The organism is Aerolutibacter ruishenii (assembly GCF_007830115.1).
Taxonomy (GTDB): Bacteria; Pseudomonadota; Gammaproteobacteria; order Xanthomonadales; family Xanthomonadaceae; genus Aerolutibacter; species Aerolutibacter ruishenii.
Window position 1 is genome coordinate 54645 of record NZ_VLKP01000001.1, and the last position, 57671, is coordinate 112315.

Below are 57671 nucleotides of genomic sequence, written 5' to 3' on the forward strand. Positions count from 1 at the left end.
GAAGGCGTACGCGTGCCTGGCGTCACCCGGATGCGCCTCGCGGGCGGTGATCCGCCAATCGCCTGCATCGAACCGCGGAAAGTACGCGTCGGCGCCTTCGACCACGGTATCGACGTGGGTCAGGTGCATGCGCGTGGCATGCGGCAGGCACAGGGCGTACACCTCGCCACCACCAATCACGCACAACTCGTCCACCTCCTCCAGTTCGGCGATGAAGCGCGCCTCATCCAGCGAGGCCACCGATTGCATGCCGTCGAACGGCACCGTGTCAGCACGGGTCAGCACCAGGTTGAGCCGGCCCGGCAGCGCGCGCCCCAGTGATTCGGCGGTCTTGCGGCCCATCAGCACCGGCTTGCCCAAGGTCAGCGCCTTGAAGCGCTTCAGGTCATCGGGCAGGCGCCACGGAAGTTCGTTGCCGCGGCCAATGCCGTGCGCACGGTCCAACGCCGCGATCAGCACCAGCGCCACGCTCACACCGCCACCGGCGCCTTGATCGCGGGATGCGGATCGTAGCCTTCGATGGCGATGTCGTCCCAGGTGAAGCCCAGGATGTCCTTCACGTCGGGGTTGAGCTTGAGTCGCGGCAACGCACACGGCTCGCGCGCCAGTTGTTCGCGTGCCTGGTCGTAATGATTGGAATACAGGTGCGCGTCGCCCAGTGTGTGCACGAAATCGCCCACGCCCAGCCCGCACGCCTGCGCCACCATGTGGGTCAGCAGCGCATAGCTGGCGATGTTGAACGGCACGCCGAGGAAGATGTCGCCGCTGCGCTGGTACAGCTGGCAGCTGAGCTTTCCGTCGACCACGTAGAACTGGAAGAACGCGTGGCATGGCATCAGCGCCATCCGCGGCAGGTCGGCCACGTTCCACGCCGACACGATCAGCCGGCGCGAGTCGGGGTTGCGCTTGATCTCGTCGACCACCCAGCGGATCTGGTCGATCTCCTGCCCGTCCGGGCCGGCCCAACGGCGCCATTGCTTGCCGTACACCGGACCCAGTTCACCGTCGGCATCGGCCCACTCGTCCCAGATGCTGACCTTGTGCTCCTTCAGGTACGCGATGTTGGTCTCGCCCCGCAGGAACCACAGCAGCTCATGCACGATCGAACGCAGGTGCAGCTTCTTGGTGGTGACCAGCGGGAAGCCCTGGTTGAGGTCGAAGCGCATCTGCCAGCCGAACACGCTGCGCGTGCCGGTGCCGGTACGGTCGGACTTCTCGGTGCCCTGTTCCAGCACGTGGCGCAGCAGGTCAAGGTAGGGCTGCATCGCTTACGCCCTCGCCACGATCGGCGAACGGCGGGAGAGCCACAGCCAGAACAGGCCCAGGCCGATCAGCGGCAGGCTCAGCACCTGACCCATGGTCAGCCAGTCGAAGGCCAGGTAGCCGATGTGCTGGTCGGGCACGCGCACGAACTCCACCAGGAAGCGGAAGCAGCCGTACAGCAGCGCGAACATCCCCGACACCGCATAACGCGGACGCGGCCGGCTGGAGAACCACCACAGCACCACGAACATCACCAGCCCCTCCAGCGCCGCCTGGTACAACTGCGACGGGTGGCGGGCAAACTGGTCCAGCGCGCCCGTGGCGAACTCGGCCCTGACCTGGTCCGCGCTCCAGCCGGCGAATTCCGGCGCCTGCGGGAACACCACGCCCCAACCCGCCTCCGTCGGCTTGCCGAACAGTTCACCGCCGATGTAGTTGCCCAACCGTCCCAGGCCCAGTCCCGGCGGCACCAGCGGCGCGACGAAATCGACCGTGTCGAACAGGTGCAGCCGGTGCTTGCGCGACCACCACCAGCACGCCACGACCACGCCGATCAGGCCGCCATGGAAGCTCATGCCGCCTTCCCAGGTGCGGAACAGCATCAACGGGTCCTTCAACAGGTCGTCGAACACATAGAAGAAGACATAGCCGATGCGGCCGCCGAGCACGACGCCGAGCATGGCGTAGAACAGCAGGTCGCCGAAGGCCTGCGCATTGACGCCGGGCAACCAGCCAGCCCGCACACGGCGGTTGCCCAGCCACCACGCCACGCCGAAGCCAATTGCGTACATGACCCCGTACCAGCGCACCTGCAGCGGACCGATGCCGAAGGCGACCGGGTCGATATCGTGTAGCAGGATCATGGGCGCTCACGTTGGGGGCAATGGACCGTATTGTGCCCCAGCCACGCAGGGGTGTGTCCGGCGGCGGGCCGGCGCACAAAGGGGTACGACGGGCGCCAGCCGGCCGGTCGCGCGGGAGCGTAGCGCGACGGTGTGTTGCGGAAGCGGGTCACAGCAGGTGCGGCACGTCGGGCAGTTCGTTGCGGTCCACGTCGCCTTCCGCCCGGGGAAAATGCGCCGCGATCAGGTCCGACAACGCGGTCACGGCCTGCGCGACGGCCTGTTCGGGTTCACCCACACGCATCCGCTCTTCCATCAACTGGCACACGCCGCGCCACTGCTCGGCACTGACCCGATCGTCGAAGCCGCGGTCGGCAACTATCTCGATACGGTGATCGGCCAGGAGCAGGTACAGCAGCACGCCGTTGTTGGCCCGTGTGTCCCACACGCCGAGCCGGGCGAAGACCTCGCGCGCGCGCTGCTGCGCACCCATCCCGGCCAGTACCGCGCGCGGATGCAGGTTGGGCTCTACCGCGAAGCAGATCTCGCCGGTATGGCGCGCCTCGCTCGCAGCGATCAGCGCCGCAATGCGCTGCAGCGCGTCTTCCGGGAACAGCCGCTTGGCCGAAGGCGCGAACAGGTGTTTGAGTACTCGCCGCATCATGCCCCCCGCTCACCAGCTGCCAGAGGCGCCACCGCCCCCGCTCATGCCGCCACCGCCCGACCAGCCACCGCCACCACCGAAACCACCGCCACCCCAGCCACCACCGCCTCCGCCCCAGCCACCACCGCCAAACCCACCCCAGCCGCCGTCGCGGGCGTAACGACCGGTCGACGGACTGGCCAGGCCCATGAAGAATCCCACCAGCGCGCCGAGGCCACCGACCACGGCCAGCGACGAAATCAGCCACGCCACGCCACCCGCCGCACCCGCACCGATCACGCCGCGCACGAAACGCGGCGCACGGCCGAACAACGCACGCGCGATCTGCGCCACGATGAAGGCCACGAAGAGCGCGAAGATCCAGTCGCCGCCGCCGTTTCCACGATCCTGGAGGGGATCCACCATGGGGCCAGGCAGCGATTCGCCGTCGATCAGCTTGACCAGCATCGCCGTCGCGTCGGTGATGCCCCCGGCATAATCACCGGCACGGAACTTCGGCACCAGGTATTCCTGGATGACCCGCGCCGACGTGGCGTCGGGGATCGCCCCCTCCAGCCCGTAGCCCACCTCGATCCGCACGCGGCGGTCGTCCTTGGCGACGACCAGCAGCACGCCGTCATCCACTTTTTTTCGCCCCAGATTCCACTGCTCGAACACGCGCACCGCATACTGGGCGATGTCCTCTGGCTGCGTGGTCGGCACCACCAGCACCTGCAATTGGCTACCCTTGCGCTGCTGCAGCGCAAGGGCCTGGGCTTCCAGCGCCTGTCGACTGGCGGCATCGAGCGTGCCGGTGGTATCGACCACCGGCGAATCCAGGGGGGGAATCGGTGCCAGCTGCTGCGCCAGCGCGGCCAGTGGCAGCAGCAGGCCGAGCAGCAGAACCAGGCTGGCAGCACGCCACCGACGGATCCGCGCCACCATCAACGCCGCGCCTGGCGGCACCCCGGCCGCACGCCCAGTCGATGAGGCATGCCCAAGGCCATGCGGCCCCCGCATGCCTCCGCCCCACTTCGCGCCCGCCATGGCCCGCAGCGTCCCTGAGCAATCAGCCGTTCGCCGGTGCCGGCGGGGTGGTCGGCTGCGGCTGCGGCTGCGGCGCGGGCTGGCCGAAATCCACCTGCGGCGCTTCCTGTATCTGGGCTTCGTTCTCCACGGTGAAGTTGGGCTTGACCTTGTAGCCGAACATCATCGCCACCAGGTTCTGCGGGAACGAGCGGATGTAGGTGTTGTAGTCCTGCACCGCCCCGATGTAACGCTGCCGTTCCACGGTGATCCGGTTCTCGGTGCCTTCCAGTTGTGCCTGCAGCTGCAGGAAGTTCTGGTCGGCCTTGAGTTGCGGGTAGTTCTCGCTGACCAGCAGCAGGCGGCCGATGGCGCTCTGCAGTCCGGCCTGCGCGTCCTGGAACTGCTGCAGCGACGCCGGGTCATCGGCGTTGACGTTGATGCTGCCCACCCTGGCGCGCGCTTCGGTCACCTGGGTCAGCACCTGCGCCTCGTGGGCCGCGTAACCCTTCACCGTGGCCACCAGGTTGGGCACCAGGTCGGCGCGACGCTTGTAGACGTTGAGCACCTGCGACCAGGCGGCCTTCACCGCCTCGTCCTTCTGCTGGATGGTGTTGTAACCACAGCCACTGAGCATGAAGGTCAGCATCAGCAAGGTCAGGGCCATCAGGATCCGACGCATGGGAGCACTCCGTTCAGGTGAATGAAGCGCATTCCATCACTGCTTGTGTTGGCATGCAATGAAGGTCCGCCCAATGGAAAAGGGGTCGGCGCCAGGCCAACCCCTTCCATGCCTCCCGCGCATGCGCCGGCCCCCCTGCCGCCGTGGCGGGGCAGCGGCGCGGGCCGTGGGTTACTCCGGCAGCAGGCGCCGCTGCGCGCGGCGCTTCGCCCACAGGTTGAGCACCTCGACCGCGGCCGAGAAGCCCATCGCGCCGTAGATGTAGCCCTTGCCGACGTGGACTTCGAAGCCATCCAGCACCAGGTACGCACCCACCAGCACGATGAAGGCCAGCGCGAGCATCTTGATGGTCGGGTTGTTGTCGATGAAGTGGCCCAGCGGCTTGGCGGCCAGCAGCATCACCGCCACCGCCGCGAGGATCGCCGCCACCATCACCACCGTCTGGTTGGCCATGCCCACCGCGGCGATGACCGAGTCGAGCGAGAACACGATGTCGATCACCGCGATCTGCGCGATCACCATGCCGAAGGAAGCCAGCGGCTTGGTGTGGATGTCCTCGGACTCCTCCTCGCCGATGATCAGGTCCTTGATTTCCATGCTGCCCTTCACCAGCAGGAACCCGCCGCCGACGATCAGCACCAGGTCGCGCATCGAGATGCCCTGCCCGAACAGCCGGAACAGGTCGTTGGTCAGCCCGGCCAGCCAGGCCAGCGTCAGCAGCAGCCCGATGCGGGTGACGCACGCCACCGCGATGCCGAACTTGCGGGCCTTCTCGCGTTGGTGCGGCGGCAGCTTGCTGACCGCGATGGAGATGAAGACCAGGTTGTCGATACCCAGCACGATCTCGATCGCGCTCAGGGTGATCAGGGTGATCCAGGTCTGCGGATCGGAAAGCAGTTCAATCACGGGGAAAATTCCAGCCAAACAAGAATCAGGTCATCAGAGCAGGCGCGGCAACAACAGCGCGCCCCAGGTGAACAGCACGTTCATCATCACCACGAACACCGCGGCGGAGCCCATGTCCTTGGCCCGTCCGGCCAACTCGTGGAACTCCGCGCCGTAGCGTTCGATCACCGCCTCGACCGCCGAATTGAGCAACTCCACGCTCAATACCAGCAGCATCGAGCCGATCAGCAGCACCTTTTCCACCGGGGTCTGGCCAAGCCAGAGTCCCAGGGGGGCGAGGATCACGAACAGGTAGACCTCGAGGCGGAACGAGGACTCATGCAGCCAGGCCGCGGCCAGGCCCTGCATGGACCATTTGGTCGCCTTCAGGATGCGGTCCGGGCGGCGGGGAAGGTGTCCGAACTCGTCAGCCATCGGCTCGTCTGGTAGTCATGGGCGCTGGGGCGCAAGCCCCTGATTTTGCCATAACGACGGGACGGGTGCCCCACGCCGCCGTCCCAAACCCCGGTTTGTCCGGCCTGTTCAGTCTTCGTGGACCGCCGTCCCGCGGCTGCCATCCGGGCGGATCCAGCCACGGAACATCGAACCGCTGTTGAAGGGCATGGCGATGTTGCCTTCGCGGTCCAGCGCGATGGCCCCGCCGTCGCCGCCCATGGCCGGCACGACGCGGTTCACCACATCGTCGGCTGCGGCCTGCAAGGTATCGCCGCGGTACGCCACGCGCACGCAGATGTCGTGGGCGACCGCGGCACGGATGTAGTACTCGCCCCAGCCGGTGCCCGACACGCCGCAACGATCGTCGGCCCAGGTGCCAGCCCCGATGATCGGTGAATCGCCCACGCGGCCGTAGCGCTTGTTGGTCATGCCGCCGGTGCTGGTGGCGGCGGCGATGTGACCGTGCACATCCAGAGCCACCGCACCGACGGTGCCGAAGTACTTGGGGGCGTCGTCCTCCAGCGGGCGGTACGCCTGCGCGTCCCGGGCCTTGTGCGCGTTTTCCGCTTCCTCGCGCTGCGCCTTTTCCAGTGCGCGGCGGCGATGCTCGGTGTCGAACCAGGTATTGGGCACGCGCTCGATCTCCGGGCGGGTATCGGCGAAAGCCTCGGCACCGGCGCCGGCCAGCATGACGTGTGGGCTGTGCTCCATCACCGCGCGCGCCAGCTTGATCGGACTGCGCACGGTGGTCACGCCGGCCACTGCGCCCGCACGGCGGGTGTGCCCCTCCATGATGGAGGCGTCGAGCTCGTGGCCGCCGACGGCGTTGAATACCGCGCCCTTGCCGGCGTTGAAGCGCGGCGACTCCTCCAGCACCCGCACCGCGGCCTCGACCGCGTCCAGTGCGCTGCCGCCCGCGGCCAGGACCTTGTTGCCCGCATCCAGTGCCTGGTTGAGGGTGGCGTGGACATCCTTCAGGTCTGCGGCGCTGAGCGATTCCTTGGGCACGAAACCGGCACCGCCATGGATGACCAGGGCTGTCTTTGGCCTGGCTGCGGCAGGGGTGGGCTCGGCGGCTTGTGCGGTCACGGCGGCGAGGGTCAAGGCAAGGGTGGTCAACAGGCGCATGTTTGTATACGAGGCGGAACTCAAGCTGACTCTAACCGGTTTCCCTCGGGCAAACCGGTGCAGTGCTCTTCCCTCACGCTGCCGCAATGGAGGGAGGAGCAATACCCCACCCTCGCGGCCCTTACCCTTACTGCTGTCGTAGCGCCTCGATCGGGTCCAGCAGCGACGCCTTGCGCGCCGGGTAATAGCCGAAGAACAGGCCGGTGGCGATGGAAAACCCGGCCGCCAGCCCGATGACCTGCGCATTCAACGCCACCGGCAATGCACCGAACTTGCCGACCAGCAACGCACCGCCGACGCCGATCACGATGCCGAGCGCGCCGCCAATCAGCGAAATCAGCATTGCCTCGGCCAGGAACTGTGCCCGGATGTCGCGCGGGCCCGCGCCGACCGCCATGCGCAGGCCGATCTCACGGATGCGTTCGGTGACCGAGACCAGCATGATGTTCATGATGCCGATGCCACCCACGATCAGCGAGATGGTCGCCACCGCGCCGAGCAACAGCGACATCAGTCGCGTGGTCTGCGTGCGCGTGGCCACCACCTCGGCGATGTTGCGCACGCTGAAATCGTCGTCTTCACCGGGCTGGATGCGGTGGCGCTGGCGCAGCAGCGCTTCAACCTCACCCTGCGCGTAGGTCACGTCCTCGGCCCGTTCGACGCCGATGGCGATGTCGCGCACCGCACCCGCCGGCGTGCCGCTGGCGCCCATCAACCGGCGGCGCGCGGTTTCCAACGGCACCAGGATCACGTCGTCCTGGTCCTGGCCGAAGCCGCCCTGCCCCTTCGGTGCCAACGTGCCGACCACGGTGAACGGCACGCGCCCCAGGCGCACGGTCTGGCCCAGCGCATCCTCGTCGCCGAACAGTTCGCGGCGCACGGTCTCGCCGATGATCACCGACTTGCCGCCGTTGTAGTCGCGCTGCTCGAAGCCATCGCCGCCCGCCAGCGTCCAGCCATTGATCGCGAAGTAGTCGGCCTGCACGCCCAGCCATTGCGTGGACCAGTTGCTCTCGGCGTACACGACCTGCGTGCCGCCGCGCAGCGAAGCCGCCACATGCTGCACTTCGGGGACTTCCTCGCGGATCGCCTTGGCGTCCGCCTCGCTCAGGGTGAAGCGGCTGCCGGCGGCCATGCGCGCGCCGCCCCCGCCAAAGCTGCCGGCGCCGAACACGTCCAGCCGGTTGGAGCCCAGCCCCGACACCAGCTTGTCGATCTCGCGTTGGGTGCCTTGCCCCACCGAGACCATCACGATCACCGCGGCGATACCGATGATCACGCCCAGCGAGGTGAGCGCACTGCGCATCCAGTTGCCGCGCAGTGCGTGAACCGCCGTGCGCACCACTTCCATCGGACTCACAGCGAACCTCCTTCGGTCAGCACGCCATCGCGGATGACGAAGGTGTGGTTGGCCGCTGCGGCAACATCGGGATCGTGGGTGATCAGTATCACGGTGTGGCCATCGACCTGCAGTTGCTTGAACAGCCGCAGGATCTCCTCACCGGTGTGGGTGTCCAGTGCGCCGGTCGGCTCGTCGGCAAGCAGGATCGGTGGACGGTTGATCAATGCACGCGCAATGGCCACGCGCTGCTGCTGGCCACCCGAGAGCTCGCTTGGCCGGTGGCCGGTGCGGCCGCCCAGGCCCACCGCCTCCAGCGCCGCATGCGCGCGTTGCAGTCGCTCGGCGCGCGGTACGTTGGCATAGCTCATCGGCATGGCCACGTTTTCCAGCGCGGTCAGCCGCGGCAGCAGGTTGAAGCCCTGGAACACGAAGCCGATCTTGTCGCGGCGCAGGAGCGCGCGCTCCTCGGCATCGAGCGTGGACACATCCACGCCATCGCACAGGTAGGTGCCGCTGGTGGGCTTGTCCAGGCAGCCGATCAGGTTCATCAGCGTCGACTTGCCCGAGCCCGACGGGCCGATGATGGCGACGAACTCGCCGCGGCGGATGGTCATGTCGGCATCGGCGAGCGCGACCACCTCGGCCTCGGTGCCCGCCGCATAGACCTTGCGCAGGTCATGGGTGCGGATGACGACGTCATCGGCCGGCGCGGCGGCGGCCATCACTTGCTCGACCGCCCGCTGCCGGTGACCACCGTGTCGCCTTCGGCGACCGCACCCGACACCTCGGTGAAGCTGCCATCGCTGGCGCCCACGCGCACGGTGACCGGCTCCAGCTTGCCACCCGCCAGGCGATACAGCGGCGCGCGGCGCGCCGACACCAATGCGTTGATCTCCGCATCCCACTGCGCCTGTTGTTCCGGCGTCAGCGTGCCGCGGAACGTGGCGAACTGCTGGCGGAACCGCTCCAGCATGCGCTGGCGCATCTGCCCGTTGTTGCCACCAGCGGCGGCACCGCCACCGCCGCCCGTGCGCATGCCACCGCCGAACAGCGGGCTGCCACCGCCGCTGGACTGCGGCGGGGCGGCCGCACGCGACGCCATGCGTTCGCGCATCTGTGCCAGCGCCTCGTCGAACGCCTGCTGCTGCGCCGCATCCAGCTTCAGCGCGGCGGCCACGCGCGGCAGGTCATTGGTCGCACCGCCGCGACCGCCCGCGCCCGGTGCCTGCGCGGCCGCAGCCACGTCCTCATCGGCCGGCTTGAAGCGCAGCGCCGCATTGGGCACGCGCAGTACGTCGTTGCGGCGGCTGACCTCGATTTCGGCGTTGGCGGTCATGCCGGGCAGCAACGCCTGGTCGGCGTTGTCCACCGCCACCACCACCGGGTAGCTGATCACGCTGCTGGTGTTGGTGGCCGACAGCCGCACCTGCTGCACCTTGCCGCGGAACTGGCGGTCGGGGAACGCGTCGACGGTGAACCCGACGTCCAGCCCCGGCTTGACCTGGCCGATGTCGGCCTCGTCGATGGCCAGCACGATCTCCATCTTCGACAGGTCTTCGGCGATCTGGAACAGCACCGGCGCCTGCAGGCTGGCGGCCACGGTCTGGCCGGGCTCGATCGAACGGGTCAGCACCACGCCGTCGACCGGCGAGCGGATCACCGAACGCTGCACGTTCAGTCGCGCGGTCTGGGTGGACGCCACCTGCTGGTGGATCTGCGCCTGCGCCTGCGCGACCTGTGCGCGGGCCTGGTCCAGGGTGGCGCGTGCCAGGTCCACGTCGCCGCGCGACACCAGCTGCTGCTGCCCCAGGCTGGCCTTGCGCTGGTAGTCCAGCTCGGCATTGCGCAGCGCGGCCTGTGCGGTGGCCAGGCCGGCACGCGCACTGTTGGCGGCCGCATCGCCCTGTGCGATCTGCGCCTCGTAGGTGCTGGGGTCGATGCGGGCGATGACCTGGCCTTCGGTCACCCGGTCGTTGTAATCGACCAGCACATCGGTGACCTGGCCGGAGATCTGGCTGCCCACGTCGACGGTGGAAATGGCCCCCAGCGTTCCGGTGGCGGAAATGGCCACACGGATGTCGCCTTTGTCCACCTTGGCCGTTCGCCAGGCGGACACGTCCTCCGCCCCGCGCCCCTTCCAGGCCAGGATGGCGGCGCCAGCGATCGCCAGGCCGAGCACCAGGACAAGGCCGCGCCGGAACCAGGGGGACGACGGAATACGGGACGACTTGGACTGGGCCACGGAGAATCCGGAGTTCGACGGGAGTTGAAGGGTGAACGCACCGGATGGCGACGCGTTGACAGGCCGGCGCTGCACCAGCGAACAGCTGGTCAGGAACCCGCTCGCCGTACCAGCTGGATGGTGGCCGTGGTGCCCTTGCCCGGCTCGCTCGCCAACGATACCGGCCAACCCACCCGCTCCCCCAGCCGGTGCACGATCGACATGCCCACGCCCTTGCCCTCGCCCGCCTGCAGGTCGGCCTTGTAGAAAGGGTCGAACACCTTGGCGAGCACGTCGGGGGTCATGCCGATGCCGGTGTCGGCAATCTGGATGTGATCCGGGGCGATGATCACGCGAATGGTCCCCGCGGTGGTGAATTGCACGGCGTTGCTCAGCAGGTTGCGCAGCATCAGCGCCAGCACACCGGCCGGCGCGTGCAGGCGCGGACCGCCCCGGTCCTCGACGGCCATGGTGACCGGCCGATCCGCCAGCAACGGCTGCAGCATGGCGACTTCCCGCGCAACCACGTCAGCCACGTCGAAATCCTCGCTCTGCGCTTCGATCTCCGCCTCGCGCGCCAGCAGCATGAAGGCATCGATCACCGCTTCCATCTCGCGCCCGGCGGCCTGCACCCGTGTCAGCGAGCGACGCAGCGGCGGATCAAGGTCTTCGCGGGCCAGCATCATGTCGGTCGACAGGCGCACTACGGTCAATGGCGTGCGCAGTTCATGGCTGGCATCACGGGTGAAGTCACGCTCGCGCCGGACGAAGTCATGCACGCGCCGGTTCAGGCCCACGAGCGCCCGCGACAGGCGCCGCACTTCCACCCCCGAGTCGGCGGGCAGTTCATCCGTGTCGACCTTGAATGCATCGGAGTTGCGCGGGTCCCAGGTCCGTACCCGTTCGGCCAGCCACGCCACCGGCACCACCAGGCGCTTGGAGATGCGGTAGGTGAGCCAGGACATCAGCCACAGGCTCAGCAGCGCCAGCACCAGCGCGGGTAGCGTCACCGCCAGAATCGCATGGTTGAAGAAGCGCGGACTGAAGCTGACATACAACGTGCCTTCCGGCCGCTGCTCCACGTACGCTCGCCCCTCCGCGAGCACATGCATTCCGGGTGGAAGCCGCCTCAACGCCTCAGGCACGGGCACGTCGGGTGCGCCCGAGGCGGGGACGAAATAGCCCTTCAGGGTGGACGTGTGTGGCGTGCGCGCCGTGTCGGGATCGCGCGCCAGCTCGTGCCAGAACCACTGGGACTCTTCGGCAATGCGTTGTTGCTGCAGGCGCTGAGCACCCCACAGGCTGGCCACCACGATGACCGCGAACAGCACGACGCTGCCCAGCACCGCCTGCGCGATGAAGGCCCGCTTGATCCTGCGCGGCAGCCCCTGTGTGGTCACGCGTTCCCGGTTCAGGTGGGCTGCGACACGTCCGCGACGCGGTACCCGGCCGACTGCACGGTATGCAGCAGCGGATTGTCGAACGGCTTGTCGATGGTCTTGCGCAGGTTGTAGAGGTGGCTGCGCAGGGTGTCCGAATCCGGCAGGCTGTTGCCCCAGATCTCGCGTTCGATTTCCTGGCGGCTGACCACCCGCGGCGACTCGCGCATCAGGATCGTCAGCAGCTTGAGGCCGATGGGCGATAGCTGCAGCTCGATCCCGCCGCGGGTCACCCGCAACGAGGTCGGGTCGAGCACCAGGTCACCGACCTTCAGTACTTCGCCGCCCACTTGGCGACGCTCGCGGCGGATCAGCGCGCGCAGCCGCGCCTCCAGTTCCTGCACCGCGAACGGCTTGGTCAGGTAGTCGTCGGCACCGACGGAAAGGCCGGCAAGCTTTTCCTCCAGCGTGTCGCGCGAGGTCAGCATCAGCACTGGGGTGGACTTGCGTGCCTCCTCGCGCAGGCGCTTGCACACCTCGACGCCGTCCAGGCGCGGCAGCATGAGGTCCAGGACGATGACGTCGTAGCTGTTTTCCGACGCAAGACGATAGCCGTCCAGCCCGTCCTGCGCGTAGTCGACCTCGAAACCGCGTCCCTCGAGGTACTCCCCCACCATCTCGGAGATGTTGCGGTTGTCCTCGACGATCAGCACCAGGCCGCCGTCCTTGATGTTCTGCATGGGTCACCCCAGGTTCTTCAGGTTTGTGAAGGGTGCCGCCCGGCGTGTTGAGACGACGTGAAGCCCCACGCCAAACCTGACCGCCAATTAAACTCGGGCACCGCCCTTCCGATACCTGCCATGCTCGAGCGATTCCTGCCCATCCTGCTGCTGCTCGGCTCCAACGTGTTCATGACCTTCGCGTGGTACGGGCACCTGCGCTACAAGTCCTCGCCGCTGATGCTGGCCATCCTCGCCAGCTGGGGCATCGCTTTGTTCGAATACTGCCTGATGGTGCCTGCCAACCGCATGGGCTCGATGGTGTACTCGGCGCCACAGCTCAAGGGCATGCAGGAAGTGATCACCCTGCTGGTGTTCGCCGGGTTCTCATCGTGGTACCTGGAGCAGCCGCTGAAGTGGAACCACTGGGCCGGCTTCGGCCTGATCGTGGTGGCGGCATGGCTGATCTTCCTGGACTGAGCGTGCCCGCGCCCGGTTTCGGCCCGGCGGTGGCGTTCATTCCCCGCGCTTGATCCGCTCCCAGTAGACGTCCTGCTCCGCCAGCGACAGTCCGGCCAGTCCACCCCGTTCGTCGGCGGCCAGCGCCTCCATCGCCCGGAAGCGGCGCTCGAACTTCTGGTTGGCACGGCGAAGCGCGGCACCCACGTCCACCTTGCCGTGGCGGGCCACGTTGGCGGCGACGAACAGCAGGTCGCCGATCTCCTCTTCCAGCCGTTGGTGCGCATCGGCCTCGCCGGCGGCGACGGCCGCGAACTCGGCGCGGACTTCGTCGGCCTCCTCATGCAGCTTGGCCAGCACCGGGTCGATCCCGGGCCAGTCGAAGCCGACAGCGGCGGCGCGCTTCTGCAGTTTCACCGCGCGCTGCCATTCGGGCAGGCCGCGGGCGATGCCCGCGAGCGCGGAGTCATCGGTGTCACCGCGCGCCGCGCGCTCCTGCCGCTTCTGGGCCTCCCACGCGGCGGTCTGCGCCTCGGCGTCCTCGACACTGGCACCGGCAAACACGTGCGGATGGCGACGCACCATCTTGTCGTTGATCGCATCGACCACGCCGGCAAAGTCGAAGGCACCCTGCTCCTCGGCCATGCGTGCATGGAACACCACCTGCAGCAGCAGGTCGCCCAGTTCGTCACGCAGGTCGGCCAGGTCGTCGCGGTCGATGGCATCGGCGACTTCGTATGCCTCTTCCACCGTGTAGGGGGCGATGGAGGCGAACGTCTGCTTCACATCCCACGGGCAGCCGCGCACGGGGTCGCGCAGTCGCGCCATGACCGCCAACAGACCTTCGATGCCGGTCGGCAAGCCGGCTGCGGCCATGGCATCGGCCTGCGCGTCCTGCTCCTGCTCAGCCATCCAGCCACTCCCGCCAGGGCAGCGCAGTGTCGCCGATGGCCACGAAGTCGCCGTTGAGCAGCGTTTCCCGCTGGTTGTAGCGGAAGGGGCGTCCCCGAGGGTCGAGCACCGCACCACCGGCGCCTTCCAGCACGCACTGGGCGGCGGCCGTATCCCACTCGCTGGTCGGCCCGAAGCGGGGGTAGATGTCCAGGCGGCCCTCGGCCACGCGGCAGAACTTGAGCGACGACCCCAGGCTGACCGGCTCCACCGCGCCATCCACGCTGGCGGCAAGGCGCGCCATGAAGGCCTCGGTGCGCGCGTCGCGATGGGAGCGGCTTGCGGCCACGCGCAGCGGCGCCTGGGCCGGCGCACGCACCCGCAGCGCGGTATCACGGTCGCCGTCGCGGCGGAATGCGCCGGACGATGCGCTGCCGTGCCACAGGTCGCCGGTCACCGGCGCCTGCACGACGCCGAACACCGCCTCGCCCGCATCCACCAGCGCGATGTTCACGGTGAACTCGCCGTTGCGCTTGATGAACTCGCGGGTGCCGTCCAGCGGGTCCACCACCCACAGCCTCGACCAGCCACGGCGCGTGGCGGTGGCCACCTCATGCGCCGATTCTTCCGACAGCACGGGGATGTCCGGGGTCAATGCCGCCAAACCCGCGACGATGCAGCGGTGTGCGGCCAGGTCGGCGGCGGTCAGCGGCGAGCGGTCATCCTTGTGCTGGATCGCGAACTCGCTGTCATAGACCGCGAGGATGGCCGTCGCGGCCTCGCGCGCGATCGCGATCACGCCTTCGCGCAGATCGGGGGGAATCCCACCCGCGATGGATGTGTTCATTGGTGATGCCTCAGCCACTCGCGGGCGATGAACAGCGCCGCGATGCTGCGGCCTTCGGAAAAATCCTCGCGCAGGATCAGCTCGTGCAGGCGATCGAGCTTCCACGGCACCTGTTCCAGCTCCTCCGGCTCGTCGCCGGGCAGGCGCTCGGGGTACAGGTCGCGGGCCAGCACCAGGTGCGCCTCGTGGCTCATGTAGGTGGGCGCCAGGGTCAATGAGCGCAGGTGCACCAGCGTGCGCGCGCCGAAGCCGACCTCCTCCTTGAGCTCGCGGTCGGCGGCCTGCACGGGCGTTTCGCCTTCGTCGATGCGCCCCTTGACCAGGCCCAGCTCATAGCGGTGCATGCCCGCGGCGTACTCGCGCACCAGCAGCACGGTGTCGTCGTCGAGCATCGGCACGACCACCACCGCGCCGTGCCCGCGGCCGTGCAGGCGCTGGAACTGCCGGCGCTCGCCGTTGCTGAACTCCAGGTCCATGCGCTCCAGCCGGTACGGGCCCGCATCGACTTCGGTGATGCCATGGATGGTGGGCAGGCGACGGGTCATGGCGTGCCGACCCATGGCGCGCGTCTGCGGATCGCGGCGCGGCGCGCCACGGCCTGAAGGCCGATAATGTGGGGATGGGCAAGACCAATCACGATACGCAGATGCTAGCAGACCCGGTCCAGGCCGCCGCGCTGGAGGCCGATGCCGCACGCTGGCGCGAACGCGACCTGGCGGTGCTGTGGCACCCGTGCACGCAGATGCGCGAACATCCGGGCACGCTGCCGCTGCTGCCCATCGCCCGCGGCGAGGGTGCATGGCTGGTCGGGCGCGACGGCCGTCGCTACCTGGACGCCATTTCCAGCTGGTGGACCAACCTGTTCGGCCACGCGGAGCCGCGCCTGGCCGACGCCATCGCGCAACAGGCCCGGACCCTGGAACACGTGATCCTGGCCGGCTGCTCGCATGCCCCGGCGGTGGAACTGGCCGAGCGGTTGCTGGCCGTGGCGCCGCGCCAGGCCGGACGGTCGCCGCTGGCCAAGGTCTTCTACGCCGACAACGGCTCGGCCGGCGTCGAGGTGGCGCTGAAGATGGCCTTCCACTGGTTCCGCAACCGCGGTGAACAGCGGCGCACGCGCTTCATCGCGCTGGAGAACGGCTACCACGGCGAAACCATCGGCGCGTTGTCGGTGGGCGACATCCCGCTGTACCGCCGCGTGTACGCCCCGTTGCTGATGGAAGCGCTGTTCGCGCCCTCGCCCGATGCCTACCTGTGCGAGCCCGGCGAAACCCCGGCAGAGCGCGCCCGCCGCGCCGCCGCGGCGTTGCGCGTCATCCTGGAACGCCACGACGGCGAAGTCTGCGCGCTGATCCTGGAGCCGCGCCTGCAGTGTGCGGGCGGCATGCGCATGCATGATCCGCTGTACCTGACGCTGGCGCGCGCGTTGTGCGACGAGTTCGGGGTGTTCCTGATCGCCGACGAGATCGCGGTGGGATTCGGCCGCACCGGCACGTTGTTCGCATGCGAGCAGGCGCCGGTACTCAACGAGGCGGGGGCCGCGGTCGCCGGCACCGCCAGCACGCCCACCGGGGCCGGCAGCGCCGCGCCGGTCGCCACCGCGGGCATCCAGCCGGATTTCCTGTGCCTGTCAAAGGGGCTGACCGGCGGTGCGCTGCCACTGGCGGCGGTGTTGACCACGGATGCGGTGTACAACGGCTTCCTCGACGACTCGCGCGAGCGCGCGTTCCTGCATTCGCACAGCTACACCGGCAATCCGCTGGCCTGCGCCGCAGCGCTGGCGTCGCTGGATATCTTCGAACAGGACGACATCATCGAGCGCAACCGCGCGACCGCCGCGACAATGGCGCGGCATGCCCAGGCGCTGTCCGACCACCCCCACGTGGCCGAGGTGCGCCAGGCCGGCATGGTGGTGGCTTTCGAACTCGCCCGTGGCGGCAACCGGGGCACGCCCTTCGCGCCGGCCGCGCGGGTGGGCCTGCACGCGTACCGCACCGCACTCGAGCAGGGCGTGCTGCTGCGCCCGCTGGGCGACGTGCTGTACTGGATGCCGCCTTATTGCATCGACGAGGATGCGCTGGCGCACCTGGCCACCACCACCCGCACGGCCATCGACCGTGCCATCGAGGACTCCCGCGCATGCGCCTGACCCGTGTCCATGTCGACCTGCCGCTGGCCGAAGACCAGCCGTTCGACCTGCCCGAAGGCCCCGCCGGCCACCTGGGCCGGGTCCTGCGCCTGGGCGTGGGCGACGCTTGCGTGCTGTTCAATGGCGACGGCCGGGACTATGACGCCCGCGTGGCCGCGGTCGGCAAGCGTGGCATGCGCGTGGAGGTGGGCAGCGCAAGGGCGGTGGCCAACGAGTCGCCGCTGTCGATCACCCTGCTGCAGGGCATCGCCCGCGGCGAGAAGATGGACCTGATCCTGCAGAAGGCCACCGAACTGGGGGTCTCCGCGATCCGCCCGCTGCATTCGCAACGCAGCGAGGTCAGGCTGGACGATGCGCGCGCGGCTAAGCGGCTGGCGCACTGGCAGTCGGTCGTGACTTCGGCGTGCGAACAGAGCGGCCGCGCGGTGGTGCCGTGCGTGGCGCCACCGGAACCGCTGCAGGCCGCGATCCGCGGACTGCCGCCCGGGGGCTTGCGGTTGATCCTGGATCCCGACGGCAGCGAGGCCTTCAGCACGCTCGGGTACGCGCCGGGCACGCCCGTGGTGCTGGCGGTCGGGCCGGAAGGGGGCTGGTCGCCACAGGACCGGGACCAACTGGTGGAAGGCGGTTTCAGCGGTGTACGGCTGGGCCCGCGGATCCTGCGCACCGAAACCGCGGGACTGGCGGCCATCGCCGCCCTGCAGGCACGCTTCGGCGACCTCGCCTGACGCGGCCAGGAACGCCGCGACTCAGGCCGCGGCGGCGAGCGCCTGGTTGATCAGGTGCTCGATGCCCTCCAGGTCTGGCAGCAATGCAGGCTCGTCGTTGAGCAGCACGCGCGCCCGGGCGCCGGCCGGCAGCCCATCCTGGTCGGGATCGACGCCGAGTGCGGCAGGCGAGACAGTCACCAGCCGCGGGAACCCCTGGGTGAGCAGCGCGAAATACGGTGCGCGCGGATTGCCACCCATGGCCTTGAGCACCACCATCTTGGCACCCAGTTCGGCGTTCTCGCGGGCGACGCCGGCCATGTCGGCAAACGCGACCAGCGGCAATTGCCATCCGCGCCAGCGAATGCGGCCCAGCAGCCAGTCGGGCGCGCCCTCCACCGGATCGGGCTGCGCATAGGACAGCACTTCGGCGATGGTGGCGTTGGGCAGCAGGAGCCGGCCCCCGGCGGTCTGGATCAACACGCCGCGGATGTCGTCCTGCTGGCTGGTCTGGGCTTGGCTCATGTCAGGCTCCGCCACGCGCGGCAGGCGCCGCGCGGCGAGTGGCGCGGACTGCGTTCGTCCGCCGGATGAAGTGGATGACGGGAGCCACGATCAGCCTCCCTGTTGTTGCCAGTGGGTGACCATGTGGCGACCCATCTCGGCCGGCTTGGCCACGGCCCCGCCACGCGCGGCCAGATCGGTCACCGCCGCCGCGTCGTAGCAGCCATCCACGTTCTGGCCGACGACGAGGCCACCGTTCCAGCCGAAGCTGAGCACGGCGTCAACGCGTGCCGGCTCGCTGCCGCTGAGCATCAGCACCGCGCTGTCGGCGGCGGGAATCGCGGCCAGGATGTCGTTGGCTCCCTCCTGGAAGGACAGTCCATTGCCGGTATCGCTGACGCCGATATTGTCGGGAACGATGTAGATCGTGCCCTGCTCCACCCGTTGTCCGGCCTCGGCCAGCACCACCGGCAACGTGGTGGCCCGCTGCATCTGTGCCACGAGGCGGTCGTAGCGGGCACCGTCCAGCCGCTGCTGCACAAGCACGGGCCGGACGAAATCGGCGGGCAGGCTGCCCAGCAACTGTCGGACCGCGTCGGGCCCACCAATGCCAGCCATCACCAGGACCGCGCCCCGTACCTTCTGGGGACCTCGTGCCGGGCTGTCGTCGACCAGGCTCATTGCCGCGATCCGCAGCTCCAGCGAGGCAAGGTCGCCGTTGAAACCGCCTTCGTCCGAAACCGTGGTCGCGTCAGGCTCGGCCCCGGAGGCCTGCTCGGCCCACCGCGCGGCAATCGCCGGCGAATTGGATGCCTCCTCGAGTTCGGCGGCCACCGGATCGAACGCGTTGGACGCCGGCACCGCGGCTTCGGATCGCAATTCAGGCTGCACACCGCCCAGGGACGGTTCGCCGACCGTGAGTTCCAGCGCAGCGAAATCGTCGGCGGCGCCCGGGCCAGGGTCCAGCGTCCAGTCAAGTGAAGGCTTGAGCGCGACTGCTTCGGTCGCTTCGGCGACTTCAACCGGTTCGACCGGGGTCGCCACGTCGAGATCGGCAGGAGATGACTGGACCACGACCCCGCCGGCCTCCTGCACCAGATCAGCGCGGTCGGTGCGGGCGACGTCCGCCTCCGCGATGTCGTCCACGACCGCTTCGGACGCGGTCCCCGCTGGCGTCGCCAGCGCCGGTGGCAGCACGTCGCCGTGCCCCTGCACCTTGGCCACCAGATGGCGCCGCCACCTCGCGGCGTCCCATCCCTCGCGGGAGACCACCAGCGCGGCTTCTTCGTAGATCACGTCAAGGGCAGGCGCATGCAGTGCGGTTTCGAGCCGATCGAGCGCATCCTCGGTCGGAACGTCCAACGCCACCACCAACGCATCTGGCTTGGCGTCCAGCACCGTGCCCGCATCCACCTGGGTCGGGTCGGCATGCAACACCAGCTCGACGCCGGCTTCGCCCAGCACCTCCGCCAGCCGCTCGCCGGCGGCTCCAGGTCGCGACAGCAGGACGACGCGTTTGGACTTGCTGCTCATGACGCGGGCCGTCCCCCCAGCAGATCGTGCACGTTACGCAGGAGTTCCGGCTCCTGGTACGGCTTGCCAAGGTAGCGGTTGACGCCGATTTCGAACGCGCGCTCACGATGCTTCTCGCCGGTACGCGACGTGATCATGATGATCGGCACGTTGCGCAGGCGCGGGTCGGCCTTCATCGCCGTCGCGAGCTCGTAACCGTCCATGCGCGGCATCTCGATGTCGAGCAACATCAGGTCGGGAACGATTTCCGCCATCCGCTCCAGCGCGTCGAGGCCATCCTTCGCGGTGGCGACCTCGAAGTTGGCGCGCTCCAGCACGCGACCGGTGACCTTGCGCATGGTGATCGAGTCGTCGACCACCATGACCAGCGGCACGCCACGCTGCTCGAATCCCGGAGCCAGCGGCTCGGCCTCGCGCGGCAGGACAACCTGGCGGCGGACCAGCGGCGCGACGTCGAGGATCACGACCACGCTGCCATCACCCATGATCGTGGCGCCGAAGATGCCTGGCACGGATGCAACCTGTGGCCCCACCGGCTTCACCACGATTTCGCGGTTGCCGACGATCTGGTCGATGGTCACCGCGGCACGCAGGTCGCCGGAGCGGACCAGCAGCACCGGCATCTGCATATGGCCTTCGGCCTTGGCCGGCGCGTGGCCCACCAGGCGACCCAGGTCGTGGATGGCGTAATCCTCGCCACCGTAGCGGTAGCTCGCGCCTTCGTCCTGCAGTTGATCGCGGGCGATGCGACCGACGCCGCTTACGGAGGCAATCGGTACGGCAAACGTGGTTTCGCCAATCTTGACGAACACCGCCTGGGTGACGGCCAGGGTTTGCGGCAGGCGCAGGGTGAAGTTGACGCCCTGTCCGGGGGTGGAGTGGATGTCCAGCGTGCCGCCGAGTTGGCGGACTTCGCTGGCCACCACGTCCATGCCCACGCCACGCCCGGCCAGCTTGCTGACCTCGGTCGCGGTTGAAAAACCGGGCTCGAGGATCAGCTGGTCGAGCAGGACGTCGGAGAGCATCGCATCCGGACGCACCAGGCCACGCTCCTCGCCACGTCGGCGGATGGCGGTGCGGTCGAGGCCGCGGCCGTCGTCGACCACCTCGATCACCACTTCCGAGCCTTCACGATGCAAGGCGATGCGGATCACGCCTTCATCGGGCTTGCCCGCCTTGCGGCGTTCGCCGGGCTTTTCAAGGCCGTGCGCGACCGAGTTGCGGAGCATGTGCTCCAGCGGCGCGGTCATGCGCTCAAGCACGTTGCGGTCGAGTTCGCCGTGGGTGCCTTCCAGCTTGAGCTGCACCTGCTTGCCCAGCTCAGCCGCTGCCTGGCGAACCACGCGGCGCAGGCGGGGCAGGAGGCCGTCGAATGGCACCATGCGGGTGCGCATCAGGCCTTCCTGCAACTCCGAACTGACGCGCGACTGTTGCAGCAGCAGGGTTTCGTACTGGCGGGTCAGGTCGTCGAGCGTGCCCTGCAGGCTGGTCTGGTCGGCAGCCGACTCGGCCAGCGCGCGCGACAGCTGCTGCAGGGTGGAGAAGCGGTCCAGTTCCAGCGGATCGAACGTGGCATCGACGGTCTCCTCGCGCTGGTAGCGCGCGACGATCTGCGCCTCTGTCTCGATCTCCAGGCGACGCAACAGGTCGCGCACGCGCAGGTTGGTCTGTTCCATTTCCGCGATCGAGGAGCGGAATGCACCCAACTGCTGCTCCAGGCGGGCACGGTAGATTGCCACCTCGCCCGCGTAGTTGACCAGCCGGTCCAGCAGGTCGGCGCGGATGCGTACCTGCTCCTGTGGTGCGCGGACGCCGATATCGTCCTCGTCCACCGCGGTTGCATCGCCAATGGGCGCCGAAAGCGGCTTGAGCGGCGCGGCCGCTTGCGGCGGCAGGTGGGTAAGGGCGGGCGTCCCAACGTTCGCCGCCTCTTCCTCGACTTCGGCCGGAACGACAGTGTCTGTCCACGGGATGTCGGCGGCGGTCGCACCGATCGGCGCCTCGCCCCAGGCACGGGCCTCGAACTCGGCGATGAGCACGCTCGGCATGGCGATCGCGCGGCGTTCGCCGACACGGGTCACCATCGTGTGCAGTCGGTCGAAACCACGCTCGAGCAGTGGCACGCCATCGCGTCCGAGTTCCCGGCGGTTCTCGACCACTGCCTCCAGCAGCGACTCCATGACGTGGCCGAGGTCACCGACGGCCATGATGCCCGCCATGCGCGCGCCACCCTTGAGGGTGTGCAGGTCGCGCTGCAGGCCGGCCAAGGCTTCGCGCTCGGTCGGCGTTTCGCGCAACTGGGCAAGCAGGCTATCGGAATGGTCGAGCAGATCGACACCTTCCTCGACGAAGATGTCGACGAGTTCAGTGTCCAGATCGCCAAGGTCGAGGGGCTCGTCCGGATCCGCGATGTCCCCCATTGCGGCGGCCAGCATCGCCGCCACTTCCGGGCTTGGCTCCGCGTCCGATACGGAGTCCGCGGAGACCAGGTCGCCGTCGGCGACTTCGGTGCGGCCTTCCGCTTCGGACAAGGCGGCATCGGCCAGCGTGACGTCGGATTCCAGCTCGACGTCGCCACCCGACTCGCCGATCTCGGCTGTACCTTGAGGCGCGGTCAGGCGATCCAGTTCCGCCCATTCCCAGCGTTCCATCTCGAGGCGCTCGGCTTCGAGGCGCTCGGCTTCGAGGCGTTCCGCTGCGAGACGTTCGGCTTCGAGGCGTCCGGCTTCGAGGCGTCCGGCTTCGAGGCGTTCGGCTTCGAGGCGCTCGCCTTCGAGGCGTTCGGCTTCGAGACGCTCGGCTTCGAGGCGTTCGGCTTCGAGACGATCGGCTTCGAGGCGTTCGGCTTCGAGGCGTTCGGCTTCGAGACGCTCGGCTTCGAGGCGTTCGGCTTCGAGACGATCGGCTTCGAGGCGCTCGGCTTCGAGGCGTTCGGCTTCGAGACGCTCGGCTTCGAGGCGCTCGGCTTCGAGACGCTCGGCTTCGAGACGCTCGGCTTCGAGACGCTCGGCTTCGAGGCGTTCGGCTTCGAGGCGCTCGACGTCGATCAATGCACTGTCACCGATGAAGTCGGACAGATCCATCGGCGCGACCGGGATCCCGGACTCGGCCACATCCCCGGCTTCGTATTCCGCCGCCAACTCCTCGTCGGCCAGCGTGAAGCGCGCTTCCGGCAGGCTGTCGCGCAATGCGGCTACACGCACGGCCAGGCCTTCGAACAACGGGACACGCGGTACGTCTGCCTGCAGCGACGCCATGGTGCGCTCGATGGCATCGGCCACCTCGCCCATGGCCGCCACGCCCTCATCGGTGGGCAACAGGCGTGCGGCCAGCAGACGCTTGACGTACATCTCGGCGGGACCAGTGACGCCAGTGATGACGGGCACTTCGGTCATCGCGAACGCGCCGTTCAGCGTGTGGATCGCACGTTGCAATGCGTCGTCGGCGGTGGCCCGCTCGGGCACCTGCGCCGCCAGCCAGTTGCGGATGGTGGCCAGGTGGCCATCGACTTCGACCCCGAGGATCTCCAGCAATACCGCATCCACCGATGCGGGCACGCTCGGCTCGACGACCGCCTCGGGCCCGGCGATGTCAGCCGGAACCGCAGCATCAATCGCATCGACAACCGTTGCAGACGCAGGCTCGACTGCGGGCGCGGCATCCTCCGGCGGCAATCCGGTCGCGGACACCGGTTCTCGCTCGACGTAGAACGCTTCCTCGCCGCTGGCCAGCAGGTCGGCATGTGCCTGCATGCCGGCCAGGTCCGCGGTGATGACGCCGGCACCTGCCAGCGCCGCGTGCAACTGCGGCAAGGCCGCGTGCGCACGCATGGCCAAGTCGATCACCGGAGGAGTGGCCGGTCGCGTGCCGTCCAGCACGCGGTTGAGCATGTTCTCGATCTTCCAGCTGAACTCACCCAGGGTCTTGGCGCCCACCAGGCGCCCGCTGCCCTTGAGGGTGTGGAACACGCGGCGGATCGGACGCAATTGCTCGGCGTCGTCCGGCATGGCCCGCCATGCGGGCAACAATGCATCGAGATTGGCGATTTCCTCGCCGAGTTCCTCGAGGAACACTTCGCGGATGTCGTCGTCGATGTCGTCGCTGTGTTCGAAGCCGCCCACGTTCGCCACAGGCGCGGAGGCGACCGGTTCCGTTACAGGCGCGACGAAATCCTGGACCGTCGATGCCAACGTGTCGGACACGGTGGGGGTCACGACGGCGTCCGGTGCGATGTCGGCCAGGGTCAGCGCAGGTCCGGGCATCTCCGCTTCGGCCAGCACGGACTCGGACTCGGACGGCGTTGCGGCGAGCGGCAACGGCCAGTACCCCAGGGCCTCCAGGCTCAGGCGCGCGATGTCGAGGATGCGCTCGCGATTGGGGCGCTGCTCGCGCAGTGCCTCCAGGTAGTACTCGACGCTGGCCAAGGCGTCGGCAAACGTGTCGAGCTGCTGTCCATTGGGCACCTTGCGGTGACCGAGAAGCTCGGTCTGGGTGTAGGCGCGGATGGCCTGCAGGTACTCGGCCGGTTGTTGCAGGTCGAGCATGCGCACGGCACCGCCCACCTCATCCAGCAGGCGCGGCACGTCGACCAGTTCGGCGTGGTCCCAATTGGTCTCCACGAATGCCACGAAGGCCTGGCGGGCATCACCGAAGTTGGCGATCGCCTCGCGCACCACCACTTCCAGCACGCGACGGGCTTCGTTGGCCAGCAGGTCTTCGTCGCTGTGGCTGTCGGCCATGCCCAGTCGGCTGACCTGATCGTCCAGCGACGCGTCCACGTACAGGAGTGCGCCCGCGACGTCCAGCAGCGCGGACTCGTCCGCGGCGCGCTGGCCGGAAACGATCTCGTGCATCGCATCGCGCTGTTGCTGCACGACGCTGCGGGCCACGCCCAGGCCCATCATGCCCAGCGTGTCGCTGACCCGGCCCAGGGCTTCTACCTGCGGCCGCAGTTCGCTGATGTCGGTCTTGCCGGTGCGCAGGTACAGGTCAAGGGCATCCTTGACCCGCATCAGGTCCTCCTTGATCGCCGCGGACACCGTGTCCAGCAGCGCGCGGTTGCGCCCGCTGAGGCTGCCTCGCGCGTGCTCGATCTCGGTCTCGCTGGGCAGCTGGGCGTTCAGATCGAAGGTACGGCGCAGGTCATCCAGCGCCGGATGGGTAGCACCGTGGTGCGCCACGTGGTACAGCAACTGCCGGGTGGGCTCGGTCGCCGCTTCGTCACGGGGACCGCTGAAACCATCGCCCTCCAGCATGAAGCGCACTTCACGCTCCACGCCTGCGAATGCCTGGCGCAGCGCCCTGCTCGGCTGCAGCGCACCGTCGCGGACGGCCTGCGCGACCGATGACGCCACCCACAACATGCGGCGCAGGGGCTCGACGACCACCTCGGCAAGCAGGTCTTCGACCGCACGCGCCAACTGGCCTGCGTCGGCCGGCAAACCGTCCTCGGGCCAGCGTGCCAAGGCTTCGCGCAGCGCACCCAGTTGCTGGCGCCCGGCCTGGGTGGACGGCATTCCCGGGTTGGGCGCCGATATGCCCTCGGGCAACGGCCGGTCCAGGTCCGGCGAGAACAGCACGCTCTCGTTGAGGCCGGGCTCGCCGCGCGTGGCGCGCAGTTCATTCAACAGCGGCAGCAGCACGATCGGGATGTCCCGATGGCCGCCCTGCAGGCGCTCCAGGTAGTCAGGCAACTGGACCGCGCCGCGCATCAGAACGGCGCACGCTTCGTCGCGGTCCACCACGTCGCCGCGCATCAGCGCCAACGACAGGCGTTCCATTTCCTCGGCGACCATCGCCGGGGCGTAGAGTTCGACCATCCTCAGCGTGCCGTGCACCTGGTGCAGGTGCGCGGCGCATTCCTTCATCCGGCTGGCGTCCCCCGACGACTCGGCGAAAGCCTCGATGGCCTCGCGCGCGTGGCGCATGGTTTCGTCCAGCTCCGGCTTGATCCAGCCCAGCGTGGTGGTGTCGATCGCGTCACGCATCACGGTCATCGCACCCCCAACGTGCGGCCGGCACCGTGCCTCGAAGGGCAACGGCAAACCGGACTAATCTTCCTCGGCCTCGACATGGCGACTGCTGCCTTGCTTACGTCAGGCCGGCAGCTTGAAGTCGGCGACCGAGCGGCGCAGGTCGGCGGCGAGCTGTGCCAGGTTTCCAATCGACTGCGCGGTCTGGCTCGCACCCTGCGAGGTCTGCGCGGTGATCGACTGGATCGTGTTCATCGTCGCGGTGATGTTCGATGCCGCGCTGGACTGCTGCTGCGCCGCACTGGAAATCCCTTGAATCAGGCCCGACAGGTCGGACGACACCTTTTCGATCTCGCCCAGCGCGGTACCCGCATCCTCGGCCAGTCGCGCACCGGCGACCACTTCCGAGGTCGTCTGTTCCATCGAAGACACTGCTTCGTTGGTATCGCTCTGGATGGTCTGCACCAGCGTTTCGATTCGCTTGGTCGCATTGGAGGAGCGCTCGGCGAGTCGCTGCACTTCGTCGGCCACCACCGCGAACCCGCGACCCGCCTCGCCCGCCGAGGCCGCCTGGATGGCGGCGTTCAGCGCCAGGATGTTGGTCTGTTCCGAGATGTCGTTGATCAGTTCCACGATCGAGCCGATTTCCTGCGACGACTCACCCAGCCGCTTGATGCGCTTCGAGGTTTCCTGGATCTGGTCGCGGATGCTGTCCATGCCGGCGATCGTCTGCCGCACCACGCCCGCGCCCTTGGTCGCGATCTGCACCGAGCGTTGCGCCACTTCCGCGGATTCGGTGGAGTTGCGCGACACCTGGTCGATGCTGGCCGCGATTTCGCTGATTCGGTCGGAAGCGGAGTTGATTTCCTGCGCCTGGTGCTCGGCCGCTTCGGCCAGGTGCAGCGCCGTGGCCTGCGTTTCCTGCGCGCTGGACGCCACCTGCACCGAGGTGTCGGTAATCGTCTGCACCAGGCTGCGCAGCTGCTCCACGGCGAAGTTGATCGAGTCCGCGATCGCGCCGGTCATGTCCTCGGTCACGGTCGCCTTCACGGTCAGGTCGCCTTCGGCGAGCGAACCCATTTCGTCCAGCAGGCGCATGATCGCCTCCTGGTTGCGGTCGTTGAGTTCCTTGGTGGATTCGTAGCGCTGCTTCTGCGCGCTGTTGAGCGACCACAGCAAGCCGGCAATGGCGATCAGCGCGGCCAGGCCCGACAGGACCGACAACCAGAAGTTGCCGAGGATGCTGGTGTCCTTCAGCGAGCCGAAAGCGGTGAAGGCGGAGAACAGGTTGCGGCTGTCGTTGAGCAGCTTGTCCGAACCGGCGGTCAGCGCGGCGGCGGACGACTGCGCGGCGAACAGGTTCCTGGAATTGCCGAGGATCGCGTCGACGTCGGTCTTCATCTTCTTCCAGCGCGTCTCGGTGCGGGCCAGCGCAGCGAGTGCACCGCCATTGGACAGCGCGGTCACGCCAGCGGCCTGGTCGCCCTTGCGAAGGCCGGTGAGCACGTTGTCGAACACGGTCGCGTTGCGGCCCAGCGCGTCACCCGCGCGCGCCGCGCTGGTGCCACCGGCGCGGATTTCGGTGATCGAGCCGGCCATCGCCGAGGACAACACCACCTGGCGCAGCGCCAGGTACACCTGCGACGAGGGCGAACCACTGGCCGACATCGCGCGCACCAGCTCGTCCAGCTCGGCCTGCAGCGACGAGACTTCGCTGGCGAAGCTGTTGGCGTTGCCCGCCAGGCCCAGCAGCGCCTTCTCCGAGGCGATCACCTGGTCGGCGCTCTTGCCCAGCGGCGCCCAGCTGTCGGTCACGGTCCTGATCGGACCCGACACCCCGGCGGTGGTGCCGAAGTTGGTATTGAGCTGCTGGATGTCCTCGTCGATCTTCGCCTTGGTGCCCTTGAAGGCGGCGAACGCGGTCGAGTCACCGCCCACCGCCTCGCGGCCCTGGTTGGCCAGCTGCTGCGACAGCACCTGCAGGTTGGAAGCCGCGGAGCTTGCGCCACCGAGGCGGGCGGCCTTCCAGGTCGCGTAACCGGTGTTCGCGCCAAAGACGAGCAGCGATACGCCCAGCACGGTCAGCCAGGTATTGACGCCCAGGCTGCGGGCCTTGCCGGCGACGGTGTTCATGTTAGTGCTCATGGTTCAACCTCGAAGTGTCGCGGGTGCGGTCAGGCCGCGGCTTGTCTGAATTCGGGCGTGCGCGTCAGCCGGTCCAGGCTGAAGACGCCCCATGCGTGTTGGTCCAACCGGTAGGCGCGATCGACGAAGTGGCCGTAACGGCCTTCCGCCAGCTGCACCGCGACCACGTCGTCGCCGGGCAGCTCCTGCTCCTCGACGAAGCTGCGCTGTCCATACAGTTCGTCGATCAGTACGGCCACGTCGCCGCCGGCCTGGCGGACCAGCAGGATGCGCTGGCTCTCGTGCAGTACCGTGCGCTCGCCCTCCAGGAACTGCTTGAGGTCGACGATCGGCAGCAGGTTGCCGCGCACGTTGGCCACGCCCAGCATCCACGGTTGCGCTCCCGGCACCGGCGTCACCTGCGGCAGCGGCAGGATCTCGCGCACCTCATCGAAGCCTGCGGCCAGCCTGCGCGAGCCGATGCGGAAACCCACGCCGCGCCACAGGCCCGGCGCGTCGAGCTGTTCCGGCAGACCGACCACGTGGGCCAGGCTGCGCTGCTCGTAATCCGCAAGGACATCGAAGGGAACAAGGGCCATGTCACCCCCCGAGCAGGGCGTTGATCCGGGCCACCAGTTCGTCTTCGCGCGGCGGCTTGACGATGTAGTCCTTCGCACCCTGGCGCAGGCCCCACGCCTTGTCCGTTTCCATGCCCTTGGTGCTGACGATGAGCACGGGGATGGCCTTGGTGTCAGCGTCGCGCGACAGCGCCCGGGTGGCCTGGAAGCCGTTCATGCCCGGCAGGACCACGTCCATCAGCACCAGGTCGGGCTTTTCGCGGCGGCATACCTCGATGCCGTCCTCGGCGCTGCCGGAGGCCAGCACATCATGGCCATTGCGCTCCAGCAGCTGGGTGAGGACGGCCGTATCGGTCGGCGAGTCCTCGATCAGAAGAATTCGTGCCATTGGTTGCCTTCCCCCCCCGGTCAGGCGTTGACGTGCGTGCGGATCGCGCCGAGGAGTTCCTCGCGCGTGAATGGCTTGGTCAGGTACTGCTCGGAACCGACGATCCGGCCACGGGCCTTGTCGAACAGGCCGTCCTTGGACGACAACATGATCACCGGCGTGGCCTTGAACAACTGGTTGTTCTTGATCAGCGCGCAGGTCTGGTAGCCGTCCAGCCGCGGCATCATGATGTCCACGAAGATGATCTGTGGCTGCTGGTCGGCGATCTTGGCCAGCGCCTCGAAGCCGTCGGTGGCGGTGACCACCTCGCAGCCTTCACGCTTGAGCAAAGTCTCGGCCGTGCGCCGGATGGTCTTGGAGTCATCGATCACCATGACCCTCAAACCACCGAGGCTGCCGTTGCGCTCCTCGTCTTGCATTCTAAGTTCCCCGGACGTGGGCGCCGTTGATTCGTCGGGCACCTCACCAGACTCCCTTTATTCCAAGCCGGACACGCACTGTCAAGCGCGTTTTCCGGGGATTTGGCCGAATGCCGAACTGCGGCACGGTTACCACCCCCTCGCCTGCTACCATCGCAGCCACCTCCTCCTGCGCGCCCGCCATGCCGCTCGACATCGTTGTGGTGATGGACCCGATCGGCTCCATCAAGATCGTCAAGGATTCCACCTTCGCCATGCTCCTGGAGGCCCAGCGGCGTGGCCATCGGCTGCATTACGTGGTTCCAGGCGGGCTGTTCCTGCGTGACGGGGTGGCCCATGCCCATGCCGCGGCGCTGACCGTGCAGGATGATCCGCGCGGATGGTTCGAATTGGGACGCGCGTCACATATCGAGCTGGGCCGCGGCCACGTGGTGCTGATGCGCACGGACCCGCCGGTGGATGCCTCCTACCTGCACGACACCCAGATCCTGGGGCTGGCGCAGCGTGCCGGCGCGCTGGTGGTCAACGACCCGCAGGGCCTGCGCGACATGAACGAGAAACTGACAGCATTGGAGTTCCCGCAGTGCTGCCCGCCCACCCTGGTCAGCCGCGACGCCGCCGCAATCAAGGCCTTCATCGCCGAACATGGCGATGCGGTGCTCAAGACCCTGGACGGCATGGGCGGGCGCTCGATCTTCCGCGCCCGGGCCGGCGACCCCAACACCAACGTGATCCTGGAAACCTTGACCGAGGGCGGCCGCCACCTCGCCATGGCCCAGCGCTACATCCCCGAGATCACCGCAGGCGACAAGCGCATCCTGCTGGTCGATGGCGTGGCGGTGGACTACTGCCTGGCGCGCATCCCGCAGGGCGACGAGTTCCGCGGCAACCTGGCCGCCGGCGGCCGTGGCGAAGGCCGCCCGCTGACCGATCGCGACCGCTGGATCGCCGCGCAGGTGGGCCCGGAGATGAAGCGCCGCGGCATGCTGTTCGTGGGCCTGGACGTGATCGGTGACTACCTGACCGAGGTCAACGTCACCAGCCCGACCTGCATCCGCGAGCTGGACGCCCAGTTCGGGCTGAACATTGCCGGCCAGCTGTTCGACGCCATCGAGTCGCGGCTGGCATGAGGCAGGTGGGTACGGTCAGTCCGCCGCGGAGGTGGGCATGGCGGCCGTGATGCCTGCGCCCGGCCTGGGCGGCCCGGGCGTGGGCGAAAGCCAGCGCCTGAGCGCGACGATGGTGCTGTCGCTGCTGGTGCACGGCCTGGTGGTGCTGGGCTTCGGCTTCGCATTGGAAAGCGCGGCGCCCGTGGTGCCTACGCTGGACGTGATCCTGACCCAGACCACCTCGGCACTGACGCCCGAGCAGGCGGACTTCCTGGCCCAGGCCAGCAACCAGGGCGGCGGTGAGCACGACAAGGCCAGCAGGCCGCGCGACAACCAGACCGGGCCGATGGCGCAGGAGCAACCCGGCGTGGCCCCCCGCCCCATGCGCGCGCAGGCGCCCACGCCTCGGCCCGAGCCACGCGAACGGGTAGTCAGCAGCAGCGCCAGCGAGACCGCAGCCCCAACCCCGCGCGCCACCCCCACGCCCACCGCCACCCCGTTGCCGCGCGGCGCGGAGAAGGTGGAACGCGACATGGCGATGGCACGTCTGGCGGCGGAAATACACCTGCGCTCGGAGCGCTACGCCAAGCGTCCCAAACGCAAGTTCGTGTCCGCGAGCACGCAGGAATACGCGTGGGCGGGCTACCTCAACGAATGGGTCAAACGCGTTGAGCGCGTGGGCAACCTGAACTACCCCGACGAGGCGCGCCGCCGCCGGTTGTCCGGGCAGGTGGTGATCAGCGTGGCCATCCGTCGCAATGGCACGGTGGAACGCGCGGAGATCGTGCAGAGCAGCGGCGTCCCGCTGCTGGATGCCTCGGCGCTGCGCATCGCGCGCCTGGCCGAACCTTACCCGCCACTGCCCAGGACCGAGGAAGACCCGGACATCCTGCACGTGACCCGCACCTGGCTGTTCCTGCCGGGCGGTGAACTGATCGACGATTGATCCGCCGGTGCCGGCGCGAACCCGATGCCATGGGCAGCGCAGGCCTGACCGCGCGTGACACGGGCGTCGGCCGCCTCCGGCTGGAGGCTTCGGGGGGCCTCAGCGCTTGGCCGCTCGCAGTGCTTGTTGTTCGACGAGGGTCAACGCGACATTGTTGCGCAGATAGGCGGGCTCCACGCGTTCCGGGGCGATGGCCTCGCCACGCGCGCAGGCCAGCACCGCCAGGCGCGCGATGTCGCCGGCATGCGGCAATGCCGCCGCATCGATCGAGGCCAGGCGGCCCTCCAGCCGCTGGCGCAGGGCGCCGTCGACGGCGGCAAAACCGGTACCCACGCCCTGCCAATCGCGCGCATCGCCGACGAGATCGAAGACGGAGGGACTTCCGACCTGCTCGGGCGAGCACGCGACCGCATCGCCGTCGCGACGCTCGAACGCGCCGGTGTAGACCTCGCCCATGCGGGCGTCGATGGCCGCCAGCACACGTGGCCCGGGCATCTGCAGGGCCAATGCCGCCAATGTTGAAACCGGCACCAGCGGCCGGTCCAGGGCCAGCGCCACGCCCTGCGCCAGCGCGATCGCCAGCCGCACACCGGTGAATGCGCCGGGGCCACGCCCCAATGCGACGGCATCGAGCTGGGTGCGGGCCAGCCCGGCATCGGCCAGCAGCGTGCCAGCCCACGGCAGAGCCAACTCGGCATGACGGCGCGGGGCGATCTCGAAGCGCTCGCGCAGCTCGCCGTCCACCCACAGCGCCACCGAGCAGGCCTCGGTGGCCAGTTCAAAGGCGAGCAGCTTCATGCGGCGGGCGCGGTACCAGGCCGCGGAGCGTGGTGGTGTGGGCGGGTGCCGGTCATGGAGGCATTCTACCCGTGCGCTTCGGCGGAGCGGGCCGCAGCGCGCGGGTGCTAGGCGCCGGACTCCAGCGAGGGCGGGACCTGGGCGAAGAACGCCCCCACGTCCTCGACACGACGGGTCCTGGGCAAGGGTGGCAACGAATCGAGGAACAACCGGCCATAGCTGCGGCCGAGGATCCGCGGATCGCACAACACCAGCACGCCGCGATCCGACTCGCTGCGGATCAGGCGGCCTGCACCCTGCTTGAGCGCGATCACCGCCTGTGGCAACTGCTCGTCGCGGAACGGGTTGCCGCCGCGCCGGCGCACTGCATCCAGCCGTGCTTCGAACACGGGATCGTCGGGGGCGCCAAAGGGCAGCTTGTCGATCACCACGACGCTGAGCGCATCGCCGGCCACGTCCACGCCTTCGCGGAAACTGGCCGCACCCAGCAGCACGCCATTGCCGGATTCGCGGAAGCGCTCCAGCAGCACGCCACGCGGGGCCTCGCCCTGCACGAACAGCGGCCAGGGACCGCCCCGCAGCAGTTCGGCGACCTCGCGCAGGGCGCGGTGCGAGGCGAACAGCACGAAGGCGCGGCCATTGGACGCCTCCAGCACCGGCCGGATCGCGGCGACGACGGCCTCGGTGTAGTTGCGCGCCATCGGGTCGGGCAGGTCGCGCGGCAGGTAGCACAGCGCCTGTTGCGGCCAGTCGAACGGACTGGGTGCCAGCAGCGTGGGCGTGCGTGCGGCACTCAGGCCCAGCTTGATGGCGAAATGCTCGAAGCGACCGCCCACGGCCAGCGTCGCCGAGGTGAACACCCAGGCCGCCTGCGATTGCACGCGATGCCGGGCCAAGGGACCCGCCACGTCCAGCGGCGTGCGGGTGAGCCGGAATCCTTTCGCGGTCAGCTCGTACCAGCGGACGCTGTCGGCGTCCGAGTCCGCCTGCGCGTTGTTTTCATCCTCGCCACCGGCAATCTGCCCGGGGCCGGCGCCCACAGGCACGGGCGCGACCACGGACGTCGCCGCTCGGCCATCGCGCGCCTCGTCGAGCGCCCCGGACGCCAAGGCAGGCACAGCATCGAAGTCGGCGAAATCCCCGGCGAACGGATCGGTTTCCTCGTCAGTGCGGGGTGCCAGCTCACGCCAGCGCCGCAGGCGCAGTTCGAACTCCTTGGCGCGGGCGGTGCAGCTGTCCAGGCCCGGCGCGGATTCGCGCACCGGCAGCAGCGCGGCGTGCAGGTCAGCCAGGGCCTGCTCCAGGGCCAGCAGCGCTTCCTCGGCGGCGGGCAACTCGGCCGCGCGGAGCCGGGTGGCCCGCACCGGCAGGTCGTCCATGGCCGCGCGCAGGCCACGCACGGCATGCTCCAGCGCGCGCGCGGGCTCCTGCACGACCGCCAACGCACCGGGCGAGGTCTTGCATTCGCTGACGGCATCGCGCGCCAGTTCAACCAGCGGCCGCGCGCTGATCGATTCGCCGAAGAACTGCGCGGCGAGATCCGGCAACTGGTGTGCTTCGTCGACCACGAAGGCCTGCGCGCCGGGCAGGATTTCGCCGAAGCCTTCCTGTTTGAGCGCAAGGTCGGCCAGCAGCAGGTGGTGGTTGACCACCACGATGTCGGCCGCCTGCGCGCGCTGGCGCGCCTGCACCACGAAACACTCGGAGAAGAACGGGCATTCGCTGCCCAGGCAGTTCTCGGCGGTGCTGGTGACCATCGGCCACAATGGTGAATCTTCGGCGATGCCGTCCATCTCGGCCAGGTCGCCCATGCGGGTGCGCCCGGCCCACGCGACGATGCGCTGGAACTGCGCGGCGTGTTCGCGGCTCGGGAAGCGGCCTTCGCCCTTGGCCTGCTGCAGCCGGTAGTGGCACAGGTAGTTGGCGCGGCCCTTGAGCAGCGCGGTCTTCATCCCCTTGCCCAGCGCATCGCGCACGCGCGGAAGATCGCGGTGGTACAGCTGGTCCTGCAGGGCGCGGGTGCCGGTGGAGATGATGGTCTTGAGGCCCGACAGGATCGCCGGCACCAGGTAGGCGAAGGTCTTGCCGGTGCCGGTGCCGGCCTCCGCCAGCAGCACGCCACGGGTCTCGAACGCATCGGCGATCGCCGCCGACAGGTCCTGCTGCGCGGGGCGTGGCGCGAACGCCGGCAACGCACGCGCGAGGTCACCGCCCTCGCTGAGGGCGGCGCGGCTGGCCACGCCCAATCGACTGCTGTTCATCGTTGCCGGGTCCTTGGCGTCATGCGGGCGGGGCGAGACTCGCCCGCCCCGGTGGTGCGGTTGCCTAACGTGTGCCTCATTGTCCGTCGACGGGCGCCTCGGGCACGCGTTTGGCCGGGTCGGGCTCCTCGCGGCGCTCACCGATGCCGAACCATTCGCGCCAGCCGCCGCCGGTGTCCTCGCCTTCGGCACCCTCCTCCGGCAGCGTGGGCTCGGGGGCCGGGCACGGCGTGTATGCGGGGGCGAAGCCGGCGACGAAGGCGAAGCGGCGGGCCCCCGCGCAACCGGCGTCGGTGGTGTTGGAGCCGATCACCCACTGCCAGTCGAGGCCCTTGTCGCCTACCTGCAACGGCGCGGTCGGCAACCGTGCGAACAGCGCCGACCACACCCGCATCGCACCCGTGGCACCGTACAGGCCGGTGGTCTTGTTCTGGTCGTTGCCCACCCAGATCACCGCCAGGTGGTCGCCGGTCCAGCCGGCGAACCAGCTGTCGCGGCCGTCGTTGCTGGTGCCGGTCTTGCCTGCGGGCGACAGACGGCCGAGGCCATCGCTCATCAACTGGCGCCCGGTGCCGCTGGACACGGCCTGCTGCAGCGCGATGGTGATCAGGCGCGCGGCGATGGCATCGCCCTCCTGTGCCGGCGCCGGCTCCTTGTCGTAGCGCTTGAGCGCCTTGCCGTTGGCATCGAGCACACCGCGCACCGCGTGCAGCGGCTGGATCTCGCCACCGGACGCGAGGAACTGGTACAGCTGCGCCATCGCGTACGGGCTCTGGTCCACCGAGCCGAGGATCAATGCCGGGTTCGGCGCGGCCTCGATACCCGCCAGCGTGCGGATCAGGTCGGCGATACGCTCGGGGGCGACCTGCATGCCCACGCGCACCGTGGCCTGGTTGTAGGACTGCGCCAGTGCGTCGATCAGGCGCACGGTGCCGTGGCTGCGGCCGTCGGAATTGCCGGGGTTCCAGTTCTTGCCTTTGCCCAGGTTGACCGTGACCGGTGAATCGTCGACCCAACTGGCCAGCGAGAACCGCTCCGGCTGCGCCAGCGCCAGCAGGTACACGAAGGGCTTGAGCAGCGACCCGACCGGGCGCTGCGCCTCGACCGCGCGGTTGAAACCGTGCTCGGTGAATTCGCGCGCGCCGACCACGGCCACGACTTCGCCGTTGTGCACGTCGGTCACCACCACGCCGGCCTGCAGCTCCGGGCGGGTGCGGTGCGACAACGACTTCAGCGTGCGCGCGACCGAACCTTCGGCGTTGGCCTGGGCGGCGGGCGACATGCCGGTCATGACGCTCAGGCCCGCGCCCGCCAGTTCGTCCTCGGGATAATCGCGGGCCAGTTGCCGGCGCACCAGGTCGACATACGCCGGGAACCGGTTGGCCGCGATGGCGCGCGGACTGTCGGTGACGCCCAGCGGCGCCTTCAGCGCCCGCTGGTATTCGGCATCGTCGATCAGGCCGGTTTCGTGGAACTCGCCCAGGGCGAAGTTGCGGCGCTCCAGTGCGCGCTCGGGATTGCGCCGCGGGTCGTACCACGACGGGCCGCGGACGATGCCCACCAGCAGCGCGATCTGCTCGGTGGTCAGGTCGCGCAGGTCGCGGCCAAACCAGAACTCGGCACCCGCCGCCACGCCATGGATGGCCTGGTTGCCCCGTTGGCCGAGATAGACCTGGTTGAGGTAGGCCTCGAGGATGGTGCGCTTGTCGTAGCGCGCCTCGATCAGCAGGGCGTACAGAATCTCCTTGCCCTTGCGTTGCAGGGTCTGTTCCTTGCCGATGCCGAGCAGGCCACTGCGCGCCAGCTGCTGGGTCAGGGTGCTGGCGCCCTGCCGGCTGCCGGTGGCGGTCTTGAACGCGGCGCGCAGCATGCCGGTGAAATCGATGCCGATGTGGTGGTTGAAGTCGCGGTCTTCCACGGCCTGCAGACCGGTGACCAGCAGCTCGGGCACCTCGTCGATGCGGACCAGGCGGCGTTCTTCCTGCTTCTGGCCGTAGAGCGTGGCGATCCGCGCGGGGTCCAGTCGCGCACCACGCAGGGCCTTCCTGCTGGCCGCGTCGCGGACGCTGGCTACGCGCCCGCCGGAAAGCACTACTTCCACCCGACGCTTGGGCACGGAACCATCCACGTCGTTGAAGCCGCGACTGGAAATCCGCCACCGGCCGCCTTCGCGACTGTAGCTGCCTTCGCGCACGCCATCGCCCTGCCGGTACGCCGCGGCGTCCAGTTCGGTCTTCAGCGTGCCGGCGTCCATCGCCAGGCCTGGCGCCAGTTCCAGCGGACGGGCGTACACGCGCGTCGGGATCTGCCAGCGCAACTGGCCAAAGCGCTGCCCCACCTCGTGGTTGAGGTACAGCGAGTAGGGGATCAGGAAGCCCAGGCCCAGGCCAATCGCCGCCAGGATCCAGATGACGATGCGGCGGCGCCACTGCGGTGAGGCGGAATCGTCGGGAGTGTCGTCTTCGTCGTAATCGATCTGGGCCACGGCATGGGAGAATGGCAGGGCGTCGCCCTGGTGGCGTCGAGTCTAACCCAGCCTCCGTCCCGCCCCATGCGGCATGGCGGAGGCGGCAACCGTACGGTGGGAGTCCCTTCAGCATGCCGATGTCGCCGGCCGAACTCCGGTTCCTGATCAACCGGACGACGGGCCTGTTCCACCGCGGCCTGGCCAGTCTTCGGACGCGGGGTTTGCGTGCGTCCTGGCATCGGGTGCTCAAGCAGTTCCACCGGGTGCCGGCGTCGGCACGGCCGGCGCTGTACCTTCCGGACTCCCGGCCGTTCGCGCCCTTCGCCGTACCGCACAGCAATGCGCCGCGGGCCAGCATCATCATTCCGGTGTTCAACCAGGCCGAACACACCCTGGTGTGCCTGCGCGCACTGGCCGAACATCCGCCGGCCGCCTGCGTCGAAGTCATCGTGGTGGACGACGGCTCCAGCGATGACACGACGCGCCTGCTGCCGCAACTGGACGGGCTGCGCTTCCACCGCCGCGATGCCAATGGCGGCTTCATAGCCGCCTGCAACACCGGCGCCGCCGTGGCGCGAGGCGAGATGCTGGTGTTCCTCAACAACGACACCGTGCCGCAACCGGGTTGGCTGGATGCGCTGCTGGACACCTTCGACACGCATCCGGACAGCGGGCTGGTGGGGGCGCAACTGCTGTATCCCGATGGTCGCCTGCAGGAAGCCGGAGCCGCGATCCGTGCCGATGGTTCCGCCGAGAAGCTGGGGCGCAACGAGCACGTCGACTCGCCCCTGCATGCCTTCGTCAAGCGCGTCGACTATTGCTCGGCGGCCGCCATCGCGATTCCCGCCGGGCTGTTCCACACGGTGGGCGGCTTCGATCCCCACTACGCACCGGCCTTCTACGAAGATACCGACCTGGGCATGCAGGTGCGGCGCGCGGGCCGGCAGGTACGGGTACAGCCGGCCGCGCGCGTGGTCCACGTGGAAGGCGTTACCACCGGCGTGGATACCCGCACCGGGATCAAGCAGTACCAGGTACGCAACCAGTCCCGGTTTGCGGAACGCTGGCAGGACGCGTTGTCCGCGCACCCCCCGGCCGATGCGTTGCCAGCCAGCCTGTCCGACCATCGCTACGACGGGATGGTGCTGGTGATCGATGCATTGACGCCGCAACCGGACCGCGACTCGGGCTCGCTGCGTTGCATCAACCTGATGCGCATGCTGCTGCAGGAGAACATGGGGGTGGTGTTCGTTCCCGCCAGCCTCGGATGGGACGGGGATTACACCCGCGCGCTGCAACAACTCGGGGTGGAGGCATGGTATTCGCCCTTCGCGCGCAGCCTGCCGGACTGGTTGCGCACCCACGGACCGCGCTTCGGGACGGTGATCGTGAGCCGGCATTACGTGCTGGGCGAAGTGCTGCCGCTGCTGCGTCGCTTCGCCCCGCAGGCCAGGGTGGTGTTCGACACCGTGGACCTGCACTACCTGCGCGAACTGCGCGGTGCCCGCATGCAGGGCAGCGCGGCACTGCTGAAGGCGGCCGAGCGCACCCGCCGCAGCGAACTGGACCTGATCAACCGCAGTGACGTGACGCTGGTGGTCAGCGAGGTCGAGCGCGCGCTGCTGGCGCAGGATGCCCCGCATGCGCGGGTGGAGGTGCTGTCCAACCTGCACGAACTTGCCGATCCCGGGGCGCCATTCGAGCAGCGCAGGGACATCATGTTCGTCGGTGGCTTCCGCCATCCACCCAACGTCGACGGGGTCCTGTGGTTCGCGACGCAGGTGTGGCCGCGGATCCACGCGGCCGAACCCGGCATCGTCTTCCACTGCATTGGCGGCGACGTGCCCCCCGAGATCAGCGCGTTGTCGGCGCAGCCGGGTATCCGGGTGCATGGGCACGTGCCGGATATCGGTCCGTTCCTGTCGGGTGTGCGGCTGTCGGTGGCGCCATTGCGCTTCGGCGCGGGGGTCAAGGGCAAGGTCAACCTGGGCATGGCGCACGGGCAGCCGGTGGTGGCGACGTCGTGCGCCGTCGAGGGCATGCACCTGCGGGACGGCGAGGATGTGCTGGTGGCCGACACGCCGGAGCCGTTCGCCCAGGCCGTGTTGCGGGCCTACCGCGACCCGGACTTGTGGTCGCGCATGGCGGCAGGCGGGCGCGAGAACGTGGCCCGCCATTTTTCGCTGGAGGCGGCCCGGGCCGTGGTCCGTCGCCTGCTGCCGGGTCAGGGCCCGGCCGCGGACGCCTGACGCAGTCGAGCGGCGAGTTCCGCCGCCCCGGCCACGCCGGGGTCCAGTCCGATGGCGGCATCGAGCGCGCGACGTGCCGCGTCCAACTCGCCCGCCCCGACCCGTTCGTTGCCTACCGCGACCCAGCGTTGCGCCAGGCGGCCGCGCGCCGCAGGCAGCGTCCGGTCGGTAGGCTCGAGAACGCGGACCGCGTCCAGGCACGCCGTGGCGCTGGAAAGGCGGTTGTCGCGCATGGCGTTATCGAAACACCGACGGGCCGCGGGCAGCAGCCGCGCCGAGGCCGCCTTCACCCGACGGTCGTTGGGCGCGATCGCACGCGCGGCCCGCACCTTGTCGAACGCGCTGTCACCCGGGGGAAGCAACAGGTTGCCGCGCGCTTCGGCGGTCGCCGCCTCTTCCAGCAATTGCGTCAGCCGGCGCTGCCCCTGCGGGCTTGGCGAACCGGTCGCCAACTGCGCCTGGGAGCGGCGCGCCCGGGCGATCCGCGCACGCGCCTCGTCCACCTCCGGGCCATTGCCCAGCACGTCGGCCGCGACCGCCAATGCCGCATCTGCCTCGGTGAAGCGGAAATCGCCCGCGAATCGCACGCTGCATTGCAGCAGGCGCTCACCCACCGTCCGCCGTCCGGCGCGTGCCGCCTCGTCGTCGGGCTGCAACGACAGGACCCGGTCGAACCCGGTCAGGGCATGCGTCAGGCGGTCGTTCCGCAAATCCCGTTCCGCGCGTGCGCGGGTCGACTCCAGGGCGCGGTTCAGCGCCGCCAGCGCGCCCGGAAGTTCGGCATGGGACGGGTTGAATCCGCGCGCCTCCCGGACCAGCGCCGCGGCCGCCTCCAGATCCCCGGCTGCCAGACGACGCTGCGCGTCGGCCAGCACGTCGGCGATCAGGTCGTCCCGCCCCTCAAGCGCTTCGGTATTGCCCGGCTGGAGTTCCAGCACGGCGGCATAATGGGCAAGCGCCGCGTCCGGTCCGCCCAACCAGCGCCCTGCCTCGCGCGCGGCGCGGGCTGCTACCAGCCGTGGGGCAATGTCCGCGTCGGCGGTCTCGCGTTCGCGCAGGGCCCGCTCGACCGCGTCCACCTTCGGCTTGGGCATGCCCAGGCTTCGCGCCAGGGCAAGATGCTCACGGGCCTCGGCATACTGGCCGGCGCGTATGGCGGCGTCGGCGCGGGCCAGGGCGGCAGCCCCCACGCGGACCAGGCCATCCCGCGCCCCGGTGCGGTCAGGGTCCAACGCCAGCGCCGCCTCGTACAGCTCACGCGCGCCGCTGCCGTCCGTTGCCGTCAGGCGGCCCTCGGCCAGGGCCTGCTCCGCACTGGTGCGCAGCGCCTGGATGCGCGTCTCCGGCCACAGCCGATCGGAAAGGGGTTGGCGGACCGCCAGCAGGACGACGAGAAGCGCGGCGCCCGCCAGTCCCGCTTGTAGCGCGGGGCGCGCCAGGCGCGCACGCAACACTTTCCACCCCTGCCGGAAGGACTGCTCACGCACGCCGCGCATGCTCCACGCCGGGCAGCGCGCCCAGTTTGCCCAGCACCGTGGTCAGCTGGCCGTAGTCGCGCACGCGCAACCGGAGTTGCAGGCGCATGCGGGCGCCGTTGCGCTCGTGATCGCTGCGGATGCTGGTGACGTGCGCGTCCTCCTGGGCGATGACGTTGCTGACTTCCTTCAGCAGCCATTTGCGGTCCACGGCGACGACCTCGACATCCACCTCGTACTGGCTGCCCGCGCGGCCCCATTCCACCGGCAACACGCGCTGCGGCTCGCGGCTGGCCAGACGCCGGAACGCGGCGCAGTCCGGGCGATGCACACTCACGCCGCGCCCCCGGGTCAGGTAGCCCTTGATCGGCTCGCCCGGCACCGGCTGGCAGCAACGCGCCAACTGCACGAGCAGGTTGCCCACGCCTTCCACGGTGAAGTCGCTGGTGTTGGGCACGACCCTGCGGCGTGCCACCGTCATCGTGGTCGCGGGCGGCTCGGCCGGCTGGGTCAGGGCGCGTTCGTGCTCCAGCAGCACCCGCCCCACCTGGTGCGGCCCCAGGTCGCCCAACGCCACCTGCACCAGCAGTTCGCCATCGCTGGCAAGGTTGAAGCGCTCGCGCGCCGGCGCCAGGTCGGCGCCCAGCAGCCCCAGTCGGCGCAGCTCCTTGTCCAGCAGCTCGCGCCCGGCCACCTCGTTCCTGGCCTTGTCGAGCCGGTGGAACCAGTTGCGCACCTTTTCCCGCGAGCGCGCACTGGCCAGGAAGCCGTTGGAGGCGACCAGCCAGTCGCGTCGCGGCTCGGCCACCTTGCCGGTGAGGATCTCCACGCGGTCGCCGCTGCGCAGCACGTGGTCCAGCGGCACGATGCGGCCGTCGACCTTCGCCCCGCGGCAGCGGTGCCCCACTTCGGTGTGCACGTGGTAGGCGAAATCCAGCGGCGTGGCGCCCGACGGCAGGTCGATCACCTCGCCCTTGGGCGTGATCACGTAGACCCGGTCCTCGACCAGTTCGGTATCGAGCGCCCCGGCCAGCTGCGCGTCATCGCCTTCGCGGCCATTCTCGCCGGAGGCATCCAGCAGCCGCCGCATCCAGGCGATCTTGCGGTCGAACGCCGCGTCGGCGGCCTGGCTGCCCGCCTCCTTGTACTTCCAGTGCGCGGCCACGCCCAGTTCGGCCTGGCGGTGCATGTCGAAGGTGCGGATCTGCACCTCCAGCGTCTTGCCCTCCGGACCGATCACCGCGGTGTGCAGCGAGCGGTAGTCGTTGCTCTTGGGCCGGGCGATGTAGTCGTCGAACTCGCTGGGGATCGGGGTCCAGGTGGCATGCACGACACCCAGTGCCGCATAGCAGGCCGCGAGGTCATCGACCAGCACGCGCACCGCGCGCAGGTCGTAGATTTCGCCGATGGGCACGTCCTTGCGCTTCATCTTCTTCCAGATGCTGTAGATGTGCTTGGGGCGGCCGGCGACGTCCGCGCGCACGCCCTGGGCGGCCATCGCATCGCGCAGGGTGGCGATCACGTCTTCGATGTAGCGTTCGCGATCGACGCGCTTCTCGTCCAGCAGGCGCGCGATCTGCTGGTAGGTCTGCGGTTCGAGGTGGCGGAATGCCAGGTCCTCCAGCTCCCATTTGAGCTGCCAGATGCCCAACCGGTTGGCCAGCGGTGCATGGATGTCACGCGTGAGCGCGGCCAGCGCCGTGCGTTCGTCAGGCGGCAGGCGGTCGGCGAAGCGCATGCGCGCCAGCTGGCGTGCGAGCAGGATGGAGACCACCCGCAGGTCGCGCACGATGGCCAACAGCAGGCGCCGCATGCCCTCGCTGCCACCACCGCTGGCGCGCTCGGCATGCAGGGTGCGGACATGCGTGGCGGCGGCCTGTCCTTCCAGCAACACGCTGATCGCGGGATGCGAAGCCTCGAAGCCGGGTCCCAGTGCCGCCAGCAGGCCGGGGTAGTTGCGCAGCAGGGCTGCGGCCACTGTGTCGCTGTCCGCATCCAGCTTGGCCAGGGCATCCAGCATGGCCGCGACGGTGTCCGCAGGGTCGCGCGCATCGACCCCTGCCCCGGGTTGCCGGGCAGCCTCGAGCAGGGCGGTCCGCAACGCGGGCGTCAGCGCCGACGCCGCTCCGGAAGCGATCAGCTGGTCAAGCGTGGGGGGGGCGGCATTCATCGCGGCGCGGTTCAAACTTCGATTGCAAGCTTGACTACACTAGCCCGCAACCGACCGGAGGAACAGCCGATGCCCTTGATGATCGCCCCGCTCACCCGCGCCCGCATACTGGCCACCGCGCTCGCCCTGGGCCTGGCGTTGCCGTTGGCCGCAAGCGCCCAGGACGCAGCGGGGCCGCCGCGCATCGAACAACAGATGACGCCCGAACAGTTCCGCGCCGCCGGCCTGGACCGGCTGACGCCGGAGCAGCTGGCCAACCTCAACGCCTGGCTCAACCGCACGCTGGTGGTGGAAACGCAGAAGGCGGCCACGCAGGCGCGGAAGAAGGTCGAGGATGAAAGCCGGGGTTTCCTGAGCTTCGGTTCCAGCGAACCGATCGTGAGCCGGTTCAACGGCGAATTCCGCGGCTTCGCGCGGGGGCGACGCTACGTGCTCGCCAATGACCAGACGTGGGAGCAGATCGATGATGCGTCGCTCGCCGGCGTGCGCCTGACCGACCCCGAGGTGAGGATCACGCCCAGCGTGATGGGCAATGTCTGGTACATGCAGGTGGGCAAGTACGGTACCCGCGCCAAGGTGCAACGCATCAAGTAACCCATCCGAACACTTCACCCGAGCCGACAACGACATGAACCTTTCCCGCCTTCCCGCCATCCTGCTGCTGGCAGCACTTTCCACCCTGCAGCCGGCCAGCGCGCAGGTTGCCGCCGTGCCCGTCGAAAAGCGCTTCAGCGCCGAGCAGTTCCAGGCCGCGGGCCTGCATCGCCTCAGTGCGGACGAACTCGCGACGCTCAACCGCCTGCTGCAGGAAGACCAGGCCCGGGTCCTGCGCCGCGCCACGGCGCCCACCCGCGAGCAGGAGCCGGTGCGATCCAGCATCGCGGGCGAGTTCCGCGGGTGGAGCACCGGCACGGTATTCACCCTCGCCAATGGCGAAAAGTGGCGGGTCACCGAAGGCAGCTACACCGTGCGCCCGGTCACCCGGCCGGCCGTCACGATCCGGCCCGGCATGATCAGCGGCTGGTACATGGAAGTCGAGGGCCATTCGGTGAAGGCCAAGGTGCGACGGGCGGATTGACCCCGCGGCACGCTCAGGCGGACAGTTGTGCCAACCGTGTCGCCAGCCTCTTCGGCGACACGCCGCCCTTGGTCCCCAGTTCCTGGGCAAACAGCGACACACGCAGTTCCTCAAGGTCCCAGCGCAGGGCCTGCCAGCCGGTCTCACCCGCGCGACCCCGTGCGGTGGCGGTGGCCAACGCATCCGCAAATGGCTTGAGCTCCAGCATCCGCGACTGGTCACGTGTCGGATCGCGCAGGGCACGCTCGCCGCGCAATGCAAGCGCCTTGAGGTAACGCGGATACTCGCGCAAGGCCGCGGCGGGCACATCGCGCAGGAAGCCCGGCGGCGTCAGGGTGGCCAGGTGCGCGCGCATGTCGTCGAGGTTGCCGCTGGCCCAGCCCATGAGCGGCGACTCCAGGTTGGACCGGGCCTCCGCCACGGCGGACAGGATCGCTTCGGCCTGCCGCAGGCGCTCCATCGCTTCCGGGAACAGTTGCCGGCCGACGCGTTCGACCATGGCGGCAAACGCGGCCGCGTCGCGCACATCATCGGCGCCCTCGGCCATCAGCGACGCCAGCGCACCATCGACCAGGTCCGCCCGCAGGCGATCGCCCTCGCGCCTGGCATCGCCGCCGGGCTTGCTGCCGGATGCCTCGATCGCTGCATAGAGCAACCCGGTCTTGGGTGACACGGGCAGCTGCTTGCGGGCCTGCTTGACCTTGTCCGCCAGTGCGATCGCCAGCAGGCGGCACACGCCGGCCGGATGCAGGCGGCGCGCCACGGCCTGCTCGGCATGGACCCGCAACGACACCGTCTCGCCATCGTCCTGCAGCGCTGGGTACGCGGGCACGCCGCCCGCACCGGGCACGGATTCGGGAATCGGCGCATCCGGGAACGTGGTGAGGCCCTGGCGCGCAAGTCCTTCGGCCGCGCGCGCGGCAAAGGCGGCCGCCGCGCGTTCGCCATGGCGATGCCGCAGTTCCGCCAGGTCGCGCGACTCGGCCAGCACGGTGCGGCCATCGCGGTCCAGCAACCTCAGGTTCGCGAGCAGGTGCGGCTCCAGTGAAGCCTCGTCAAAGTCCAGCGCAGCCACGTCCACGCCAACCAGGCGCTTCAGGAAGCGGGCCAGTGCACCCGGCATCGCATCGGGGTCCGGCGGCAGTCCCTGCTTCCAGTCCGCGTGGGCCTCGTGGAACGCCTTGGCGAAATCCGGTGAGGGCACGAAATTGCGCCGCAGCGCCTTGGGCAGCGAGCGGATCAGCGCCGCGGCCTTGTCGGCGACGAAACCCGGCGCCAGCCACGACAACCGCGCCGCATCCAGCGCGTTGAGCAGGTGCAGGGGCACGGCCACGGTCATGCCGTCGTCCGGCGCGCCGGGTTCGAAACGATAGGTGACCGCCAGCCGCGCGCCGCCGAGCGGCAGGTACGGCGGGAAGCGCGAGGCTTCGCTTTCGTCGCCCACCAGCAGGTCCGCGCGCGACCACTCCAGCGCGGCCTTTTCGGCCGGCGCCAGCTTGCCGTACCACGCATCCAGCGCCTGCGCGTTGTGCACGTGCGCCGGCAGCCGGTCCAGGTACCAGCGCACCATCCACTCGTCGTCGACCACCAGCCCGGTGCGGCGCTGCTTGGCCTCTTCCTCCTGCGCCTTGGCCAGCACCGCGAGGTTGCGTGCCAGGAAGGCGCAGCGGGTGTTGATCTCGCCGGCCACCAGCGCATCGCGGGCAAAGATCTCGCGACTCTCTTCCGGGTACAGCGCACCGTAATGCACCGGTCGTTTGGGGGCGAGCACCAGCCCGAACAGGCTGATCTGCTCGCTGCCCACCACGCGTCCCTGCGAACGCGCCCAGCGCGGATCGTGGTGGCGGCGCGAGAGCAGGTGCGGCAATTCGAGGATGGCCCAATCGGGCTCGATGGCGGCATTGGTCAGCGCCCAGACGCGTTCGGTGTCCAGCAACGTGGCCGACAGCACCCACGGCGGTGGCTTGCGCGCCAGCGGCGAGCCCGGGAACAGCTGGAACTTGCGGCCACGCGGACCGTCGTACACGCCCTTGTCGCCGCGCTGGCCGATCTGCGTGGGCAGGCCGGCGATCACCGCCCGGTGCAGCGTGGCATAACCGGCGGCGTCCAGCGTCTGCACCGCGTCCACGGCCATCGACGTGTCGTGCGCGCGCCGCCGGTCGCCGGCCGCTGGCAATGCAGACGCGCTTCCCGACCACAACTCCTCGCACATCAACTTGAGCTGGCGGTGCAGCTCCCGCCACTCGCGCATGCGCAGGAAGCCGAGGAAGTGCTTGTCGCACCACGCACGCAACTTCGACTGGGTCAGGTCCTCGTGCGCGACCTGGTAGGCGTCCCACAGCTTGAGGATGCCGACGAATTCCGATCGCGGGTCGGCGAACCCCGCATGCGCGTTGTCCGCCGCCGCGCGCTGGTCGGCCGGACGCTCGCGCGGATCCTGGATGCCGAGGAACGAGGCGATCGCCAGCATTTCGCGCAGGCAGCCGTGGGCGTTGGCCGCCACCAGCATGCGCGACAGTTTCACGTCCACCGGCAGGCGCGCCATCAGCTTGCCGATGGAGGTCAGCTTGCGCGCCTCGTCCACCGCGCCCAGTTCCGACAACTGCTGCCAGCCATCGGCCACCGCGCGCCCGTCGGGCGGCTCCAGGAACGGGAACTCCTCGATCCGGCCCAGGCCCAGCGACAGCATGCGCAGGATCACGCCGGCCAGTGCGGCGCGGTGGATCTCCGGATCGGTATAGCGCGGCCGCGCCAGGAAGTCCGCTTCGGAGTACAGGCGGTAGCAGGTGCCCTCGGCGATGCGGCCACACCGGCCCTTGCGCTGGTCCGCGGCGGCCTGGCTGATGTCCTCGATATGCAGGCGGTCCAGTTTGCCGCGCGGGCTGTAGCGTTTGACCCGGGCCAGGCCCGGATCGACCACGTAGCGGATGCGCGGCACGGTCAGCGAGGTTTCGGCCACGTTGGTGGCCAGCACGATGCGCCGTTTCACCCCCGGATTGAACACCCGGTCCTGGTCACGCACGGACAGCCGCGCATACAGCGGCAGCACCTCGGTTTCGCGGTATTTGCGCCGCTCCAGCGCCTGGTGCGCATCGCGGATCTCGCGCTCGCCGGCCAGGAACACCAGCACGTCGCCGCGCGGGTCCTCGCGGGTGATCTCGTCGCAGGCGGCGACGATGCCGTCGGTGACGGTCAACGGACCGTCGTCGTCACGGCCGTCGCCGACGGTTTTGCCGCGGGCACCGGCGGGTGCCCCGCCCCGGGTAGCGCCGCGCCCCCTCTCCGCCCCGCCTTCCGCGCGCGCGCCGGCACTGGCCGCCATGTCGCCATCCAGCGGCCGGTAGCGCACCGACACCGGATACCCGCGGCCCTCCACGTTCACCACCGGCGCGTTGCCGAAATGCGCGGAAAAACGCTCGGTATCGATGGTCGCGGAGGTGACGATGACCTTCAGGTCACGGCGCTTGAGCAGCAGCTGCTTGAGGTAGCCCAGCAGGAAGTCGATGTTGAGGCTGCGCTCGTGCGCCTCGTCGATGAGCAGGGTGTCGTACCGGGAGAGCCAGCGGTCGGACTGGATCTCGGCCAGCAGGATGCCGTCGGTCATGAACTTGACCGCGGTGTTCTCGCCCACGTTCTCGTTGAACCGCACCTGGTAGCCCACGGCGCCCCCCAGCGGGGTCTGCAGTTCCTCGGCCACGCGCCGCGCCACCGCACGCGCGGCGATGCGGCGCGGCTGGGTGCAACCGATCATGCCCGCCTGCCCACGACCAGCCGCCAGGCACAGCTTCGGCAACTGCGTGGTCTTGCCCGAGCCGGTCTCGCCGGCGATGACCACCACGGGATGTTCACGGATCAGCGCGACAATCCGCTCGGCCTCGCCCGCAATCGGCAGGCCAGGGTCCACTGGCGCCAGCGGCAACGCAGCGGCACGCGCCTCGCGCTGCGCCACCGAAGCCCCCAGTGCCAGCGAAAAAGCCTCCCGCGCCTTGGCATCGGTGGGCTTGCCGCTCCAGCGCGACCAGAGGCCATGCAGGCGGCCGCGGTCGCGGCTCAGCGCGCCGTCGATGGCGTGCCGGGCCTGGCGTAACGCGGCGCTAGCATTCGGGTCGATAGGATTCATTGATCAGTGCAAGAGGAAAGAAGCATTTCACGGCGCGTAACCCAGCGCCTATTGTCACCGTAACCCCCTGGAAAGGAGAACCGCGATGTCCAAGACCAAGACCAAGCCGGCCAAGTCCAAGGCCACGCCCGCCGCTTCGCCGACGCCGGGCTCGAGCGCGCCGGCCATCGATATCGGGATCAGCGCGGGCGATCGCAAGAAGATCGCCGAGGGCCTGTCGGCGTTCCTGTCGGATGCGTTCACGTTGTACCTGAAGACCCACAACTTCCACTGGAACGTGACCGGGCCGATGTTCAACACCCTGCACGTGATGTTCGAGACGCAGTACACCGAACAGTGGACCGCGCTGGACGGCGTGGCCGAGCGCATCAGGGCGTTGGGCTTCAATGCGCCGGGCTCGTACCAGGAATTCATCCGCCTGAGCTCGATCCCGGAGGAACCGGGTCTGAGTGATGCCGCCGACTGGCGCGAGATGGTGCGGCAGCTGGTCGTGGGCAACGAGGCGGTGTGCCGGACGGCGCGCAAGGTGCTCAAGGGGGCCGACGATGCGGGCGATGACCCGACGGTGGACCTGATGACGCAGCGGCTGCAGACGCATGAGAAGTATGCGTGGATGTTGAGGTCGTTGTTGCAGTGATTTGAGTCTGGGACGGAGGGTGGCGAGGCACAGGTTGCTACTCCCCTCCGTCCGCGCATCCTGCGCGGCGTCGGGGCCGCGGGCCAGTCCGGCCCGGCGCAGCGCGCCGGGCGTTCGCCCAGACCACGCGGCAGTGCCGCGTATGCGGTCTGTACTCACCCATGGCCCGCTTTCCGCAACCCGTGCCACGCCACCCTCCTGACTCAACGCCACTGCTGGTTTTTTTTGAGAACGCGGCAAATTCCTACGTGACAGCGAGGGCCGCGCCGATAGGCGCGCTTGACCCGCTTGGTACCCTGTACGGCATGACCGACGACCGTGCCCTGCAGATCCTCAACACCGTGTTTGGCTACCCTGCGTTCCGTGGGGAGCAGGGGGAGATCGTCCGCCACGTGGGCGGGGGCGGCGATGCGCTGGTGCTGATGCCCACCGGCGGCGGCAAGTCGTTGTGCTACCAGATCCCGTCACTGCTGCGCGAGGGCTGCGGCATCGTGGTGTCGCCGCTGATCGCGCTGATGCAGGACCAGGTGGAGTCGCTGCGGCAGCTGGGGGTGCGGGCCGCGGTGCTCAATTCCACCCTCGATGCGGCCACCTCGGCCGAGGTCGAGCGCCAGTTGCTGGCCGGTGAATTGGACATGCTCTACGTGGCGCCGGAGCGGCTGCTGACCGCGCGCTGCCAGTCGTTGCTGGACCGGGCGAAGATCGCCCTGTTCGCCATCGACGAGGCGCACTGTGTGTCGCAGTGGGGCCACGACTTCCGCCCCGAGTACCGCCAACTCACCGTGCTGCACGAGCGCTGGCCGGACGTGCCGCGCATCGCGCTGACCGCCACCGCCGATGCCCCCACCCGGCGCGAGATCGTCGAGCGGCTGGCGCTGGAGGACGCGCGCACCTTCGTCAGTTCCTTCGACCGGCCCAACATCCGCTACCGGGTGGTGACCAAGGACGACGGCCGTCGCCAGCTGCAGGATTTCCTGGCCGAGCATCGCGGCGAGAGCGGCGTGGTCTACGCCTTCTCGCGCAAGCGGGTGGAGCAGGTGGCCGAGCAACTGGTGCTGGCCGGGTTCAACGCCCTGCCCTACCACGCCGGCATGGACGCGGCCACGCGCGCGGGCAACCAGCGGCGGTTCCTGCAGGAAGACGGCATCGTGATGGTGGCCACCATCGCCTTCGGCATGGGCATCGACAAGCCGGACGTGCGCTTCGTGGCGCACGTGGACCTGCCCAAATCGATCGAGGGCTATTACCAGGAAACCGGCCGCGCCGGCCGCGACGGCGGGCCGTCGGAGGCGTGGCTGTGCTACGGCCTGGGCGACATGGTCAGCCTGCGCCAGCTGATCGTGCAGTCCGAGGCCAGCGAGGAGCGCAAGCGGCTGGAGCTGGGCAAGCTGGATGCGTTGCTGGGCTATTGCGAGTCCACCGCCTGCCGCCACCAGGCGCTGGTCGGCTGGTTCGGCGAGGAACACCCGGGCCAGTGCGGCAATTGCGACAACTGCCTGAATCCACCGCAGAGCTGGGATGGCACCGAGGCCGCGCGCAAGGCGCTGTCGTGCGTGTACCGCACCGGCCAGCGCTTCGGGGTGGCGCACCTGATCGACGTGCTGCGCGGCGAGGCGTCGGACAAGGTGGGGCAGTACGGGCACGAGCGGCTCAGCGTGTTCGGCATCGGCTCGGACCTGGACGAGCGCACCTGGCGCAGCGTGTTCCGCCAGCTGGTGGCGCATGGCATCCTCGAAGCCGACGTCGAGCGCTTCGGCGCACTGCGCTTTACCGCCGCCAGCGGCCCGGTGCTCAAGGGCGAACGCGAGGTGCGGCTGCGCACCGAACCGCCACGCCCCAACCGGCGCAAGCGCACCGGCGACACCGTGGCCGCCTCGCTGGCCGACCTGGCGCCGGAGGCTCTGGTGCGCTTCAACTCCCTGCGCGAATGGCGCGCGAGTACCGCACGCGAGCAGAACGTGCCGGCCTACGTGATCTTCCACGACAGTACGCTTCGCGCGATTGCCGAAGCCGACCCGGGCGACCTGGACGAGCTGTCCACCATTGCCGGCGTGGGCACCAGCAAGCTCGACCGCTACGGCGAAGCCGTCCTGCAGCAGTTGTTCGACGCGGCATAGCGCGGGGACCGGGGGCCGGGGGCCGGTCACGGCTGGATGCAGCCGTTTAAACCCGCACGGACCCGACCGCATCCAAGCTGGCATGCTGACAAACGTGAGCACCGCCCTGCCCGATGCTGACCCCGCGCCCGCCACCGGGACGGACGACGATCGTCGCCAGGTCGCCGCGGCGGCCGGGGGCGACATGGTCGCCTTCGAAGCGCTGTACCGCCGCCACGTGGGCCGGGTGCACGGCGTCATCGCCCGCCTGGTGGGTGGCCACTGCGCCCGCGCCGAGGACCTGACCCAGGAGGCCTTCGTCCGCGCCTGGCAGGCCCTGCCCGCATTCCGTTTCGAAGCGGCGTTCACCACCTGGCTGCACCGGCTGGCGGTCAACACCGCGCTGATGGAACTGCGCAGCCGTCGAAGCCGTCCGCTGGAGGATGACGAAGACGCGCTGGACACCATCGGCCATCCGGACTCGGCCGGTCATGCCACTGCGCTGTCCATGGATCTGGGCCGCGCCGTCGCCAGCCTGCCGCCGCGTGCCCGGGCGGTGCTGGTCCTGTACGACATCGAAGGCTGGAAGCACGAGGAAATCGCCGCCGAACTGGGCATGGCCATCGGCAGCTCCAAGGCCCAGTTGCACCGCGCGCGCGGACTGCTCCGCGCGCGATTGGGAGAACCCGCATGACACACGACGCCGACCACAGCCACGACGACACCCACGAACTGCCCGACGCACTGCGCTGGCAGCTACGCGCGCTGCGCCAGGGCCAGGTCCCCACCCACGACCTGTGGACCGGCATCGCGCCGCGGCTGGTGGCGCGCACGGATGCACGCGCCGTCGAAGTTCGGTCGCCGGCCGTACCGGTCTCGCCGCGCTGGCGCGTGCCCGTGGCCCTTGCCGCCAGCGTCCTGGTGGCGGTGGGCACACTGGGGCTGCTCCGTTACGGCAGCCCCTCGGTCGACCAGCAGGCCGCATTGGCCGCCCGTGCGATGGACGCGACGACGCTTGCGATGACATCCGCCCGCGACCAGGGCGCGATTCAACGCCCCATTACCGCCGACACGCCGCTGGCCCTCGCCGAAGCGGAAGGCTTGCGCCGGCAGTACGAAGGCGCCATCCGCGAACTGGAAACCCGCCCCGGCAGCAACGCGGCCGATGCGGTCCTCCGCACCCTGGACCAGAGCGCGGAGCTGATCCTCGCCGCACTACGCCAGGCCCCTGATTCGACGCACCTGCTCGAACAACTGCGTCGCACCTACCAACGCCGCATCGAACTGATGCGGCTCCCCCTCGCCTGACGGAGGAACACCCATGTCCCGCCTTGCCATCCCCGCCCTTGCCATGGCCCTGACGCTCGCCCTGCCGGCGCTTGCGGCCACCCCCATCAACGAAACCCGCGCGCTGTCGCCCACGGGCGAGGTCGAGATCGAGAACCTCAAGGGCCGTATCGAGGTGCGCGTCTGGGACCGCGCCGAAGTCAAGATCGAAGGCAGCCTCGGCGAAGGCGTCGAACGGCTGGCCATCGAAGGCGGTCGCGACAAGCTGGCGGTGCGCGTGAAGTATCCCAGGCGTTCCGGCATGAACGGCAACAACAGCGAACCCACCCAGTTGCTACTGACGGTGCCGCGCCGGGCCAGCCTGGATATCGATTCCGTCTCGGCCGACATCGACGTGCAGGGCACGGCAGCCGACAAGCTGTCGGCCGATGCGGTCAGCGGTGACGTGCTCGTGATCGGCGCCCCGCGCAAGGCCGAGATCAACACCGTCAGCGGCGACCAGCAGCTGACCATCAATACCCGCGATGCCTCCGTCGACACCGTCAGCGGCGATGTGGCGCTGCGCGGCCGTTTCGACGGCGAGGTGGAGTTCAACAGCGTGTCCGGCAACGTCACCATCACCAACAACCGCGAGAACCCGGTGCGCAAGCTGAGCGGCTCCTCGGTGTCCGGCGACCTGACCCTGTCCACCTCGCTCGCCAGCGGCGGGGAGATCGAGGTGGACACGCTCAGCGGCGACCTGCGGCTCAGCCTGCCGCGCAATGTATCGGCCACGGTGACCGGCGAAAGTTTCAGCGGCGACCTGCGCGTGGAGGGTGCCCAGGTGCAGCGCCCGAAGCATGGCCCGGGCTCCAGCGTCAGCCACCGCTATGGCACGGGCGATGGCCGCATCGCCGTGGAAAGCTTCTCCGGCAGTGCGTCGGTGATCCTGGAGTGAGGCAGATGGTGGGTCGTGACGGATTCGAACCGTCGACCAGCGGATTAAAAGTCCGATGCTCTACCGACTGAGCTAACGACCCATCACGACCCGGCCTTGCGCCGGGTCGTGCATTCTAGCGCAGCAGCGTGCGGGATGCAGTCGCAACAGGCCCCGAGGACCATGCAGGCGACAGCCGAACGGATCAAGCGTACCGTGTCGGATCAGCCACGCCCGCCGCGGCGAAACCCTCCGCCCGCAACCGGCACGCATCGCAGTGCCCGCACGCGCGTCCGGCCTCGTCGGCCTTGTAGCACGACACCGTCTGCGCGAAATCCACGCCCAGGCGCTCGCCTTCGCGCACGATGTCGGCCTTGCTCATGAACTGCAGCGGGGCATGCACGCGCAGGCCCGCGCCTTCCACGCCGGCCTTGGTGGCCAGGTTGGCCAACCGCTCGAAGGCGGACACGAACTCCGGGCGGCAATCGGGGTAGCCCGAATAGTCCACCGCGTTGACGCCGCAGAAGATGTCGTTCGCGCCCAGCACCTCGGCCCAGCCCAGCGCGATCGACAGCATGATGGTGTTGCGCGCCGGCACGTAGGTCACCGGAATGGCGTCCTTGGCCGCGGCCTGCCCCACCGGGTGGCCGTCGGTGTCCAGCGGCACCTCGATGTCGTCGGTCAGCGCCGAACCGCCGATGCTGCGCAGGTCCACGTTGACCGTCTTGTGCGCCACCGCGCCCAATGACTTCGACACACGGCCGGCGGCATCCAGTTCGGAGGTGTGGCGCTGGCCGTAGCTGACGCTCAACGCGTGCACGGCAAAGCCCTGCTCGCGCGCGATGGCGATGACCACGGCGGAGTCCATGCCTCCGGACACCAGGACGACGGCCTTCTTCATTCGACACTCCCTAACGGCCGACTCTTCGCATCGACCAGAATTCACGGCCCCGGACCGTGCGGAACAGCATCACAACGACCGGGCTCAACGCCCCGGCTCGTCATTCCACAGGATCTTGTGCAACTGCAGCTGGAAGCGCACCGGCACCCGGTCGGCCACGATCCAGTCGGCCAGCGCGCTGGGATCCACCTGGCTGAAGCTGGGCGAGAACAGCACGTCGCAGGTCTCCGCCAGCCGCTGTGAGGCCACGACGCCCTTGGCCCACTCGTAGTCCTCGCGGCTGCAGATCACGAACTTGACCTGGTCGTGCGCGGTCAGCAGCGGCAGGTTGGACCACAGGTTGCGTTCCACCTCGCCCGAGCCCGGGGTCTTGATGTCCAGCACGCGCGACACGCGCAGGTCCACCGCACCGATGTCGATGGCGCCGGAGGTCTCCAGCGACACCTCGTAACCCTCGTCGCACAGGCGCCGCAGCAGTTCCACGCAACGCTTCTGCGCCAGCGGCTCGCCGCCGGTCACGCATACATGGCGCGCGCCGTACCGGGCCACTTCGTCCAGGATCGCGTCGAAGTCCCACCACTGGCCGCCATGGAAGGCGTAGGCGGTATCGCAGTACTGGCAGCGCAGCGGGCAGCCGGTCAGCCGCACGAACACGGTCGGCCAGCCGATGCTGCGCGACTCGCCCTGCAGCGACAGGAAGATTTCGGTCAACCGCAGCCGCTCGGGCGACGCCGCGGCCGCCTCGGGGGAAACGGTGCTCATGCGGGTATTTTAGCGCGAGCTGCCGAGCCGGCCGAGCTCGATCGCGCGCAGCCGGTCCTGGGCGACGCGCGCGCCGTCCGTCCCCGGGTACCGGGCCACCACCGCCGCGAACGTGCGCTCGGCGGCATCGAGCTGTTTCAGGCCCTGCTGGGCCAGGCCCTGCTTGAGCAGCCCGCCCGGGGCCTTGTCGTGGGTCGGGTAGCGCTCCACCAGCGCCCGGAACTGCTCCAGTGCCGGCGCGTAGTTCTGCGTGACGTAATAGCTTTCCCCCAGCCAGTACAGGGCGTTGGGTGCGTAGACGCCATTGGGGAACTGCTGCAGGAAGGCGAGGAACTGGCTCGAGGCGTCCGCGTAGCGGCCGTCCTTGAGCGTGGCGAAGGCGGCATCGTAGGCCGCGCGCTCGCCCGCACCTTCGCGCAGCTTGCCGGCGTCGCCGTAGACCGCCGGAGCGGCCTCGATCTGTGCCGGCCTGGTGGCCGACGCGGCACCCGGCGATGCGGTGGTGGCCGCAGCGCCGCCCTCCCGGACGGGCGCCGCGGGAGCCGCGCCGCCTTCCAGCCGGTTCAAGCGGTCGTCCAGGTCCAGGTACTGCCGCTTGCCCGACTCCTGCAGCTGCCGGGTCAGTTGCTGCAGCTCCTCGACCTGCGCGCGCAGCGCCTGCACTTCCGACTTGAGCTGGTTCACTTCGTTGAGCAGGGCGATGTTGGCCTGGTTGTCACCCGCCCGCTGCTCCAGGATCGCCACCCGGTCGGCCAGGCTGGCACGCTGCGCCAACACCGGGGTGGCGGCCACGAGGGCCGCCACCAGGGTTGCACCGACCAGAAGTCCGCGCATGCCGATCATCACTTGGTGGTGTAGATGATCTCGACACGGCGGTTCTTGGCCCAGCAGTCCTCGTTGGACTCGGTGCACACCGGCATTTCCTCACCGGAGCTGTTCACCATCTGCTGGCTGGCCGAACCACCGTTGGCCTGCAGCGCCGACGACACGGCATTGCCACGGCGCTCGCCCAGGCCCAGGTTGTACTCGCGGCTGCCGCGCTCGTCGGCGTGGCCCTGCAGGGTCATGCGCGAGCTCGGACGGTCACGCAGGTACTTGGCGTGGCAGCCCACGGCGGCCTGGAACTCCGGACGCAGCACGTCTTGGTCGAAGTCGAAGTAGATCACGCGCTGGCGCAGGCAGGCGTCGCTGTCCAGGTCGGCCGGACCGTACAGGCCCGGGGTCGTCGCGGGCTGGGTGACCGGCGCGGTCTCGACCGGGGTGGTGTCGGCCGGCGGGGCCTCCTTCACCTTCTTCGAGCAGGCAACGGCGGCCGTGCAGAGCACGGCGGCGAGGACGATACGGGCGGTGCTGTTCATGATGACTCCTGGTCAGAACATGGTGCGGGTGGATTGGGCCGGGCCCTCTGGCCCAACCGGTAGAAACGGGGTGTCTCAGGCGTCCATGCCCCTCATTGCGCCGCCTGGGCCCGGAACGGACCCCAGGCCGGTTCCCGGACGTCGCCGCCCGACAGGACCAGACGCTGCCGGACGCGGGCATCAGCCGACACGGCGTACAGTACGCCGCGGCGCCCCTCGCGTGCCGCGTACAGCACCATCGAGGCATTGGGCGCGAAGCTGGGCGACTCGTCCAGCGAACCGGGCGACAGCGTACTCCAACGCGGCGTGCCAAAGCTGGCATCCATCAGCGCCACGCGGTAGTTGTTGCCCGCACCCTGCGCGGTCGCGATCTTCTTGCCGTCGGCCGACACCGTGGCGCTGGCGTTGTAGCTGCCCTGGAAGGTCACCCGGCTGGCGCTGCCGCCGCTGGCGGAGACCTGGTAGATCTGCGGGCGGCCACCCCGGTCGGAAGTGAAGTACACGCTGCCGCCGTCCGCGTTCCACACCGGTTCGGTGTCGATGCCGAAGTGGTTGGTCAGCTGGGTCAGCGCTCGGCTGCCCAGGTCCATCACGTAGATCTCCGGATTGCCGCTGCGCGACAGCGTCATCGCCATGCGCCGGCCGTCGGGCGAGAACGCGGGCGCACCGTTGATCCCGCGGTAGCGGGCAATCGATTCGCGCTGTCCGGTGTTGATGTCCTGCACGAAGATCGTGGAGCTTCCGTTCTCGAAGGTGACGTAGGCCAGGCGGTTGCCGTCCGGGCTCCACGAGGGCGACAGGATCGGCTCGGACGAGTTGACCACGGCCTGCGGGTTGTAGCCATCGCTGTCGGCGACCAGCAACGCATAACGTGCCCCGGCGCCCACGCCCGAAGCAGTCACGTACGCGATGCGGGTGAAGAACGCGCCGCGCACGCCGAGGATCTTCTCGTACACCGCATCGGCGATCTGGTGGGCCACGTCGCGCAGGGCGCTGCCGCGCGCGGTCATCGCAAAACCGAGCAGCCGCTGCTGCTTGGCCACGTCGAACAGTTCGTATTCCACCCGGTAGCTGCCCATGCCGCCGTCAAGCACCCGGCCGACCAGCAGGAAGTCCTGGTTGAGGGCCCGCCAGGTGGGGTAATTGACCTCGCTGCCGCGGGTGGGCCGCTCCACCAGGTCGCGGTCCGGCAGGCCACGGAACTGACCCGAGCGCTCCAGGTCGGCCCGCACCACCTGCGCGACATCGGTCTCCGGCGTCCCCGCGCTGCCCTGGTAAGGCATGGGGACCACGGCGATCGGCAGTGCGGCGGCATTGCCGCCGATCACGTCGATTTCCAGACCCTGCTGCTGCGCAGTGGCGGCGAAGGGCAGCAGGAGGGCGAGCAACGCGGCCCACCAGGGGGTGTTTCGATTCATCGGCAAGTCCATCGGGGGGAACCTGAACAGTCTTAACAGCTTGGCTGTGAACGCGGCCTCAAAGCTGAACGGATACCGAACACGGCCGCTCCGGGTGCCAGGAGCGCGGGTGCGGTCAACGGTCCTGGGCGCGGAAATTGATGGTCAGGTTACGGTTGAAGACCGTCTCGAAGCCGGCATACGGCAACGGATCGGCCTTCAGCACCGCACGCTTGATCGACTCCTGGCCGGCCTCGTCGTAGGCGCAGGGTGAAGTGACCTGCACGTCCATGACGTTGCCGCCTGGCAACTGGCGGATGACGAGGCGGCAAGGCGCGCCTGCCGGCACCGATTCCGGGCGGGTCCACTTGGCGTTGATGGCGGCCTGCAGCGCTGCGATGTACTGGGCAAGCAGCCCCTGGTCCACGCCCCCGCTGCCCGCACGTGCCCCGCTGGCGCTGGCATCCGCGCGCGCGGCCTGCTCCGA

General features: G+C 69.1%; 50 protein-coding genes, 1 tRNA gene and 1 pseudogene (2 of these 52 cut by a window edge). 14 read left to right on the forward strand and 38 right to left on the reverse strand.

All coding sequences use genetic code 11. From position 1 onward, the window contains the following. From IP93_RS00300 to IP93_RS00360, 14 genes are all read right to left on the reverse strand, one after another. Positions 1–468 carry the 5' portion of a dihydrofolate reductase gene (locus IP93_RS00300; protein ID WP_199747038.1) on the reverse strand. The gene continues 27 nt to the left of window position 1, outside the view, so only the first 468 of its 495 coding nucleotides appear in the window; its start codon is at positions 466–468; its stop codon lies off the left edge, out of view. Positions 469–470: 2 nt separating this feature from the next. After that, positions 471–1265, reverse strand: coding sequence for a thymidylate synthase (locus tag IP93_RS15725; RefSeq protein ID WP_199747020.1), 795 nt, complete (start codon positions 1263–1265; stop codon positions 471–473). Positions 1266–1268: 3 nt separating this feature from the next. Continuing rightward, positions 1269–2126, reverse strand: coding sequence for a prolipoprotein diacylglyceryl transferase (lgt, locus tag IP93_RS15730; RefSeq protein WP_199747021.1), 858 nt, complete (start codon positions 2124–2126; stop codon positions 1269–1271). A 148-nt stretch (positions 2127–2274) separates the two neighbouring features. Then, complete coding sequence (locus IP93_RS00310) at positions 2275–2766, reverse strand: TPM domain-containing protein (protein ID WP_144811482.1); 492 nt, start codon at positions 2764–2766, stop codon at positions 2275–2277. A gap of 12 nt (positions 2767–2778) precedes the next feature. Next, complete coding sequence (locus IP93_RS00315) at positions 2779–3693, reverse strand: TPM domain-containing protein (protein WP_144810894.1); 915 nt, start codon at positions 3691–3693, stop codon at positions 2779–2781. Between the two features lie 124 nt (positions 3694–3817). Continuing rightward, positions 3818–4456 (reverse strand): LemA family protein, encoded by a 639-nt coding sequence (locus tag IP93_RS00320; RefSeq protein WP_144810895.1) that lies wholly within the window; start codon positions 4454–4456, stop codon positions 3818–3820. 171 nt (positions 4457–4627) lie between these two features. Then, the gene (locus tag IP93_RS00325; protein ID WP_144810897.1) at positions 4628–5362 is read right to left on the reverse strand and encodes a TerC family protein; all 735 of its coding nucleotides are present in this window, start codon (positions 5360–5362) and stop codon (positions 4628–4630) included. A 33-nt stretch (positions 5363–5395) separates the two neighbouring features. Further along, positions 5396–5776, reverse strand: coding sequence for a diacylglycerol kinase (locus tag IP93_RS00330; protein ID WP_144810899.1), 381 nt, complete (start codon positions 5774–5776; stop codon positions 5396–5398). A 108-nt stretch (positions 5777–5884) separates the two neighbouring features. Continuing rightward, on the reverse strand, positions 5885–6925 hold the full coding sequence (locus tag IP93_RS00335) for an isoaspartyl peptidase/L-asparaginase family protein (protein ID WP_144810900.1): 1041 nt from the start codon (positions 6923–6925) through the stop codon (positions 5885–5887). 127 nt (positions 6926–7052) lie between these two features. Beyond that, positions 7053–8276 carry an ABC transporter permease gene (locus IP93_RS00340; protein WP_242006697.1) on the reverse strand — a complete coding sequence of 408 codons (1224 nt, stop codon included), beginning with the start codon at positions 8274–8276 and terminating at the stop codon, positions 7053–7055. Between the two features lie 5 nt (positions 8277–8281). Continuing rightward, complete coding sequence (locus IP93_RS00345) at positions 8282–8989, reverse strand: ABC transporter ATP-binding protein (protein WP_144810904.1); 708 nt, start codon at positions 8987–8989, stop codon at positions 8282–8284. Then, entirely contained in the window at positions 8989–10509 is a 1521-nt protein-coding gene (locus tag IP93_RS00350; RefSeq protein WP_144810905.1) for an efflux RND transporter periplasmic adaptor subunit, read from the reverse strand. Before IP93_RS00350 ends, IP93_RS00345 begins: the two co-directional genes overlap by 1 nt. An 89-nt stretch (positions 10510–10598) precedes the next feature. Then, positions 10599–11888: a sensor histidine kinase gene (locus IP93_RS00355; RefSeq protein WP_144810907.1), complete on the reverse strand. Its 1290-nt coding sequence runs from the start codon at positions 11886–11888 to the stop codon at positions 10599–10601. A gap of 11 nt (positions 11889–11899) precedes the next feature. Then, positions 11900–12607 (reverse strand): response regulator transcription factor, encoded by a 708-nt coding sequence (locus IP93_RS00360; protein WP_144810909.1) that lies wholly within the window; start codon positions 12605–12607, stop codon positions 11900–11902. 120 nt (positions 12608–12727) lie between these two features. Between IP93_RS00360 and IP93_RS00365 the strand changes: the two genes are divergently transcribed. Continuing rightward, the gene (locus IP93_RS00365; protein WP_144810911.1) at positions 12728–13066 is read left to right on the forward strand and encodes a DMT family protein; all 339 of its coding nucleotides are present in this window, start codon (positions 12728–12730) and stop codon (positions 13064–13066) included. Between the two features lie 36 nt (positions 13067–13102). On the opposite strand, the gene mazG is transcribed toward IP93_RS00365, so the two are convergent. Genes mazG through nudE form a run of 3 tightly spaced genes read right to left on the reverse strand, consistent with a single transcriptional unit; the run spans position 13103 to position 15328 of the window. Next, a complete protein-coding gene (mazG, locus tag IP93_RS00370; RefSeq protein ID WP_199747039.1) occupies positions 13103–13921 on the reverse strand; it encodes a nucleoside triphosphate pyrophosphohydrolase in 819 nt (272 codons plus the stop codon). Positions 13922–13949: 28 nt separating this feature from the next. Continuing rightward, on the reverse strand, positions 13950–14783 hold the full coding sequence (cysQ, locus tag IP93_RS00375) for a 3'(2'),5'-bisphosphate nucleotidase CysQ (RefSeq protein ID WP_144810912.1): 834 nt from the start codon (positions 14781–14783) through the stop codon (positions 13950–13952). Further along, positions 14780–15328: an ADP compounds hydrolase NudE gene (gene nudE, locus IP93_RS00380; RefSeq protein WP_144811486.1), complete on the reverse strand. Its 549-nt coding sequence runs from the start codon at positions 15326–15328 to the stop codon at positions 14780–14782. Before nudE ends, cysQ begins: the two co-directional genes overlap by 4 nt. 74 nt (positions 15329–15402) lie before the next feature. Here nudE and IP93_RS00385 point away from each other — a divergent pair, with 74 nt between their 5' ends. Both IP93_RS00385 and IP93_RS00390 read left to right on the forward strand, forming a co-directional pair. Continuing rightward, the gene (locus IP93_RS00385) at positions 15403–16932 is read left to right on the forward strand and encodes an aminotransferase class III-fold pyridoxal phosphate-dependent enzyme (RefSeq protein WP_144810914.1); all 1530 of its coding nucleotides are present in this window, start codon (positions 15403–15405) and stop codon (positions 16930–16932) included. Next, the gene (locus IP93_RS00390; protein WP_144810916.1) at positions 16923–17660 is read left to right on the forward strand and encodes a 16S rRNA (uracil(1498)-N(3))-methyltransferase; all 738 of its coding nucleotides are present in this window, start codon (positions 16923–16925) and stop codon (positions 17658–17660) included. Before IP93_RS00385 ends, IP93_RS00390 begins: the two co-directional genes overlap by 10 nt. 21 nt (positions 17661–17681) lie before the next feature. Here IP93_RS00390 and IP93_RS00395 read toward each other — a convergent pair whose 3' ends face one another. The 3 genes from IP93_RS00395 to IP93_RS16045 form a co-directional block, all read right to left on the reverse strand. After that, entirely contained in the window at positions 17682–18164 is a 483-nt protein-coding gene (locus IP93_RS00395) for a chemotaxis protein CheW (RefSeq protein WP_144810917.1), read from the reverse strand. A gap of 90 nt (positions 18165–18254) precedes the next feature. Beyond that, positions 18255–19676, reverse strand: a complete 1422-nt coding sequence (locus IP93_RS00400) for a chemotaxis protein CheB (RefSeq protein WP_144810919.1) — start codon at positions 19674–19676, stop codon at positions 18255–18257. Next, positions 19673–22327: a response regulator gene (locus tag IP93_RS16045; protein WP_425480011.1), complete on the reverse strand. Its 2655-nt coding sequence runs from the start codon at positions 22325–22327 to the stop codon at positions 19673–19675. Before IP93_RS16045 ends, IP93_RS00400 begins: the two co-directional genes overlap by 4 nt. A 44-nt stretch (positions 22328–22371) precedes the next feature. Here IP93_RS16045 and IP93_RS16050 point away from each other — a divergent pair, with 44 nt between their 5' ends. Then, entirely contained in the window at positions 22372–22743 is a 372-nt protein-coding gene (locus IP93_RS16050; RefSeq protein ID WP_425480012.1) for a pentapeptide repeat-containing protein, read from the forward strand. Positions 22744–22951: 208 nt separating this feature from the next. On the opposite strand, the pseudogene IP93_RS16055 reads toward IP93_RS16050, so the two are convergent. The 5 genes and pseudogenes from IP93_RS16055 to pilG all read right to left on the reverse strand — a co-directional run. Further along, a pseudogene (locus IP93_RS16055) lies at positions 22952–25672 on the reverse strand (Hpt domain-containing protein); the annotation flags it as partial. Between the two features lie 99 nt (positions 25673–25771). After that, the gene (locus IP93_RS00410; RefSeq protein WP_144810922.1) at positions 25772–27793 is read right to left on the reverse strand and encodes a methyl-accepting chemotaxis protein; all 2022 of its coding nucleotides are present in this window, start codon (positions 27791–27793) and stop codon (positions 25772–25774) included. Between the two features lie 29 nt (positions 27794–27822). Continuing rightward, positions 27823–28371 carry a chemotaxis protein CheW gene (locus IP93_RS00415; protein ID WP_144810924.1) on the reverse strand — a complete coding sequence of 183 codons (549 nt, stop codon included), beginning with the start codon at positions 28369–28371 and terminating at the stop codon, positions 27823–27825. A gap of 1 nt (position 28372) precedes the next feature. After that, positions 28373–28738: a response regulator gene (locus IP93_RS00420; RefSeq protein ID WP_144810926.1), complete on the reverse strand. Its 366-nt coding sequence runs from the start codon at positions 28736–28738 to the stop codon at positions 28373–28375. 20 nt (positions 28739–28758) lie between these two features. After that, positions 28759–29157: a twitching motility response regulator PilG gene (gene pilG / locus IP93_RS00425; RefSeq protein ID WP_144810927.1), complete on the reverse strand. Its 399-nt coding sequence runs from the start codon at positions 29155–29157 to the stop codon at positions 28759–28761. Positions 29158–29339: 182 nt separating this feature from the next. Between pilG and gshB the strand changes: the two genes are divergently transcribed. After that, entirely contained in the window at positions 29340–30287 is a 948-nt protein-coding gene (gene gshB / locus IP93_RS00430) for a glutathione synthase (protein WP_144810929.1), read from the forward strand. A gap of 31 nt (positions 30288–30318) precedes the next feature. Continuing rightward, positions 30319–31212 carry an energy transducer TonB gene (locus tag IP93_RS00435; protein WP_425480004.1) on the forward strand — a complete coding sequence of 298 codons (894 nt, stop codon included), beginning with the start codon at positions 30319–30321 and terminating at the stop codon, positions 31210–31212. A 99-nt stretch (positions 31213–31311) separates the two neighbouring features. Here the strand turns inward: IP93_RS00435 and tsaB are convergent, their stop codons facing one another. The 3 genes from tsaB to mrcB form a co-directional block, all read right to left on the reverse strand. After that, the gene (gene tsaB, locus IP93_RS00440; RefSeq protein ID WP_144810933.1) at positions 31312–32010 is read right to left on the reverse strand and encodes a tRNA (adenosine(37)-N6)-threonylcarbamoyltransferase complex dimerization subunit type 1 TsaB; all 699 of its coding nucleotides are present in this window, start codon (positions 32008–32010) and stop codon (positions 31312–31314) included. Positions 32011–32117: 107 nt separating this feature from the next. Next, positions 32118–34271, reverse strand: coding sequence for an ATP-dependent DNA helicase (locus IP93_RS00445; protein WP_144810934.1), 2154 nt, complete (start codon positions 34269–34271; stop codon positions 32118–32120). Between the two features lie 76 nt (positions 34272–34347). Continuing rightward, the gene (gene mrcB, locus IP93_RS00450) at positions 34348–36774 is read right to left on the reverse strand and encodes a penicillin-binding protein 1B (protein WP_199747041.1); all 2427 of its coding nucleotides are present in this window, start codon (positions 36772–36774) and stop codon (positions 34348–34350) included. Positions 36775–36869: 95 nt separating this feature from the next. On the opposite strand from mrcB, the gene IP93_RS00455 reads away from it, so the two are divergent. Continuing rightward, positions 36870–38987, forward strand: coding sequence for a glycosyltransferase (locus tag IP93_RS00455; protein ID WP_144810938.1), 2118 nt, complete (start codon positions 36870–36872; stop codon positions 38985–38987). Here the strand turns inward: IP93_RS00455 and IP93_RS00460 are convergent. Both IP93_RS00460 and IP93_RS00465 read right to left on the reverse strand, forming a co-directional pair. Next, the gene (locus IP93_RS00460; RefSeq protein WP_158636237.1) at positions 38963–40474 is read right to left on the reverse strand and encodes a tetratricopeptide repeat protein; all 1512 of its coding nucleotides are present in this window, start codon (positions 40472–40474) and stop codon (positions 38963–38965) included. The genes IP93_RS00455 and IP93_RS00460 overlap by 25 nt on opposite strands. Then, positions 40467–42632: a RelA/SpoT family protein gene (locus IP93_RS00465; protein WP_199747023.1), complete on the reverse strand. Its 2166-nt coding sequence runs from the start codon at positions 42630–42632 to the stop codon at positions 40467–40469. Before IP93_RS00465 ends, IP93_RS00460 begins: the two co-directional genes overlap by 8 nt. Before the next feature lie 69 nt (positions 42633–42701). Here IP93_RS00465 and IP93_RS00470 point away from each other — a divergent pair, with 69 nt between their 5' ends. Both IP93_RS00470 and IP93_RS00475 read left to right on the forward strand, forming a co-directional pair. Then, entirely contained in the window at positions 42702–43226 is a 525-nt protein-coding gene (locus tag IP93_RS00470) for a hypothetical protein (protein ID WP_242006667.1), read from the forward strand. 34 nt (positions 43227–43260) lie between these two features. Then, a complete protein-coding gene (locus tag IP93_RS00475; protein WP_144810943.1) occupies positions 43261–43710 on the forward strand; it encodes a hypothetical protein in 450 nt (149 codons plus the stop codon). 13 nt (positions 43711–43723) lie between these two features. Here IP93_RS00475 and hrpA read toward each other — a convergent pair whose 3' ends face one another. Beyond that, positions 43724–47830 carry an ATP-dependent RNA helicase HrpA gene (gene hrpA, locus IP93_RS00480; protein WP_144810945.1) on the reverse strand — a complete coding sequence of 1369 codons (4107 nt, stop codon included), beginning with the start codon at positions 47828–47830 and terminating at the stop codon, positions 43724–43726. Positions 47831–47915: 85 nt separating this feature from the next. Between hrpA and IP93_RS00485 the strand changes: the two genes are divergently transcribed. From IP93_RS00485 to IP93_RS00505, 5 genes are all read left to right on the forward strand, one after another. Then, positions 47916–48467 carry a Dps family protein gene (locus IP93_RS00485; RefSeq protein WP_144810947.1) on the forward strand — a complete coding sequence of 184 codons (552 nt, stop codon included), beginning with the start codon at positions 47916–47918 and terminating at the stop codon, positions 48465–48467. A gap of 305 nt (positions 48468–48772) precedes the next feature. Then, a complete protein-coding gene (gene recQ / locus IP93_RS00490; RefSeq protein ID WP_144810948.1) occupies positions 48773–50584 on the forward strand; it encodes a DNA helicase RecQ in 1812 nt (603 codons plus the stop codon). Between the two features lie 82 nt (positions 50585–50666). Beyond that, positions 50667–51257 carry an RNA polymerase sigma factor gene (locus IP93_RS00495; protein WP_144810950.1) on the forward strand — a complete coding sequence of 197 codons (591 nt, stop codon included), beginning with the start codon at positions 50667–50669 and terminating at the stop codon, positions 51255–51257. Further along, positions 51254–51871, forward strand: a complete 618-nt coding sequence (locus IP93_RS00500) for a hypothetical protein (protein WP_144810952.1) — start codon at positions 51254–51256, stop codon at positions 51869–51871. Before IP93_RS00495 ends, IP93_RS00500 begins: the two co-directional genes overlap by 4 nt. Before the next feature lie 13 nt (positions 51872–51884). Next, the gene (locus IP93_RS00505) at positions 51885–52787 is read left to right on the forward strand and encodes a DUF4097 family beta strand repeat-containing protein (RefSeq protein WP_144810954.1); all 903 of its coding nucleotides are present in this window, start codon (positions 51885–51887) and stop codon (positions 52785–52787) included. Positions 52788–52793: 6 nt separating this feature from the next. Here the strand turns inward: IP93_RS00505 and IP93_RS00510 are convergent. From IP93_RS00510 to tolA, 7 genes are all read right to left on the reverse strand, one after another. Beyond that, positions 52794–52869, reverse strand: a tRNA-Lys gene (locus IP93_RS00510). Between the two features lie 102 nt (positions 52870–52971). Beyond that, positions 52972–53667: a 7-cyano-7-deazaguanine synthase QueC gene (gene queC, locus IP93_RS00515; protein ID WP_144810956.1), complete on the reverse strand. Its 696-nt coding sequence runs from the start codon at positions 53665–53667 to the stop codon at positions 52972–52974. Positions 53668–53751: 84 nt separating this feature from the next. Continuing rightward, positions 53752–54429: a 7-carboxy-7-deazaguanine synthase QueE gene (gene queE / locus IP93_RS00520; protein WP_144810957.1), complete on the reverse strand. Its 678-nt coding sequence runs from the start codon at positions 54427–54429 to the stop codon at positions 53752–53754. A gap of 9 nt (positions 54430–54438) precedes the next feature. After that, positions 54439–55263, reverse strand: a complete 825-nt coding sequence (ybgF, locus tag IP93_RS00525; RefSeq protein ID WP_144810959.1) for a tol-pal system protein YbgF — start codon at positions 55261–55263, stop codon at positions 54439–54441. A gap of 8 nt (positions 55264–55271) precedes the next feature. Beyond that, positions 55272–55787 (reverse strand): peptidoglycan-associated lipoprotein, encoded by a 516-nt coding sequence (locus tag IP93_RS00530; RefSeq protein WP_144810961.1) that lies wholly within the window; start codon positions 55785–55787, stop codon positions 55272–55274. Positions 55788–55879: 92 nt separating this feature from the next. Continuing rightward, on the reverse strand, positions 55880–57205 hold the full coding sequence (gene tolB / locus IP93_RS00535) for a Tol-Pal system beta propeller repeat protein TolB (protein ID WP_144810962.1): 1326 nt from the start codon (positions 57203–57205) through the stop codon (positions 55880–55882). A gap of 115 nt (positions 57206–57320) precedes the next feature. Next, positions 57321–57671, reverse strand: partial view of a cell envelope integrity protein TolA gene (gene tolA, locus IP93_RS00540; RefSeq protein WP_144810964.1) — the final stretch only. Its footprint extends 621 nt past the window's final position; 351 of the gene's 972 nt are visible here — the last part of the coding sequence; its start codon lies beyond the right edge, outside the window — the gene reads right to left on this strand; the stop codon is at positions 57321–57323.

Coding starts and splice junctions, on each gene's coding strand:
- IP93_RS15725 (WP_199747020.1), bottom strand. CDS start 1,265: ATGCAGCCCTACCTTGACCTGCTGCGCCACGTGCTGGAACAGGGCACC.
- lgt (WP_199747021.1), bottom strand. CDS start 2,126: ATGATCCTGCTACACGATATCGACCCGGTCGCCTTCGGCATCGGTCCG.
- IP93_RS00310 (WP_144811482.1), bottom strand. CDS start 2,766: ATGCGGCGAGTACTCAAACACCTGTTCGCGCCTTCGGCCAAGCGGCTG.
- IP93_RS00315 (WP_144810894.1), bottom strand. CDS start 3,693: ATGGTGGCGCGGATCCGTCGGTGGCGTGCTGCCAGCCTGGTTCTGCTG.
- IP93_RS00320 (WP_144810895.1), bottom strand. CDS start 4,456: ATGCGTCGGATCCTGATGGCCCTGACCTTGCTGATGCTGACCTTCATG.
- IP93_RS00330 (WP_144810899.1), bottom strand. CDS start 5,776: ATGGCTGACGAGTTCGGACACCTTCCCCGCCGCCCGGACCGCATCCTG.
- IP93_RS00335 (WP_144810900.1), bottom strand. CDS start 6,925: ATGCGCCTGTTGACCACCCTTGCCTTGACCCTCGCCGCCGTGACCGCA.
- IP93_RS00340 (WP_242006697.1), bottom strand. CDS start 8,276: ATGGAAGTGGTGCGCACGGCGGTTCACGCACTGCGCGGCAACTGGATG.
- IP93_RS00345 (WP_144810904.1), bottom strand. CDS start 8,989: ATGGCCGCCGCCGCGCCGGCCGATGACGTCGTCATCCGCACCCATGAC.
- IP93_RS00360 (WP_144810909.1), bottom strand. CDS start 12,607: ATGCAGAACATCAAGGACGGCGGCCTGGTGCTGATCGTCGAGGACAAC.
- IP93_RS00365 (WP_144810911.1), top strand. CDS start 12,728: ATGCTCGAGCGATTCCTGCCCATCCTGCTGCTGCTCGGCTCCAACGTG.
- mazG (WP_199747039.1), bottom strand. CDS start 13,921: ATGGCCGCAGCCGGCTTGCCGACCGGCATCGAAGGTCTGTTGGCGGTC.
- cysQ (WP_144810912.1), bottom strand. CDS start 14,783: ATGAACACATCCATCGCGGGTGGGATTCCCCCCGATCTGCGCGAAGGC.
- nudE (WP_144811486.1), bottom strand. CDS start 15,328: ATGACCCGTCGCCTGCCCACCATCCATGGCATCACCGAAGTCGATGCG.
- IP93_RS00385 (WP_144810914.1), top strand. CDS start 15,403: ATGGGCAAGACCAATCACGATACGCAGATGCTAGCAGACCCGGTCCAG.
- IP93_RS00390 (WP_144810916.1), top strand. CDS start 16,923: ATGCGCCTGACCCGTGTCCATGTCGACCTGCCGCTGGCCGAAGACCAG.
- IP93_RS00395 (WP_144810917.1), bottom strand. CDS start 18,164: ATGAGCCAAGCCCAGACCAGCCAGCAGGACGACATCCGCGGCGTGTTG.
- IP93_RS00400 (WP_144810919.1), bottom strand. CDS start 19,676: ATGAGCAGCAAGTCCAAACGCGTCGTCCTGCTGTCGCGACCTGGAGCC.
- IP93_RS16045 (WP_425480011.1), bottom strand. CDS start 22,327: ATGGAACGCTGGGAATGGGCGGAACTGGATCGCCTGACCGCGCCTCAA.
- IP93_RS00410 (WP_144810922.1), bottom strand. CDS start 27,793: ATGAGCACTAACATGAACACCGTCGCCGGCAAGGCCCGCAGCCTGGGC.
- IP93_RS00415 (WP_144810924.1), bottom strand. CDS start 28,371: ATGGCCCTTGTTCCCTTCGATGTCCTTGCGGATTACGAGCAGCGCAGC.
- IP93_RS00420 (WP_144810926.1), bottom strand. CDS start 28,738: ATGGCACGAATTCTTCTGATCGAGGACTCGCCGACCGATACGGCCGTC.
- pilG (WP_144810927.1), bottom strand. CDS start 29,157: ATGCAAGACGAGGAGCGCAACGGCAGCCTCGGTGGTTTGAGGGTCATG.
- gshB (WP_144810929.1), top strand. CDS start 29,340: ATGCCGCTCGACATCGTTGTGGTGATGGACCCGATCGGCTCCATCAAG.
- tsaB (WP_144810933.1), bottom strand. CDS start 32,010: ATGAAGCTGCTCGCCTTTGAACTGGCCACCGAGGCCTGCTCGGTGGCG.
- IP93_RS00445 (WP_144810934.1), bottom strand. CDS start 34,271: ATGAACAGCAGTCGATTGGGCGTGGCCAGCCGCGCCGCCCTCAGCGAG.
- IP93_RS00455 (WP_144810938.1), top strand. CDS start 36,870: ATGCCGATGTCGCCGGCCGAACTCCGGTTCCTGATCAACCGGACGACG.
- IP93_RS00465 (WP_199747023.1), bottom strand. CDS start 42,632: ATGAATGCCGCCCCCCCCACGCTTGACCAGCTGATCGCTTCCGGAGCG.
- IP93_RS00470 (WP_242006667.1), top strand. CDS start 42,702: ATGCCCTTGATGATCGCCCCGCTCACCCGCGCCCGCATACTGGCCACC.
- IP93_RS00475 (WP_144810943.1), top strand. CDS start 43,261: ATGAACCTTTCCCGCCTTCCCGCCATCCTGCTGCTGGCAGCACTTTCC.
- hrpA (WP_144810945.1), bottom strand. CDS start 47,830: ATGAATCCTATCGACCCGAATGCTAGCGCCGCGTTACGCCAGGCCCGG.
- IP93_RS00485 (WP_144810947.1), top strand. CDS start 47,916: ATGTCCAAGACCAAGACCAAGCCGGCCAAGTCCAAGGCCACGCCCGCC.
- recQ (WP_144810948.1), top strand. CDS start 48,773: ATGACCGACGACCGTGCCCTGCAGATCCTCAACACCGTGTTTGGCTAC.
- IP93_RS00495 (WP_144810950.1), top strand. CDS start 50,667: ATGCTGACAAACGTGAGCACCGCCCTGCCCGATGCTGACCCCGCGCCC.
- IP93_RS00500 (WP_144810952.1), top strand. CDS start 51,254: ATGACACACGACGCCGACCACAGCCACGACGACACCCACGAACTGCCC.
- IP93_RS00505 (WP_144810954.1), top strand. CDS start 51,885: ATGTCCCGCCTTGCCATCCCCGCCCTTGCCATGGCCCTGACGCTCGCC.
- queC (WP_144810956.1), bottom strand. CDS start 53,667: ATGAAGAAGGCCGTCGTCCTGGTGTCCGGAGGCATGGACTCCGCCGTG.
- queE (WP_144810957.1), bottom strand. CDS start 54,429: ATGAGCACCGTTTCCCCCGAGGCGGCCGCGGCGTCGCCCGAGCGGCTG.
- ybgF (WP_144810959.1), bottom strand. CDS start 55,263: ATGCGCGGACTTCTGGTCGGTGCAACCCTGGTGGCGGCCCTCGTGGCC.
- IP93_RS00530 (WP_144810961.1), bottom strand. CDS start 55,787: ATGAACAGCACCGCCCGTATCGTCCTCGCCGCCGTGCTCTGCACGGCC.
- tolB (WP_144810962.1), bottom strand. CDS start 57,205: ATGAATCGAAACACCCCCTGGTGGGCCGCGTTGCTCGCCCTCCTGCTG.